The sequence below is a fragment of the Sulfitobacter sp. SK025 genome, from assembly GCF_003352105.1.
Taxonomy (GTDB): domain Bacteria; phylum Pseudomonadota; class Alphaproteobacteria; order Rhodobacterales; family Rhodobacteraceae; genus Sulfitobacter; species Sulfitobacter pontiacus.
In genome coordinates, this window is record NZ_CP025808.1 from 2,236,837 (window position 1) to 2,294,507 (window position 57,671).

Genomic DNA, 57,671 nt, shown 5'->3' on the forward strand with positions numbered 1-57,671 from the left:
ACGGTGGTCCGCTCGGGACGACCTGCGCACGTGTTGGCTGCATGCCTTCTAAGTTGCTGATCGCTGCCGCAGATGCAGCACATGAAGCCCGCCATACGGACAAATTTGGCGTGTCCACCGGTGAGGTCACGATCGACGGTGTGGCCGTGATGGACCGCGTGCGCCGCGAACGCGACCGGTTTGTCGGCTTCGTCAATGATGCCGTGGACAGTTTTGAGGATCGCCATTTGATCCGGCAACACGCGCGCTTCATCGACGACACCACGTTGGAGCTTGCCGATGGCAGCCGTCTGACGGCGCGCACTGTCATCATCGCCACAGGGTCTCGCCCCATCGTGCCGCCCCCGTTCAAAACGGCAGGCGACCGGTTGATCGTCAATGACGATGTTTTTGACTGGCAGGATCTGCCGCGTTCGGCAGCCGTCTTTGGCGCGGGTGTCATCGGGTTAGAACTGGGTCAGGCGCTGTCACGGCTTGGCGTGCGCGTGCACCTGTTTGGCCTTGGCAACTCCGTCGGCCCCCTGAGTGATCCCGACCTCGTGGCCTATGCAAGGGACACGTTCAAGTCCGAGTTTGCCGCGCATTTTAATGCGGACACGCAGATTTCCCGTGATGGCGACAAGGTCGTTGTACGCTGGACCGACAAGGGCAATGCTGCTGACACGGGAGAGGAACGCTTCGATGTCCTGCTGGCGGCCACTGGTCGCCGTCCCAACCTGGACACCATCGGCGTCGAAAACACCTCACTGATCCTGGATGAACGGGGCGCACCGCGTCACGATCACATGTCGATGCGCGCCGACACGGCGGGGGACGGGTTGTCCTCGATCTTCGTGACCGGCGACGCTGCCATCGAGTTGCCGTTGCTGCACGAGGCAGCAGATGAAGGCCGCATCGCAGGCGAAAACGCCGCGCGCTATCCAGAGGTCTATCGCCGCGCCCGGCGCACTGGTTTGGGTGTCGTCTTTTCCGATCCACAGATTGCCATCGCTGGGCGTGGACAAGGTGATCTCACGAAGGCTGGGATCGACTTTGCCTATGGCGAGGTTTCGTTCGAAGACCAGGGGCGCGCGCGCGTGATCGGAAAGGACAAGGGATTGCTGCGCGTCTATGCAGAGCGCGAAACGGGGATCCTGCTGGGTGCCGAAATGATCGGTCCTGCAGCCGAACACATCGGGCATTTGCTTGCCTGGACCATCGAAAGCCGACTGACCGTGATCGAGACCCTGCAACGTCCGTTCTACCACCCGGTTCTGGAAGAGGGCCTGCGCACCGCGCTGCGCAATCTGGCCGCCGAGCTGGAATTCGGTCCGAACCCGCCACTGCGCTGCATCGACTGCGGACCGGGCGGGTAAGCGACAGCGAGGAACGGCACCTTGATCCTGATCCCCTTACTCTTGGGGCTGTCGTTCCTCGTTGGCTATGCCATCCGGCGTGGCAGCATCTGCGCCGTTCTGGCGACGCGGGCGTTGATTGTCGACCGGCGCAGCGCACGTTTCCGCGCCTTCGGCGTCGCCGCCGCCGGAGCGGGTGCCGTGGTTGTTCCACTGCATTGGCTGGCTCCGGCGGATGTGACGCTTTCAGCGGGATATCCCGTCACGGTGTCCGTCGCCGTCGCGGGGGCCATCTTCGGCCTTGGCGCGCGCCTGAACAATGCTTGCGTTCTTGGGACCTTGGCGCATCTGACAGGCGGCAATCTGGTCTTTGGCTTCAGCGTGCTGGGCATGGTTATCGGTGCCACTGCAATGACGTCATCTGGTCTTTGGCAAGCCAACGTCACAGCGCCGGTCCCTTCGCCCCTTGAAGAGCCCTCAAACTTTGGGGGCGCGTTCGTGGCTGTGTTGGCCATCTCGCTGTTGCTGGCGCTCTATCGTCGTGTTCCCCGATGGATCAGGGGCCTTCGTGACCCAGCCTCCACCCGCATAGGGCCGTATCGCTCCATGCTGATCGTAGGGATCAGCGGTGGGCTTCTCTATGCCCTGGCCGGGAACTGGACCTATATGAGCGTCCTGTCCAACCGCGCCGCACGACTGGTCGATCCGACGCTTACAGCGAACGGTTGGCCCGTTTTGATCTGTGCCATGACCGTCACTGCGGGAGGAGTTGTTGCGGCCATCAGGTACCACGACTTCCAGCTACGGCGACCCAGTCCGGTATCTGCGGCAAGATGTTTTGCCGGAGGCGCCGTGATGGGGGCGGCTGCAGCAGTCATTCCTGGTGGCAACGGAACACTGCTCGTGCATGGCCTTCCGTCGCTCGCACCCCACGCCGTAGCAGCGTACCTCGCTATGACAGTAACGCTTTGTTTGTTGTTCCTCGCTGAGCGTCGAAGGCTTTCTACATAAAACGCAAGTGTTTCTGTCACCGGCGATAACGACCGTTTGTGACCTTGCGCGTTCATCCAAAGCCGCCATTGGCGCAGCTGCGGCGAAAGTCTGGAAAGTCCGCATTGCCGACATCGAACGGGCCAAAATGCTGCACAACTGATCCAATGACCGCTTCGGGGAAACTGAGGCGCTGCGACGCGTGGTTGGATCAATGTCCGGATTGGGCCGTGATCGTTTTAAGACCATCAATGACCAAAGGCAGCCCAATCACTAAGACACGTTCTATAGCTAATGAACTAAACTAAAATCCCTTCAGCTCGCGCAGATACCGACCAAAGATTTATCAAGAAAAGAGCTCAGTATGCGAATATAACTAACTCTTTTTAAACATGCACCGAAAAAAGGATGCCCAGAGGGCACCCTAAGTTTCGCATAGCCAAGCTCATCGTTCACCGCTCGTTTGTTTTATGCCTGCGGCTTGGCCATCGTTAGGGGCTAGCGCACCGGCCCCCTGTTCGATGGAATGAGAAAAGAAACTATCTCCTTTCTCATTCCGAAACTGCTAGCAATTTGACACCGTAATGAGATGTAACGTCATGCCTTTTGGTAGCTCACGTCCGATAGTTGCCTCGTTTCTTCTCCGTTATTGCTGAACTAGACCATCAAACTTAATAAAGGATCTGGCCCCAGCCCGCGTCAATATAATCAACAACTTACGCGAGCTGGGCGTTAATCACCCTGTAAATGGCCGCCAAAACACTCGAAATGGGCTTCATATGCTTGGCTTTTCACAAAGGCCGGGGCGTTTGTCTTAGCTGCAGCCGGACGTTCCGCCGCAGGTGTTGCACTTCATGCAGGTGCCGTTGCGGACCAGCGTGTAGTTGCCGCATTCCCCGCAGGCTTCGCCCTCGTAGCCCTGCATCTTTGCCTTGGTACGGGCGTCCATGCTGACCGCGCCGCTGGACACCGCTGTGGTCGACCCCATGCTGGCCGCGACCGAGGCTTGGCCTGCCTGCGGCATCACACGGTCAAGCGTCTGCGTGTCGCCCTGCCCCTGCCCGCCTTGCAGCAGCACCAGATCCTGCGGCAGACGGTTGCGCAGATACCCGGTGGAGCTGATCTGCTTGAGCACCTCGAGCGAGCGGTTGGCGGCGGTTTCGGAGATTTCCGCCACATTGGCGACGCTTTCCTGATCGCCGCGGCCGAGGCTGTCAAAGCTGGCCCCTTCGGGTTGCACATGCGCCAGATCGGTACGGTCCAGATAGGACACGGCGAGCTCGCGGAACACATAGTCAAGGATCGAGGTCGCGTTCTTGATGCTGTCGTTGCCCTGCACCATGCCAGCGGGTTCGAACTTGGTGAAGGTGAAAGCGTCGACGAATTCCTCCAGCGGGACGCCGTATTGCAGCCCCACGGACACGGCGATGGCAAAGTTGTTCATCATCGCACGGAAGCCCGCGCCTTCCTTGTGCATGTCGATAAAGATCTCGCCCAAGGAGCCATCTTCGTATTCACCGGTGCGCAAATAGACCTTATGCCCGCCGACATTGGCCTTTTGGGTATACCCCTTGCGGCGCTGAGGCATCTTTTCGCGGTGCGATTTGATGATCTCTTTGACGATGACCTTCTCGACGATCTTTTCAGCCAGCACGGTGGCTTTCTCGTGAGTGGTGCCGCTTTCCAGCGTTTCGGCGGCCTCGTCATCATCCTCGACCAGCGCAGAAGCCAGAGGCTGCGACAGTTTTGATCCGTCGCGGTACAACGCGTTGGCTTTGACGCCAAGCGACCACGACAGCTCGTATGCGTTCTGGCAATCCTCGATGGTGGCGTCATTCGGCATGTTGATCGTCTTCGAGATCGCGCCAGAGATGAAGCTTTGCGCCGCCGCCATCATGTAGATGTGGCTGTTGACGGACAGATAGCGTTTGCCCTTCTTGCCGCAGGGGTTGGCGCAGTCGAAGATGCCGTAGTGTTCGGGCTTGAGGTGCGGCGCGCCTTCCAGCGTCATCGTACCGCAAACATGGTCGTTGGCCGCCTCGATGTCTTTCTTGGAAAAGCCCAGGGATTTCAGCAGGTCAAACGTCGGGTCGTTCAGCTTTTCGGCAGGGATGCCAAGTACTTGGGTGCAGAACTCCTCGCCCAATGTCCATTGGTTGAAGACAAAGCGGATGTCGAAGGCCTGCGCCAGCGCCGCGTCGATCTTGGCCAGCTCGTTGGGGCCAAAACCGTGGCCGACCAGCGTGGTGTGGTTGATCGCAGGCGCGTTGCCGATGGTGCCGTGACCGACGGCATAGCCGACGATTTCTTCGATCTGGGCCGAGCCGTAGCCAAGCTTTTCAAGCGCCGCGGGTACCGACTGGTTGATGATCTTGAAATAGCCACCGCCCGCGAGCTTCTTGAATTTCACAAGCGCAAAGTCAGGCTCGATCCCGGTGGTGTCGCAATCCATCACCAGACCGATGGTGCCCGTCGGCGCAATCACAGAGGTTTGCGCGTTGCGGTACCCGTGCTTTTCGCCAAGCCGCAGGGCTTCGTCCCAGGTCGCGGTGGCGATGTCGATCAGGTTGGCTTGCGGGCAGTTTGCGTGATCCAGCGGCACGGGCTTGACCGATAGCGCCTCGTAGCCATCGGTGTTGCCGTGGGCCGCATTGCGGTGGTTGCGGATAACGCGCAGCATATGGTCGGCGTTCTTGGCGTGGCCGGGGAAGGCCCCCAGCTCGCCCGCCATCTCGGCGGAGGTGGCATAGGAAACGCCTGTCATGATCGCGGTCAGCGCCCCGCAAAGCGCACGGCCCTCGTCGCTGTCGTAGCTAAAGCCCATGTTCATCAGCAGACCGCCGATGTTGGCATAGCCCAGACCCAGCGTGCGGAAATCATAGGACCGCTGCGCGATTTCCTTGGACGGGAACTGCGCCATCATCACCGAGATTTCGAGCGTGACGGTCCACAGACGCGAGGCGTGCATATAGTCTTCGACCATGAACTCCCCGTCTTGCAGGAAGGTCAGCAGGTTCATCGACGCAAGGTTACAGGCCGTGTCATCCAGGAACATATATTCGGAACAAGGGTTCGACCCGCGGATCGCGCCGTCTTCGGGGCATGTGTGCCAGTCGTTGACCGTGTCGTGATACTGGATACCGGGATCGGCGCAGGCCCATGCGGCGTGGCCGACTTGCTCCCACAAGTCACGGGCACGGATGGTTTTTGACACGCGCCCGGTGGTGCGGTCCAGCAGTTCCCAATCGGCGTCTTTTTCGACGGCGTGCAGGAAAGCGTTGGTCACCCGGATCGAGTTGTTGGAGTTCTGGCCCGAGACCGAGGAATAGGCTTCGGAATCCCAGTCTGTGTCATAGGTCGGGAATTCGATCGAGGTATGACCCTGCTTGGCATAATCCAGCACGCGCTTGACGTATGTCTCTGGGATCGCGCATTTTTTCGCGCTGCGGATCGCGGCCTTCAGCTGGTCGTTCTTGGCGGGGTCATAGGCGTCGGCCTCTGCGCCGTCCCATGCTTTGATCGCGGCAAACAGCTTGTTCAGCTCGCGTTCATGCATCTTCGAGCCAGCGACGATGCTCGCTACTTTTTGCTCTTCGATGACCTTCCAGTTGATGAAATCCTCGATATCGGGGTGGTCCGCATCAACGATCACCATCTTGGCCGCGCGCCGTGTGGTGCCACCCGATTTGATCGCGCCTGCCGCACGGTCACCGATTTTCAAAAAGCCCATCAAGCCAGAGGATTTCCCCCCGCCCGACAGTTTCTCGCCCGCCGCCCGCAGGCTCGAGAAGTTGGTGCCGGTACCGGAACCGTATTTGAACAGACGCGCCTCGCGGACCCACAGGTCCATAATGCCGCCGTCCCCTACCAGATCGTCAGCGACAGACTGGATGAAACAAGCGTGGGGCTGGGGATGCTCGTAAGAGGATGTCGACCGCGTCAGCTTGCCGGATTTGTAATCGACATAGTAATGCCCCTGCGCGGGACCATCGATGCCGTAAGCCCAATGCAGACCGGTGTTAAACCATTGCGGGCTGTTGGGTGCGCCGCGCTGGCTGGCCAGAATGTGGCGCATCTCGTCATAATAGGCTTGGGCGTCTTCTTCGGTGGTGAAATAGCCACCTTTCCACCCCCAATAGGCCCAAGCGCCCGCCAGACGGTCGAACACTTGCTTCGACGACGTCTCGCCGCCCATGGTCGCATCATCGGTCGGCACCGAGCGCCAGAGGAATTCTGGCACGCCCTTTTCCTTGACCTTCCTGGTCTCGGACGGGACGCCTGCCTTGCGGAAATATTTCTGGGCGATCACATCAGAGGCGACCTGGCTCCAGCTGGAGGGCACTTCGACGTTATCGAGGCGAAAGACCACCGACCCGTCAGGATTGCGGATTTCGGAGGCTGTGCTCACAAAGTCCAGTTCTGCGTAGGCATCCTGACCGGATCGCGTGAATTTTCTCTCGATTTTCATAAGTGCTGCCCCAAATTTTCAAACTCTCAACCAGCGGCATGATCGGGCCGCCAAACCTATCGCCGGTGTGCATCGTCCCCCGCACCCGCATCAGGTTGGTCTTGGATCAAGCCGTTTAACCGGCGCAAAAGTGCAAAACCCAATGTCACCCGATCAGCACGCCACCCCGATCAATCACCAGATGTAGTGGCCCGCCCGTCGATTTACACAAACTGACGTATGCAGCCCTATTCGGTCAACGGCTTTATTATCGAAACAAGGGAAGTTGCATCTTGACCGGATCGGCATTTTTTGAAGCTTCGGTCGGCGCGGTGATTCAGCGAAATGATATGCACAGACAGCGGATCACGAGGAGGCTTTTTCACACCGCGGATAAAGTTAATAAACGCTAAGGTTTAGCCCGGCTGGCTCATGTATCGCTTGAGTTATCCACAAAATCCCAAACAGCGGGCTGGGGATAAACATGGCGTAACTGTGGATGATAAAAATTTATGCAGCCACCAGATATAGGTTCGCAAACCCGGCTATCTCACCAGATTTAGAGCGTGCTTCTGTGGCAAAAAAGAACGACTGCACACAAATACAGCGTTCTGATCTGCATGAAGCAGATCAGGAACACTATATGTGGTGGTTCTTAAAGTGGTCGGGGCGAGAAGATTCGAACTTCCGACCCCCTGTACCCAAAACAGGTGCGCTACCAGGCTGCGCCACGCCCCGACTGCGGCCTACTTAGCCCCAAGCAATCGGATTGAAAAGCCCTAAGTTCACAGAAAATGATAGTTTCTGACGAACTAACAGGGCCATGCCGGATTGCGCCCTGCAAACGCGGGATGGCGCAGCTCTGTCCCCGGTGTGATGCCCATCCGCGCGCTTAACCCGCCGTTGATTTCCAACACCGCCAGCAGCGCATCACTGCCCCCCTCAAGCGGAGATTCGTCGAGCGGAATCGCATTTTGGTGGATGTGCTGCACCACACCGTGGGAATCGATGAACAATAGGTCGAGGGGAATCAATGTGTTGCGCATCCAAAAGCTAAGCGGCTGCGGTTCTTCATAGATAAAGAGCATACCCGCGCTGCCTGCCAGTGAGGTGCGGTGCATCAATCCTTGGGCACGTTCACCGGCATCATCGGCAATCTCGACGCTAAAGCGCGCCTGCCCCCAGTCGCCGCGCAACGTCACGCTGGTGTCACTGCATTTGGCAGCGGCAGCCCCTGCCATCGCCAGAGTGGCAAAGGCCATAAGACCCGCGCGGATCAGCTTTGCGCGGTGCCAGATGAATCGAGTCGTACCGTTTCCCATGCATGTACCTCTGCCGCCATCTGGCCGCGTTCCCCGTTAATGACCCGCAGCGCCAATGCCTCGCCCGGTTGCAAATCCGACAGGCCCGACTGGCGCAACACTTCTATATGTAGAAAGATGTCATCGCTTTTGCCAAACACATTCGCGAAACCAAAGCCTTTGGACTTATCGAACCATTTGACCCGCGCGGGCTCCAGCGGTGCGGCGGCCACCAGCGCGGGATCAATGCCCACAATATCCGACAACGCCATCGCCTGAGCAGCAGCGGGCGGGTGTACCGCATGGACCTGTGTCGCCTGCACCCCGCGTTCGGTCTTTTGCACCGTCAGATCAATGCGCGCACCGTCCGCGACAGAGCTTTGACCGTAATTACGTAACACATTGACGTGCAACAGGATATCAGGCCCGCCAGCGTCTGAGACAACGAAACCGAACCCCTTCGCGGGGTCAAACCATTTCACCACGCCGGAAATGGCAGAGCTATTGCTGGATACTTCTGACACAAATGTCCTTTGGTCTTCTCTAGGTCAGGCAACAGCGTGCCCGCGTACAAAATATCAGCGGCAAAAGCCGCCTTATGGGTTCAATCTCGTTACGCTCCAATCACCGTTTTGTTCGGCACGTCGCCAGACAAAACGGTCATGCAATCTATACTCTCCGTCGGCCCAGAACTCGATTTCGACCGGGGTGATCCGGTAGCCCCCCCAAAAAGGTGGACGGTCTGGGTTTGGCCCCTTTTTGGCGGTGACTTTTGCCACTTCGGCGACCAATGACGCACGGCTGGCTAAAGGGGACGATTGGTCAGAGGCCCAGGCCCCCAACCGGCTTTTGAGCGAACGCGACTTGTAATATGCGTCCGCCTGCGGGCCTTCTTCTCTGGAAACCACGCCGCGCACCCGTATCTGGCGGCGCAGGGATTTCCAATGCATCACGAAAGCAGCCTTGCCCGCGTGATCCAGTTCTTGCGCCTTGGCGCTGGTGTAGTTTGTATAAAAGACGAATGCCGCGTCTTCGATTTCTTTCAGCAATACCATGCGCGCATTGGGCAAACCGTCGGCATCCACGGTCGATAGCGCGATGGCATTTGGGTCGTTGACCTCTGTCTGCGTTGCCTCATCCAGCCAGCGGCGCGCAATCACAAAGGGATCGTCACCGGCAAAAATGCCTTTGCGCACTTCCATGATCATGATCCCCTTCCTTGCGCATCGACGCAATCTTGCGACAATGCCTTACATCAAATGACATACTAGAACAACTAAACACACCGCCGCGCCGAAAAAACCGCCAGGGCGGTCTATCACGGCGTCCTCTCAAGTGCCGCGATCACCGTGCAGCCTTGATGCCAAACTATCAATAGCATAAACCGGATAAAAGTTCAGTGACATAGTCGAAGGAAGTACAATGGCAAATGACCTGATGGCAGGCAAACGTGGGCTTATCATGGGCCTCGCCAATGACAAGTCGATTGCCTGGGGCATCGCACGCACCCTCGCGGATGCCGGTGCAGAGCTGGCATTCTCGTATCAAGGCGAGGCGCTGAAAAAGCGGGTCGATCCGCTGGCGGCGCAACTGGGCAGCGATCTGGTCCTGCCCTGCGATGTCGGGTCGGAAGAGTCGATTGACGCGCTGTTTACCGCTTTGGGCGAACGTTGGGACGGGATCGACTTTATCGTCCACGCGATCGGGTTCTCTGACAAAAACGAATTGCGCGGGCGCTATGTCGACACCAGCCGCGCCAATTTCGCGATGTCGATGGATATCTCTGTCTACTCCTTCACCGCTGTGATGCAGCGCGCGGAAAAGATGATGAAGTCCGGCGGCAGCGCGGTCACGCTCACCTATTACGGTGCCGAAAAAGTGATGCCGCATTATAATGTGATGGGCGTCGCCAAGGCCGCTCTGGAAGCATCGGTCAAATATCTGGCCGAGGATCTGGGCAAGGACGGCATCCGCGTTAACGCGATCAGCGCCGGCCCGATCAAGACATTGGCCGCATCCGGCATCGGCGACTTCCGCTATATCATGAAGTGGAACGAGTATAACTCGCCCCTGCGCCGCAACGTGACCATCGACGATGTGGGTAAATCCGCGCTGTTCCTGCTTAGCGATCTTGGCTCGGGCACGACGGGCGAGAACCTGCATGTGGATGCGGGCTATCACGTGGTGGGCATGAAAGCCGTCGACGCCCCAGACATGGCAAAGGAATAACGACATGAGCAAGGATGCCTCGCGCCTGCCCCATGAAAAAGGGTTTCACATCAGCTGGGACCAGATCCACCGTGACAGCCGTGCGCTGGCGTGGCGTCTGGACGGCATGGGCCCCGATGACGGCGGCTGGCGTGCTGTGGTTGCGATCACCCGTGGCGGTATGGCCCCCGCGATGATCGCCGCCCGCGAGCTGGATATCCGCACCGTCGACACGATTTCGATCAAGTCCTATGACCATCAGGATCAATCGGACGCGGTCGTGCTCAAGGCCCCCGATGCAGAACTGATGGGCGACGGCACCGGTATCCTGATCATCGACGATCTGGTAGACTCCGGTAAGACCCTTGAAGTCGTGCGCCAGCTTTACCCCAATGCGCATCTGGCCACCGTCTATGCCAAGCCCAAGGGCCGCCCGCAGGTGGATACCTTCATTACCGAAGTCAGCCAGGATACGTGGATTTTCTTCCCCTGGGATATGGCGCTGCAATATGTAGAGCCCTACCGCGGCAAAGACTAAGCGGCACCCCCGCAGATACCTGCCTTCGGCGAGGATTTAGGACCATTTGGAAGCAGCGGCCGCGCGCCGTGTCAGACTTTGCGCTGGTCCGCTCGCCGAAGGGCCCCCTCCCTCGCCCAGACAGGAGCATTGACCATGACCCCGCGTACCGCCGCGACTTTCTCTCCTCCGGTGATGGAGGCGCGCCGCTGGTTGACGGGCGTCCATTTTGACGCCGACCGCCCCCTGATCAACGTGAGCCAAGCCGCCCCTGTCGATCCGCCACCGCAGGCCATGCGGCAGGCCATGGCTGATGTCGCGCTGAACAACGATGATGCGCATCTTTACGGGCCGGTGCTGGGTCTGCCCGAGTTGCGCGACGAGCTGGCCGCGCAGGTCAGCGCCCATTACGCCGGCGCGGTAGAGCCCGCGCAAGCGGCGATTACATCGGGCTGCAATCAGGCCTTTGCCGCTGCGATTGCCACGCTCTGTGCCGAGGGGGACGAGGTGATCCTGCCGGTGCCGTGGTACTTTAACCACAAGATGTGGCTGGACATGTCGGGTGTCGCCGCCGTGCCGCTGCCGGTGGGCGATACGCTCTTGCCCGACCCGGAACAGGCCGCCGCCCTGATCACCGACCGCACCCGTGCCATCGCCTTGGTCACGCCCAACAACCCCGGCGGCGTTGAATACCCCGAAGAGCTGGTGCAGGCGTTTTTCGATCTGGCCCGTGCGCGCGGTATCGCCCTGATCCTGGACGAGACCTATCGCGACTTTGACAGTCGTTCCGGTCCGCCGCACCGTCTGTTTCAGGACCCCGACTGGCACGATACGTTGATCCATTTATATTCTTTTTCAAAGGCCTACCGTCTGACTGGTCACCGAGTGGGCGCGATTGTCGCCACCCAGACGCGTCTCGCCGAGGTTGAGAAGTTCCTGGATACCGTTGCCATTTGCCCCGGCCAGATCGGTCAGCATGCCGCCCTTTGGGGGATGCAGAACCTTGACACATGGCTGGCCGGCGAGCGGCGCGAGATCCTGGCGCGGCGACAGGCGATTGCCGACAGCATGCACCGTTTGGACGCGAAAGGCTGGAAGCTTTTGGGGCTTGGCGGCTATTTCGCCTATCTCTCGCATCCCTTTGACGAAAGCTCTGCCACATTGGCCCCGCGGCTGGTGCGCGAGGCGGCCGTGCTGACCCTGCCCGGCACCATGTTTCATCCGGAAGAGGATATCACCGGCGGGCGGCATCTGCGCATCGCTTTTGCCAATCTGGATGTCGCAGGCATCGAGGTGCTGTTTGACCGTCTGACACAGGTCTAACGCGGCTCTTGCCCCCCTGCCGCGCACCGCATAGACAGGGCAAAACGTGCGTTTAAGGGATGACACCATGAAAGCCAAAGGCAACAGCTTTACGAAAACCGCAGTATGGGGGCTGATGGGTCTTTTGATCCTGGGTCTGGGCGGTTTTGGCGCGGTCAATCTGAACGGCAGCGCACGCACCGTCGGCGAAGTGGGCGACAAGTCAATCTCGGTTGACGATTACGCCCGCGAGCTGCAGCAGCAGATCCGCGCCATCGAAAGCCAGTCCGGCGAACAGCTTAGCTTTCAAGAGGCCCAAGCCATTGGGCTGGACCGTGCCGTGCTGCAACGTCTGGTCCGTTTGCGCGCGCTCGACAATGAGGCCGACGAGATGGGCCTGTCCATCGGCGACGCAAACCTGCGCGAACGCGTTGTGGAAATCCCGTCGTTCCAAGGCGTTGACGGGAATTTCGACCGCGAGGGCTATCGCTTTGCGCTCCAGCAGGCCGGTCTGAACGAGAATGAATTCGAACAATCGCTGCGCGAGGAAGCGGGCCGCACCCTATTGCAGGAAGCGATCACCGGCGGTGTTGCGATGCCCGACGCCTATGCAGACACGCTTGTATCCTATGTGGGCGAGCAGCGCAGCTTTACCTGGGCCAAACTGACGCAAGATGATCTGGATGCGCCCCTGCCCGACGCAACCGATGCGCAGTTGCAGGCCTATTACGACGAGAACGCCGATCAGTTCATTCTGCCCGCCAGCAAGACCATCAGCTATATCACCATGGGCCCGCAGGATCTGCTGGACGAGGTAGAGCTGACCGACGAAGAGCTACAGGCCGCCTATGATGACCGCGCGGATGAATACATCCAGCCTGAACGCCGCTTGGTCGAACGTCTGGTCTTCCGCGATCAGGAGGCAGCCGATCAGGCCGCCGCCGCGCTCGAGGTTGATGGCAACACATTTGAGGGGCTGGTCGCGGACCGCGGGCTTTCCCTGTCGGATGTGGATCTTGGCGATCTGAGCCAGCAACAGTTGGGTGCCGCAGGGGACGACGTATTTGCTGCCGAAGTGGGTGATATTGTCGGCCCGCTGCCCAGTAATCTCGGGCCTGCATTGTTCCGTGTGAACGGTGTGCTGCCGTCGCTGAACACCACCTTCGAAGAAGCCCGCCCGACGCTGGTGCAAGACCTTGCCGCGGACCGCGCGGCCCGTCTGGTAGAGGTCCGCGCCCAGGATCTGGACGACCAATTGGCCGGTGGGGCCACGCTGGAACAGATCGCCGAGGAAAGCAAAATGACCCTCAGCACCATCGAGTGGACGCAGGACAGCAGCGAAAGCATCGCCGCCTATGCCGGTTTCCGCGAGGCCGCGACACGTCTGACCGAAGGCGACTTCCCCCAGATCCAACAGCTGGATGACGGTAGCGTTTTTGCCATGCGTCTTGATGGCACCAAAGAGGAACGCCCCAACCCGTTTGACGCCGCCCGTGCAGACGTGTCCGAGGCGTGGCAGAACGAACAATTGATCACCGCCCTGCGTGCCAAGGCCGAGACCCTGCAAGCCGAACTTGCGGATGGCGCTGATTTTGCCGAACTGGGGCTGGAGCCCAAGACCGGGACCGACCAGACCCGCGACGCCGTGGTCAGCGCCGCACCGCAGGGGTTCATCGCCGCTGTGTTTGACGCAGCCCCCGGCGAAGTCGAACTGCTGGAAGGTGCCGATGAGGTCGCGCTTGTCCGTCTTGATAGCATCAAGGACGCGGGCGAGAATGACCGGATGACGCAGGTCAAATCCCAGATCGCTACCCAGCTGGATGACCAGCTGTCGCAAGCGCTTTTCGCCGCTTTCTCTGACGACGTGATCCGCCGCACGGCACCGCGTGTCGATCAGCAGGCGATCAACGCCGTCCACGTGAACTTCCCCTAAGTTAGGTCTCCCATGTCGTTGACACCCGATTATGACAGCTTTGCCGCAGGCTATGCGGCGGGCAAGAACCAGATCGTTTACACCCGTCTGGCTGCCGATCTGGACACGCCTGTTTCGCTGATGCTCAAGCTCACCGGTGCGGCACAGAACGCCTTTGTCCTGGAATCCGTGACCGGCGGTGAGGTCCGCGGGCGCTATTCGATTATCGGGATGAAGCCCGATCTGATCTGGCGCTGTCAGGGCACCACGTCGGCCATCAACCGTTCGGCACGCTATGACGTGGATGCCTTCGACGATGTCGCAGGGGATCCGCTGGATACTTTGCGTGCGGTGATCGCGGAGTCGAAGATCGACCTGCCTGATGACCTGCCGCAAGCCGCCGCCGGGCTGTTCGGATATCTGGGGTATGATATGATCCGGCTGGTGGAACATCTGCCGAATGTGAACCCCGATCCCATGGGGCTGCCCGATGCGATGATGGTGCGTCCCTCGGTGATTGCCGTGCTCGACGGGGTCAAGGGCGAGGTCACGATCGTATCGCCAGCTTGGGTGTCTGACGGGCAATCGGCCAAGGCCGCTTATGCCCAAGCCGCCGAACGCGTGATGGATGCGGTGCGTGATCTGGAGCGGTCGATGCCCGGCGCCAGCCGTGATCTGGGCGACGCCCACGAAGAATCCGCCCCCGTCAGCAATTTCACCCGCGAAGGCTATAAATCCGCCGTTGAAAAAGCGCGCGAATACATCGTGGCGGGCGACATCTTTCAGGTGGTGCCGTCGCAACGGTGGGCGCAGGGCTTCTCGCAGCCGCCCTTTGCGCTGTATCGCAGTTTGCGCCGGACCAACCCGTCGCCCTTCATGTTCTATTTCAATTTCGGTGATTTCCACGTCGTCGGGGCCTCGCCCGAGATCCTCGTGCGCGTCTTCGGCAACGAGATCACGATCCGCCCCGTGGCAGGCACCCGTCGTCGCGGGGCCACGCCGGAAGAAGATCGCGCACTGGAGGCTGATCTGCTGGCCGATCAGAAAGAGCTGGCTGAGCATCTGATGCTGCTTGACCTGGGCCGCAATGACGTGGGCCGGGTCGCCAAGATCGGCACCGTGCGCCCGACCGAGGAATTCATCGTCGAACGCTACAGCCACGTGATGCATATCGTGTCCAATGTCGTGGGCGAGCTGCGCGAAGACCGCGATGCGCTGGATGCCTTCTTTGCGGGGATGCCCGCGGGCACAGTGTCAGGCGCACCCAAGGTCCGCGCGATGGAGATTATCGACGAGCTGGAGCCCGAGAAACGCGGGCTCTACGGCGGCGGTGTAGGCTACTTTAGCGCGGGCGGCGACATGGACATGTGCATCGCCCTGCGCACGGCCGTTATCAAGGACAAGACCCTGTATATTCAGGCCGGCGGCGGCGTCGTCTATGACAGCGACGCAGAGGCGGAGTATATGGAGACGGTGCATAAATCCGACGCGATCCGCCGTGCGGCGGCCGATGCAGCACGCTTCGCAGGTCAAGGGAACAGCTGAGGATGCCGACCCAAGCCCCGTTCGAGATTTCGGGTCAACACGTGGCACCCGGCTCTCGGGCACAGATCGACTTGCCGATCTCGATCCTGCCGGACCACACGCCTGTCGGGCTCTCGCTTGAAGTGATCCACGGCAAGCGCCCCGGCCCCACCATGTTTGTCAGCGCCGCTGTTCACGGGGACGAGCTGATCGGGGTCGAGATCGTGCGCCGTCTGCTGCGCGCACCGCAGTTGAAATCCCTGCGGGGAACACTGCTGGTGATCCCGGTGGTGAACTCTTTCGGGTTTCTGAACCGGTCACGCTACCTGCCGGACCGGCGCGATCTGAACCGCTGTTTTCCGGGGCACCCGTCTGGGTCTTTGGGGTCACGGCTGGCCCATATCTTTTTGAACGACGTGGTGCTGCGCTGTGATTTCGGAATCGATCTGCATTCAGCCGCGATCCACCGGACCAACTTGCCGCAGGTGCGTATCTCTCCATCAGATGCGGTGACGCGGCGCATGGCCGCCAGCTTTGCCGCACCGGTGGTGCTGACCTCGCCCCTGCGTGACGGATCGCTGCGCGCGGTCGCCGCCGCCAAGGGCACGCCGGTGCTGCTGTATGAAGCCGGCGAAGGGCTGCGTTTTGACGAGATGGCCGTGCGCGCGGGCGTTGCGGGTATCTTGCGGGTCATGCATGCCGAAGACATGCTGCCGGCCAAGGGCATCGCCCCTTCGCGTCGGCAATCCCATGTCTGTTCCAGCTCTACCTGGCTGCGCGCGCCCGTGGGTGGGCTGCTGCGTACCTTTAGGGCCGAGGGGGAGACCGTGAAACAGGGCGACGCGCTGGCGACAGTCTCTGACCCGTTCGGCAAGACCGAAGAGGATATTATCGCCCCCCATGACGGTATCCTGATCGGCCGCGCGATCCTGCCCGTGGTGAACGAGGGCGACGCGGTCTTCCACTTGGCAAAGCTGCTGCCCAAGGCGGTGGCAGACACGGTCGAGGATATGATCACGCAGCTCGAAAGCGACCCGCTGTTCGACGAAGACGAGATTATCTAGACAGATCACACTCAGGCACGTCGAAGCCCGCGCAACGCGCAGGTTTCGATGGCTTTACCGGTAGATCATTCAGGCGTGGCGTTTTTCAGCACGGCTGAAACAGGGGCAAGTGCAACTTGGCTGGCACGGTCCTGCAACCCCCAGACCAACAGCGCCGAGATCGTCTCGGGCCGCATCCGCCCCATCATGATCACCGACCCTTCGATCCCCGCCTTGAACGCGGCCTGATCAAGGAACCGTCGGATCACGGTGGGCGTCTGCCCCTTGCTGTCAAAGTCGCGGAACACAGGCGCAGCGGGCACGCCCTCTTTCACCGCAAGCTTGGGCATCGTGTTCAGCCCCTTGTCCTGGGTCACAAGGCCATAGCCCCCTTGCCCAAGGATCGCAGTCACCTGATCTGCTGTCGCGCGGTCGGGTTGCAGCCCGGCACCCTGCCCTTCAAGCACGCCGATCACTTCGGGCATGCGCGAGAAGGCGACCGCCAGCGTGGTCTCTGCATCGCTTGGCTGCGCACCCTGAGGCAGATCGACCATCGCCAACACCTCGAACCCTTCGTTGCGGTAGGTCTGCATGCGCTCTGCCGCGTCGGGCAGGCTGACGTCGACGGCAAAGCTCAGCGGATAGGGGAAGCTGCGCAGTGCGGCGATACCGACCTCGCCCCCTTGCAGGTCACTCCCCACGTCCATCAACAGGACGCTCATCAGCGGTTTGTCATCAGGATTCGCGAAGGGCTGGCCATAACGGGTGATGGCGGGGCTTTGTGCGGTGGCTTGCGCCTCGGGGGCGGCCTGTTCGCCCGATTGGGCGGTCGGCAGGCGGTTGATCGTCACGCCCGTATCCCGTTCAGAGGTGATCGCCGCAGGGGTGCCGATTGTGGGCCGCCCGTCTGTGCGTTGCTCGGGCGCGCCAAAGACAACATCGGCAGGGGCTTCTTCGGGTTGCGCGTCGGGCGCGCTTGGCGCGGTGGCAACATCGGTGTCCGGCGTGGGCGACACGGGGGTGTCGACGCTTTCGTCGGCGGTGACGGGCGGTGCTGTCCGGGTCTCGATGCCAAGCGCATCCGGCTCGGTCGGTTCCATTGGCGCAAGCGCCATCGGATTGGGCAAGACAGGATCATCAAGCGTGATCTTCGGTGCAGCCGCATCGGGCACGGTCACGGGGGCTGTCGCGTCGATATCCTGCGCGATCTGCGGCGCGGGTTGCGGCGTTGGGGCGACCTCTGGCTCGGGCTGTGGTTCAGGCTCTACCGTCTCAGACTCTACGGTCTCAGGCGCTGCCGCGACGTCCGGGGCGTCCTCTGAAGGTGCATCTTGCACAGCCTCTTGCGTGACCGGTGCTTCTACTTCTGGTGCGACCTCGGCTCGCGGCACAGTCTCGGGCTCTGGTTCAACGGTCGGCTCCTCGACGACGGGCTCTTCGACAACAGGCTCCGGCTCTGGCGTGATCACATCCTCGTTAGTGTCTTCAGCCGCCGTCAGGGGCGTTTCATCAGCAGCTACCACCGGGGGTTCCGCCATTTCGGGCGCGTTGGACGCGTGCTCTTCGTCAGGCGCGTCACTTGGCGCAGGCGTGTCTTGCAAGGGCGCGGGCCCCATAGGTACCATGAAGGACGCGACACCGGCGACGCCGACACTGAATACCGCACCAATGAGGATGCCGCCAATAAACCCGCGTGACATAGATGATCGCTCCTGTTTTTGTTCCGGTTCGCGCGGCTCTCCGGCCTGCTGCCCTTGACGATAGGTCTTAACCCTGAACATGTATCAGCGGACATTATACCGTGGTTTTGCGCGGTTCCTCTAGCCCTAAACCCTGCCCCAATACAAAGAATTGCCGCATGCTGCTCTTGATAGATAACTACGATAGCTTCACCTACAACCTCGTACACTATCTGGGTGACCTCGGGGCCGAAGTCGAAATCCGCCGCAACGACCAGATCGACGTGCAGGCCGCGATGGCGATGAACCCCGCGGGGATCATCCTGTCGCCCGGCCCCTGCGACCCGGATCAAGCGGGCATTTGCCTTGCGCTGACCGCAGCCGCCGCCGAAACAAGCACGCCGCTTTTGGGTGTGTGCCTTGGCCATCAGACGCTGGGTCAGGCGTTCGGCGGCAAGGTCGTGCGCGCGGGCGAGATCGTGCACGGCAAGATGGGCATGATGCACCACAAGGGTCAAGGCGTCTTTGCGGGGCTGCCATCGCCCTTTGCCGCGACACGCTATCATTCGCTGATCGTTGACCGCGCCACCCTGCCCGACTGCCTTGAGATCACGGCAGAGCTTGAGGACGGCACGATCATGGGCCTGCAGCACCGCGACCTGCCGCTGCATGGCGTTCAGTTCCACCCGGAATCGATCCGTTCGGATCACGGTCACCAGATGCTGCAAAACTTCCTGAACAACGTAAAGGTGCCCGCATGAGCGATGCTCTGAAACCTCTGATCGATGCGGCCGCCAATGGCCCGCTGACCCGGGATCAGGCCGAGACCGCGTTCCAGATCCTGTTCGAGGGCGAAGCGACCCCCAGCCAGATCGGTGGATTTCTGATGGCTCTGCGCACCCGTGGCGAGACGGTGGATGAATATGCCGCCGCTGCTCATGTCATGCGCGCCAAATGCAATCCTGTCACCGCCCCTGATGGAGCGATGGACATCGTGGGCACCGGCGGCGATGGCAAGGGCACGCTGAATATCTCGACCGCGACGGCCTTTGTCGTTGCCGGCGCGGGCGTCGTGGTGGCGAAACATGGCAACCGCAACCTGTCGTCCAAATCCGGCGCGGCGGATGCGCTGACGCAGATGGGGCTCAAGGTGATGGTCGGGCCCAAGGTGGTCGAGGCCGCGCTGCGCGATGCGGGCATCGGCTTTATGATGGCCCCGATGCACCATCCCGCGATTGCCCATGTCATGCCCACACGGTCCGAACTGGGCACACGCACGATCTTCAATATCCTCGGCCCGCTGACCAACCCTGCGGGCGTCAAACGGCAGCTGACCGGGGCCTATCGCCGCGATCTGATCCGCCCGATGGCCGAAACACTTGGCGCGCTTGGCTCTGAAAAAGCTTGGCTTGTGCATGGCTCCGACGGGACGGACGAGCTGACGATCACCGGCACCAGCTGGATCGCCGCGCTGAACCCTGATGGCACCATTTCCGAATTCGAGATCACGCCCGAAGACGCCGGCCTGCCGGTCCATCCGTTCGAGGATATCATCGGCGGCACACCCGAAGAAAACGCACGTGATTTCAACTCACTGCTGGACGGAACCCCCTCGGCCTACCGCGATGCGGTCTTGCTCAATTCGGCGGCGGCGCTGGTCGTGGCCGATGCCGCATCCGATCTGAAAGCGGGGGTAGAGATGGCGCGCCACAGCATCGACAGCGGTGCGGCCCGTGACAAGATCACCCAAGTCGCGCGGATCACCCAGACCGCATGAGCCGTTTTGACCTGTCGCGCCTCGGGGCCTGGCGCGACCTTGCGTTCTTTGACGATACCCTGCCCGGCATCGCCGCCGCGCTGGCCGCGGACCCGCGCGAGACCCTGCCGCCCGGGCGCCAAGTTTTCGCCGCGCTGGAACATACCCAGCCCGACGCGGTGCGCGTGGTGATCCTGGGGCAAGATCCCTACCCCACCCCCGGCCATGCCCACGGCTTTGCCTTTTCCGCCAGCGCCGATACCAAACCGCTGCCCCGTTCGCTGTCCAATATCTATAAGGAAATGGTGGATGACATCGGCGCGTGCCCACCGGATGCCGATCTGCGGTTCTGGGCGGATCAGGGCGTGCTGTTGTTGAATACCACATTGACCGTGCCTGCGCGGGACGCAGGCGGCCATGGGAAACTGGGCTGGCAGCAGCTGACCACGCAAATTCTTGGCCGCTTGGCCGACCGTCCCCGCGCCTATTTGCTGTGGGGTGCCCATGCCCAGAAAGTCGCGCGGGATGTGGACGGGGGACCGAACTTCAAACTTGAAACCCCGCACCCGTCGCCCCTGTCCGCGCGGCGCGGGTTTTTCGGGTCACGCCCCTTCTCGCGCTGCAATGACTGGTTGCACGCCCAAGGCCAAGCGGCCATAAACTGGGCAACACCGGAGACATCATGACCGATACCAACACTGGCACCATCCTAGACAAGATCAAAGCCTACAAGCTGGAAGAGATCGCCGCCGACAAGGCCGCCAAACCGCTTGAGGCCGTAGAGGCAGAGGCGCGCGCCGCCTCGCCCGTGCGCCCTTTTGCCGACGCGTTGTTCGACGCCTCGCGCGAGGGGTACGGGCTGATTGCCGAGGTCAAGAAGGCAAGCCCGTCAAAAGGGTTGATCCGCGCCGATTTCGACCCCGCTACACTGGCCGCTGCCTATGCCGCCGGTGGTGCGACCTGCCTGTCGGTGCTGACGGACACGCCCAGCTTTCAGGGGGCCAAGGAATATCTTGTCGCCGCCCGCGAGGCCTGCACCCTGCCCGTGCTGCGCAAGGATTTCATGTACGACCCCTATCAGGTCGCCGAAGCCCGCGCGCTTGGGGCCGATTGTATTCTGATCATCATGGCCTCTGTCAGCGATGCCCAAGCGATCGAGCTTGAGGACGCCGCCGCCCAATGGGGCATGGACGCGCTGATCGAGGTGCATGACAAGGAAGAACTGGACCGCGCCGCCGTGCTGAAAAGCCGCATGATGGGGATCAACAACCGCAACCTCAAAACCTTCGAGACGACGCTTGATACCACGCGCCGCCTGTCGAAACATGTGGATGTGGAAAAGATGATCGTATCGGAAAGCGGGCTGAACACGCCCGAAGATCTGGCCGATATGGCGAAATACGGATCGCGGGTGTTCCTGATCGGGGAAAGCCTGATGCGTCAGGACGATGTAGAGGTCGCAACCCGCAACCTGCTGGCCACACCGCTGCGGCCGGGGGGCATGTAATGGCGCTGACGCATTTTGACGGTAAGGGTGACGCGCATATGGTCGACGTGTCGGACAAACCCGTGACGTCGCGGGTAGCCGTTGCGGAAACCAACATCAAGATGTTGCGCGAAACCTTTGATATCATTACCGAAGGCCGCGCCAAAAAGGGTGATGTCATGGGTGTGGCCCGTCTGGCGGGGATCATGGCTGCAAAACGCACCGCCGATCTGATTCCGCTGTGCCACCCTCTGCCGATCACCAAAGTGTCGGTTGAACTGACACCCGATGCCGACCTGCCCGGCCTGCGCATCGCCGCGACCGTCAAGACCACCGGACAGACCGGCGTCGAGATGGAGGCGCTGACCGCCGCCTCTGTCACCGCGCTGACCGTCTATGACATGGCCAAGGCCGTGGACAAAGGCATGGAAATCGGCGGCCTGCGGGTCGTGCTGAAAGACGGCGGCAAATCGGGCCGATACGAGGCAGAATGATCTCTGTCAGCGACGCCCTGTCGCATCTCTTTAATCTCGTCACCGCCACCGAAGTGGAAGCGGTCCCGCTGCGTCAGGCCGCGGGCCGTGTGCTGGCGCGCGATGTTGTTGCCACCCGCACTCAGCCGCCTTTCGCGGCCTCCTCTATGGATGGCTATGCTCTGTGCCAGACAGAGGTCGAGCCCGACGCGATGTTCAAGGTCATCGGCGAAGCGGCGGCGGGCCATCGATTTGACGGCGTGGTAAAAGCCGGTCAGGCCGTGCGCATCTTTACCGGTGCCCCTGTCCCCGAAGGCGCTGATTTCGTTGTGATCCAAGAGGATACGACCCGCCGCGGCGATCTGATCATGCTGGGCCATGACATCGGCCCCAAGACCAATATCCGCCCCGCCGGTGGGGATTTCCATACAGGCGACACGATGGATGCGCCGCGCCTGCTGCGCCCTGCCGATATCGCGCTGCTGGCGTCGATGAATGTGGCGACGGTGCCGGTCTACGCCAAACCACGCATCGCGATCATCGCCACGGGGGACGAGCTGGTGCAACCCGGCGAAGTGCCGAACCCCGACCAGATCATCGCCTCCAATACCTATGGTCTGGCCGCCCTGCTCGAACAGCATGGCGCTCAGTGCCGCATGATCCCGATTGCCCGCGACACGGTGCCCTCGCTGACCCAAGCCTTTACCATGGCGCAGGATGCCGATCTGATCATCACCATCGGCGGTGCCTCTGTCGGAGACCACGATCTGGTCGCCCCCGTCGCCGCCCAAATGGGGATGGAGCAGGCTTTCTATAAAGTCGCCATGCGCCCCGGCAAACCTCTTATGGCGGGGCGGCTGCGTGATGTCCCGATGATCGGCCTGCCCGGCAATCCGGTGTCGGCCATGGTCTGCGGGACGGTCTTTGTCGTGCCGGTGCTGCGCAAGATGCTGGGCCTGCCCGCCGCGCCCGCCGCACGGGTTGATCTGCCGCTTGGCGTCGATCTGCCCGCCAATGGGCCACGCGAACATTATATGCGTGCGATGCTCCGTGACGGTGCCGTCCTGCCCGAAGACAATCAGGACAGTTCGTTGCTGGGGATCCTGTCGCGCGCCGATGTCCTGATGGTCCGCCCGCCCCACGATGGGGCCCGCACAGCCGGAGAGATCATAGGCTGTATTCCCCTCTGACGGTTGACACAAAACAGGAACATCCCTAGAACAAACCCCAAATAGAAACGGGGAATGTCCGGATGCTGACCAAGAAACAACTCGATCTGCTGGCCTTTATTCACAAACGTGTGCAGCGCGACGGCGTGCCGCCCAGCTTTGACGAGATGAAAGAAGCGCTTGATCTGCGGTCCAAATCCGGCATCCACCGTCTGATCACAGCGCTTGAGGAACGCGGATTCATCCGCCGCCTTGCGCATCGCGCCCGCGCGATAGAGGTGGTGAAACTGCCCGATAGCTTGGGCAGCCTGTCCGGTGCGGGCTTTACCCCGCGCGTGATCGACGGCGACCGCCCCGATGGGCCGCCCCCCTCTGCAGCGCAGCCGGTCAGCGCGTCGTCCTTTGATGTGCCGATGATGGGACGGATCGCCGCCGGTGTCCCGATCGAGGCGATCAGCACAATGACCCAATCTGTCGCCGTCCCCGGCGGGATGATCAGTGGCAGTGGCGAACATTACGCGCTGGAGGTGCAGGGTGATTCCATGATCGACGCAGGGATCAACGATGGCGACGTGGTGATCATCCGCGAAACCTCTGTCGCGGATGATGGGGATATCGTGGTTGCGCTGGTCGAAGACCACGAGGCGACGCTCAAGAAATTCCGCCGTCACGGCAGCTCTGTCGCACTGGAAGCCGCTAACCCCGCCTATGAAACGCGGGTTCTTCCGTCGGATAAGGTCAAAGTGCAGGGACGTCTGGTCGGGTTGATCCGCACCTACTGACGTTTGCTACCGCGCAGGTCTGTCCTTGGGCCATGCCGTCCACAACCGCGCGCCCGCCTTTTGGCGGGCCGTTTGCATCGTGACCCGCCCGTTGTCGAGGCTGAGTGCGACTGCCCCCGTGGATCGCAACCGGTCGGGGTCAAACACATCGCAGCCGCCCGTCAGCGGCGGATCGGGCACAACTGACAGCGCGATGATCTGATCCGCACGGCACGCCCCGAACGCCGCCCGCGCGCGTTTGCCGGACAGGTGGATTACCTCCCGTCCCCCGATCTTTGGCCTTATCGGCCAACGCGCGGCCGCCCGGTCCTGATCGGCACCGTCGCCGTCATTCTCCAGCCAGTTGAGCGCGACAAAGCCTGCGCCTTTTGCCTTGCTCAGCGCACGGCCCGTGGGGGTCATCACCCCCACCAGACTGCCGGTGTCCGAGATCAGCACCGTCGGACGCTCGGCACCGTGCCACAATACCCCCGCCGCAATCACGGCTCCCAAACCGGCAAATCGCAACCAACCCTGCCACAGCAACACCCACAAAAACCCGAGCGCCAGCAGCGGCAGCACCCAAGGGCCGGGGGCGGCCACATGCCCCTGCGCCCCGTCGATCTCTGCCACGCCTTGCGCGACCAGCAAGATCCAGCGCAACCCTGCGCCCATGACCTGCAGGGGGATCCACTCTAGCCCCAGCGGTGCCATGACCAAGGCCGCCACGGCGGCCGGCATCACCAAGACCCCCATCAGCGGGACCGACAGCAGGTTCGCGATCAAGCCATATTGCGCGATAGTATTGAAATGGGCCGCCCCGATGGGCGCGGTAAAGCCCCCCGCCACAGCCGAGGAAATCACCGTCGCCACAGCCGGTGCCAGCCACTTCGGCCCAAGCGAGACCTCGGCGTTGCGCAACCAGCCAAAGATCGCAACCAACCCCGTTGTGGCGGCAAAGGACATCTGGAACCCCGGCCCCGTCAATGCCTCTGGCCGAAGGACCAATACGATCGTGGCTGCAATTGCGACCGCCCGTAGGGTCAGCGCCCGTCGCCCGATGATCAACGCGCCAAGGGCCACAGCGACCATGATAAACGCGCGTTCGGTTGCGACATTGCCGCCCGACAACAGCAGATAGCCGCTGGCCGCCACCAGCGCGCCTGCCGCTGCGATACTGCGCGTGGGCCAGCGCAGCGCGATCCACGGCACCAACGTCAGCACGATCCGCAACGCGCCAAAGACCACCGCGCTCAGCAACCCCATGTGCAAGCCCGAGATCGCCAATAGATGCGCAAGGTTGCTGGCGCGCAGATCCTGCAGCGCGTCTTGGCTGATGGCGCTGCGGTCGCCAGTGGTGATCGCCGTGGCAAACCCGCCGATATCACCCGGCAAGATCCGCTGAATCCGGGCCGAGGCCGCCATGCGCGCCCGAAAGACCGCCAGCCCGCCATGCCCCGCCCCAGCCGGTGTCGCCGCCAGTAAGGGGGTGCGACTGTACCCCACAGCACCCAAGCCCGCGAACCATGCATGCCGTTGGAAATCAAAGCCCTCAGGCTCGACCGGGCCGCTTGGCGGCGACAGATGCCCCGTGGTCATCACCCCCAACCCCGGCATGATATCCGCGTCAAAGCGCCTGTCGCCATGCAAGGACACGCGCACATGCAGCGGCGTGCGCGCAGCAGAGACCCGTTCCAGCACAACCCGATCCAGCGTCAGCCGCAAGGCATCGGACTGGCTGCGATCCACCGCCACGACGCGCCCCGCGATCGGGCCGTAATAGCGCCACCCCAGCACCGGCCCGCCGACAGCATGGGCACGCCACGCCGCCAGATCAAAACCGAGCAACACCAAGGCCGCGCCCAACAAAACAGGCCCTGCGACCTCGCCCGCCAGAAAGGCCGCCGCCCCCAGCAGCGCCGCCCCGCCCGCGACCCAAAGCAGGACGGTCAGCGAAGGCTCAACCCGCAGCGCAAAATAGCTGCCGATCCCCACGGCCAGACACACCGGCACCCAGCCGATCAGATGCCCCCGCTGTGCGCGCATGCTCTGCGCCATATAGGACGACAGCCCCATACTTGCCCCCGTTCTCTGCACTGGGTAGATAGTCGGGGACGCTATCTCCAAAGGAGTTAGCAAATGATAAACGGCACCCCGAACGGGCGTTTTCCGTGAACTTCTGCTGCAAAGGATCCTCCGCCCATGACAACGCCTGTCGTTACCCGTTTCGCCCCGTCTCCTACCGGTTATCTGCACATCGGCGGCGCGCGGACGGCGCTGTTCAGCTGGCTTTATGCACGCGGTCGGGGTGGAAAATTCCTGCTGCGTATCGAAGACACCGACCGCCAGCGCCACACCCCCGAGGCCACCGAAGCGATTCTGCAGGGCATGGCGTGGCTGGGACTGGATCACGACGGTGACGTGGTCAGCCAGTTCGAAAACGCCCCCCGCCACGCCGAGGTGGCGCTGCAACTTCTTGCCGAAGGAAAGGCCTATAAGTGCTTTGCCTCGCAAGAAGAAATCGCCGCGTTCCGGGATCAGGCCAAGGCCGAGGGGCGCAGCACCCTGTACCAATCACCCTGGCGTGACGCCGCGCCGGAAACGCACCCCGACGCCCCCTATGTCGTACGGATCAAGGCCCCGTTGACGGGCGAAACCGTCATCCGCGACGCGGTGCAGGGCGACGTGGTGATCGGGAACGACCAGCTTGATGACATGGTGCTGTTACGTTCCGATGGTACGCCCGTCTATATGCTGGCCGTTGTTGTTGATGACCATGACATGGGCGTGACCCATGTGATCCGCGGGGATGATCACCTCAACAACGCCGCGCGCCAGATGATGATCTATAACGCCATGGGCTGGGACGTTCCCGTCTGGGCGCATATCCCGCTGATCCACGGCGCGGATGGCAAGAAACTGTCGAAACGTCACGGCGCTTTGGGCGCGCAGGAGTATCAGGCCATGGGCTTTCCCGCGGCCGGTATGCGCAACTACCTCGCCCGTCTGGGGTGGAGCCATGGGGACGACGAATTCTTCACCGATGCCCAAGCGCAAGAATGGTTCGATCTGGACGGTATCCGCAAAAGCCCCGCGCAATTCGACCTCAAGAAGCTGGAAAACATCTGCGGGCAGCACATCGCCGCGGCGGATGATGCTGCATTGCGGCACGAGATCGAGGCCTATTTGACCGCTGCCGGCCTGCCCGCGCTCACAAATGCGCAAGCTGACGGGTTGGAGCGGGCGATGTATTGCTTAAAGGATCGCGCGAAGAAATTCCCTGATCTTCTTGAAAAAGCAGAGTTTATCCTCGCCGAACGCCCCATCCAACCGGACGAGAAGGCAGACAAGCACTTGGACAATGTATCCCGTGGTATGCTGACTGAATTGACGCCGCAGTTGCAGAATGTTACTTGGGACAGAGAAACGCTGGAGGAGGCGCTGAACGGCTTTGCCGCCGCTCGGGACACCAAATTCGGCAAACTGGCGGGGCCGCTGCGCGCAGCACTCGCCGGGCGGGCAGCAACCCCATCAGTTTTCGATATGATGCTGGTACTTGGGCGTGACGAAAGCCTTGCCCGTTTAAACGATGCGGCTATCTAAGATATGCAAAAGCATATTCCTGATATGCTCAACAATAACTGAGGGGCGGACCGTTTCGGTATCTCCCCAGTCGACGGCATAACGCACGTCGATAAAACGATAGGAAGGGACTTCATGGCCGAAAGTACAAAATCCGCAACGTTGACCATCGACGGGAACAGCTTTGAACTGCCGATCTATTCCCCGTCGGCGGGCCCGGATGTCGTGGACATCCGCAAGCTGTTCTCTCAGGCGAATGTGTTCACATATGACCCTGGCTTCACCTCGACAGCGGCCTGTGACAGCACGATCACCTTCATTGACGGTGACGAAGGCGTGTTGCTGCACCGTGGGTATCCGATCGACCAACTGGCCAGCGAATCCCACTACCTCGAAGTGTGCTACCTGCTGCTGTATGGCGAACTGCCCTCTGCCGCGCAGCTGGAAGAGTTTGAAAATCTGGTGACCAACCACACCATGATCCACGAGCAGATGATCAACTTCTTCCGTGGTTTCCGCCGTGATGCACACCCGATGGCGATTATGGTCGGCGTTGTGGGCGCGATGTCTGCCTTCTACCACGACAGCACCGACATCAACGATGCGCACCAGCGCGAAGTGGCAACGATCCGTCTGATCGCCAAGATGCCGACGATTGCCGCGATGGCCTATAAGTACACCATCGGTCAGCCGTTCATCTATCCGCGCAACGACGTAGACTATGCCGGTAACTTCCTGCGCATGTGTTTCGCCGTCCCTGCCGAGGATTATGTCGTCGACCCGATCCTTGCCCGCGCGATGGACCGCATCTTTACGCTGCACGCAGACCACGAACAGAACGCATCGACATCGACCGTGCGTCTGGCGTCCTCTTCTGGGGCGAACCCCTTTGCCTGTATCGCTGCTGGCATCGCCTGCCTTTGGGGGCCGGCGCATGGTGGGGCGAACCAGGCATGTCTGGAAATGCTGAAAGAAATCGGCACACCGGACCGCATCCCTGAATTCATCGCCCGCGCCAAGGACAAGAACGACCCGTTCCGCCTGATGGGCTTTGGTCACCGCGTCTACAAGAACCACGACCCACGCGCGACCGTGATGAAAGAAAGCGCGGACGAAGTGCTTGAACTGCTGGGTGTCGAAAACAACCCGATCCTGCAGGTCGCTAAAGAGCTTGAAAAACAGGCGCTGGAGGATCCGTATTTCGCAGAGAAGAAGCTGTTCCCGAACGTCGATTTCTACTCGGGCATCATCCTCGAAGCGATGGGTTTCCCCACGTCGATGTTCACGCCGATCTTTGCGCTGGCACGGACCGTCGGCTGGATCTCGCAGTGGAAAGAGCAGATCAGCGATCCTCAGTTGAAAATCGGGCGTCCCCGTCAGCTGTATCTTGGCGAAACACCACGCGACTATGTGGATATCGAAAAGCGCTGAATGTCAGTACATTAGTCAAAACGCCCCGCCCTCACGGCGGGGCGTTTTGCGTTCCACGGTGGGCTGCTGCTGCCTGAAACCCAGGGCAAAGAGAATCACCTGAAAGCCCGCCCAAAAGCGCCCCGTGATCAAAGCGCCTCTTTCCAGCCCACTGTTTCAACTCACTTTTCCCCATTTCGAAACCATAAGGTCCGAAATATGGCAGTTTTGTGTTGTTGTTTCCAAGCTGCACATAATGGACAAAATTGATTGACCAACCGACCCGATCATCCCAGATTCATCGTCAATTCAGCGCAGCTTTACCCTGTGCGATGCACAGCAGACCCCAATACGCCCGCTGCCCCCTGCGGAAAGGATGACCGGATGAACGACCCTCGGCCTCGCCTGCAATGGGATAACGCGACCAGTCTAAGCTGCAAGACCGCACGGCATCACCCCGCGCCGCAGGGATCGTTCGTGCATGATATCGAACAGAAATGTGACCAGATCGCGGTGGTCTATGACAAGGGCCAGACGCCGCCGCGGATCACGGTCAAGCAAGTGTCAGGCAGCGTGCACACGGTGCTCGCCGACGGGATAGCGGTGGCCGTGGTTGCCAGCGCCTCGCGTCCGACCCTCAACCCCGATGATGTGTTGCTGGTCGAACGCTCGGTCTAGCGGGATTAGCGGCCCTCGAAGCTTGCGGGGCGTTTCTGCATAAAGGCCATCACGCCCTCTTTGAAATCACGTGATTGCCCGCATTTTCCTTGTTCCTGCGCCTCTAGCGACAGCTGATCCTCCAGCGTGTTGTCCCAGCTGGCGCGAATAGCGTTCTTGGCAGCGGCATAGGCTGCGGTCGGTCCTTGCGCCAGATGCGCCGCCTTGGCACGCCAATGGTTGTCAAACGCGGCATCAGCCACCGCTTCCCAGATCATCCCCCAGTCATCCGCCTGACGGGCAGAGATTTTATCCGCGAACAAGGCCGCGCCCATAGCCTTGGCCGTGCCCATCTGGCGGGGCAACGTATAGGTGCCGCCCGCATCGGGCATCAGACCAATGCGCGTAAATGCTTGCAGGAAATAGGAAGATTCCGTCGCAAAGACCACATCCGCAGCCAGTGCAAGGTTCGCCCCTGCCCCTGCCGCAGGACCATTGACCGCGGCGATCGTTGGCACAGGACAATTGGTGATCGCCCGCAGCATGGGGCCGTATTCCTCGCGCAGGGTGCGTTCCAGATCCAGCGAGCCCTTGCTGCTGCTGTCGCTGAGATCCTGACCGGTGCAAAACGCACGACCGGCACCGGTGATGACCACACAACGCGCGTCTTTGCCCGCTTGGGTAAACGCGTGCTCGATCTCTGCCCGCATTTGCGTGGTCAATGCGTTCATCTTGTCGGGGCGGTTCATGGTGACCACGGCCAGCCCGTCGGTCAGTTCATAGGTCAGGGTTTGATAGTCCATGGCGCGGGTTCCTCATCTAGATTTCCCCCGCACCTTACCCATACGACAGGCCACCGCCAGTGAAACCCCGCGTTATCGCTTCAGAATGTCGTCCAGCCGCGCCTGTTCTTGCGCGCTGAGCGGGGCCTGTTCGACGGACGGTGCTTTTGCACGACCGCGCAGGTAGCCAAACCCGACCCCCGCCGCGATCAATAGCATCAGCGGCCCCGCCGCCCATAACACCCAGGTCGATCCCCGCGCAGGCGGGTTGAGCAGGACATATTCACCATAGCGGTCGACGATATAAGCGACCGCCTCTTCGTCGCTATCGCCGGCCACCAGACGTTCGCGCAGCAGGATACGCAGGTCGCGCGCAAGGCTGGCATTGCTTTCGTCGATGCTTTCGTTGCGGCACACCAGGCAACGCAACCCTTTCGACAAGCTCCGCGCGCGTTGCTCAAGCGCAGGATCCGAGAGCACCTCGTCCGGCTGCACGGCCCAGGTCGGCGCAACCGACAGCACAGGTGCTACAAGCAACATCAGGGCGAGGATCAGCGCCCTCATTGTGCAGGCACCGGTTTTGATTTCGCCGCCCCTGCCGCAACGCGGTAGCGCCGGTCCGAAAGACTTAACACGCCACCAAGGGCCATCAGCGCACAGCCGATCCAAATCCAGTTGGTCAGCGGCTTGACATAAGTGCGCACCACCCAGCCACCATTTGCCTGTTCATCCCCGATCACGACATAGACATCGCGCAGCAGATTATAGTCGATCGCCGCTTCGGTCGTGGGCATCTGCGCCACGGGATAAAAGCGTTTCTCCGGTCGCAACTGCGCAATCTCTTCCCCGTCGTGGAACAATGTCACGCTGCCGGTCGTCGCCGTATAGTTCGGACCTTGGCTCTGGGTGACATCGTCCAGCTGCACGGTATAGCGCCCCACATCGTAGGATTCCCCCAGCGGAACGGCGCGGATGTCATCAATCGACCACGCCGTTAGGCCAGCCACCCCAGCCATGGTCACCCCAAGGCCGGCGTGGGCCACCATCTTGCCCCAATCCGCGCGCGGCAACCGCCCAAGCCGGCGCAGCCGGTTATTACCGCGCCCCGTGCGCCCCCACAGGTCAACAACGGTGCCCATCACGATCCACGCGCCCAAGAACAACCCGAGCGGACCCAGCAAGCTGCTCCCCGACTGCATCGCGTAGGCCAGCCCCCCAATCGCAATCGCCAATACGAAGGCGTAGCGTAGCGGCTTTAGCGCCCGCGAAATCACCGCACGCTTCCAAGGCATCGCGGACCCGATCGGTAGGATCAGCCCCAGCATAATCATGAAAGGCGTAAAGGCGGCGTTAAAAAACGGGGGGCCAACGCTCAATTTTCTGTCGAAGAACATTTCGGCCAGCAGCGGCCACATCGTGCCAATGAACACGACGAAACAGGCAACGGCGAGCAGCACGTTATTTACCAGCAAAGCCGACTCTCGGCTGACCATGCTGAACACGCCTTTCGCCTCTAACGCGCTGGCGCGCGCCGCGAACAGAACCAGAGCACCGCCCATGAAAAACGCCATGATCATCAGGATAAACACGCCGCGTTCGGGGTCATTCGCAAAGGCGTGGACCGAGGTTAGCAACCCGGACCTGACGATAAACGTCCCGATCAGCGAGAAGCCAAAAGCCAGGATCGCAAGCAGGATCGTCCAGCTTTTCAGGCTTTCGCGTTTTTCTACAACGATGGCGGAATGAAGCAGCGCCGCCGCCAGAAGCCAAGGCATAAAGCTAGCGTTTTCAACGGGATCCCAGAACCAGAACCCGCCCCAGCCAAGTTCGTAATAGGCCCACCAGGACCCGAGCGCGATGCCGATCGTCAAAAACACCCACGCCGCCAGGGTCCAAGGGCGCACCCACCGGCCCCAAGCGGCATCAATCCGCCCTTCGATCAAGGCGGCAACGGCAAAGCTGAAGGTCATCGAAAGGCCGACATACCCCAAATACAAAAACGGCGGGTGGAAGGCGAGCCCTGGATCCTGCAGCAGCGGGTTCAGATCCTGCCCGTCAAAAGGTGGCGTCGCCAGCCGCAAGAACGGGTTGGATGTGAACAGGATGAAGGCAAAAAACGCCACACCGATTGCGGCTTGCACAGAAAGAACCCGCGCCCGCAAAGTCGGCGGCAGATTGCCCCCGAACCACGCGGCCATCGCCCCGAATAGCGAGACAATGAGCACCCACAGCAGCATTGAGCCTTCATGATTGCCCCAAGTACCGCTGATTTTATACAAAAGCGGCTTCATGGAGTGGCTATTCAACACCACCAACCGCAGCGAGAAATCAGAGGTGACAAAGGCCCACATCAACGCCCCAAACGCCAGCAATGTCAGGGCGAATTGCGCCCCGGCGGCGGGTTCTGCCACAGCCATCCACCCGGGCCAGCGTTTATGGGCACCGATCAGGGGCACGACCATCTGAACGATGGCAACGCCGAAGGCGAGGATAAGGGCGAAATGTCCGAGCTCTGTAATCATACCCCGATCATAGAGCGGAGCACCGCCCCATACCATGCCCATTTACCGCGAAATCACGCGACTGTGCGCTGCAAAGCGTCGCAGGCCCCCCTTAGCCTGCAACTCTGCGCCAGTTACCCCGCAACCCTGCGCCAGTCCGCAAGCGCCGCGTTGTCCGATCTGTCGCGCACTGCGCTAGATACGCCTTCCAGATCCCGCACGGCCCCTTCTTCAACACCATTAACACGCAGCGTTTCCAGCTCTTCGATATGCCGCATCACCGTTGGTGTCTGCGCGATGGTGCGCGCGATAGAGCGTTGGAACTCTTGTGTTTTTACCTGATGCCGCGCGCCAAAGTAAAAGGACACGACAACCCCCAGAAGCCACCATAACGGCTCTGGCACCAGCGACACGCCCTGCATCCGGCTGGCAAACCAGACCGGATCAACCATCGCCGCGATGAACAAGCCCAAGGTACCAAGCGCCAGCGCTGGACGCGGAAGCCGGTTCAGCCCGTCCATGAAACGGTCAAACCGTCCGTTGCGGGGCACAGCGAATTCCGCCCCAAATTGCACCATAGCCTGTTCCCGCGCGGTCGCATCACGGCCGGCCGTCTTTTCCGCATTGGCGCGAAACACCTCGACCGTGTCGCGCACCACATTGCGGCCGTCACCAAAGACTAGTGCAAGCGCGGTATCAATCATCCCCATGCCGCGACCCTTTCGTTAAAGTCACGGATGCTCAGATGGTACCGCGGTGACATGAATTCCTCTGCCCGTTTGATCCATCCTCCCTTCTTTCCGGCCCTTGTGCGGGCGTATTTGCGACTTGCGGGGCGCTGATCCGCCAGCCCAAAGTAATAGTTGCGCCGCGCGACGGCGTAGGCGTCCACCATCTGCGCAGGTGCAGCGGCATAGGCGCGCCCCGTAGCGCCAAGCGTTCGCGGTCCAAGCACCCCGTCCACGGCCACATCAAACCCCATATCTCTTAACAATCGCTGAAGAATCTTCACCGCATTCGCCCCCGCATTCACGTACATGTCGAAAACAGAGGGCTGGAGCGGACTGGGCAACTGCGCGATCTTGGGTTTGTGGAAGTAATGGGTGATGAATATCTCGGTCGCTTGATCTTGAGTAAGCTCTTGAACATCGGCGAGATTTACTGCGCCGTCACGGTTCACATCCAGCCCCAGCCGACGCAGTGTGTGGATGGTGACGCCGTGGTTCGTTGCCCCGCCCGGATCATCGGGGTCGTTTACAAAGCCCCCCTCACGCGCGACGATGGACTTTGCAATTTCCTCAACAGTTTGCATCAAATTGGCCCTTCTTGCAGGTTGCACTGCTGCAAGAATGACGTCTCAGATGTTAACGAAACCCGGCAGGCCCGTACGCATCACCCCTCGGGGGCAACATAAACGCCTTGCTCTTTCAGGGCGTCGACGACCTCTTTCGGCATATAGGTCTCGTCATGTTTGGCAAGGATTTCAGTCGCTTCGAAGGTGCCGTTGATGTAACGTCCTGTCCCTACCATGCCTTGATTTTCCTCGAACAGATCGGGCAATACACCGCTGTAGGTCACAGGCACAGCCGCGCCGCCATCGGTCACGGAAAAGCGGATCGTCAGACCATCCCCGCGCACAAGACTGCCTTCTTCGACCAGGCCACCGATGCGGAAAACCTCTGCCGGGCCGGGGGGTTCGGCGATCACCTGACTGGGGGCGCGGAAAAAGTTGATCCCGTCGCGCATGGCATATCCAATCAGCGCCGTGGACAGCACAAGCGCCACGACCGCGACGCCGATGATCTGGATACGCCTTTGTTTTTTAATACTTTTCATGCGCCCTCAGGGAAATAGCGGAGCCATCATCAGCCCCTCGACCTCGTCAATACCTAACATCAGGTTGGCGTTTTGCAACGCCTGCCCGCTGGAGCCCTTGGTCAAATTATCGAGCGCGGCAACCACAATGGCGCGGCCGTCGATCCGGTCTGCCACCACGCCGATATGGCAGAAGTTCGACCCGCGAATATGGCGCGTGCTCGGGGCCTCCCCCATGGGCAGCACCTCGATAAAGGGCTCTGCATCATAGGCCGCGGCAAGTGTTTTGTGGATCACCTCGGCGTCGCCTTTGACATAGACGGTCGCTAAAATCCCGCGGTTGGCGGGCACCAGATGAGGGGTGAACTGCACCTTGACCGGACGGCCGGCAATGGCGGAAAACTCCTGATCAAACTCACCCAGATGGCGGTGCGTCCCGCCAAGGGAATAGGCGTGATACCCCTCGGACAATTCTGCATGTAGCAGATTTTCCTTCAACGACCGCCCCGCACCGGAAACGGCGCATTTGAGGTCAAGGATGATGTCGTCCAGATCAATCACGCCTTTTTCGATCAAGGGGCGCAGGGCGAACTGGCCGGTGGCGGCGTTACAGCCCGTACCGGCCACAAGACGCGCGGATTTGATCTCTTCGCGGTAGAATTCGGTGAGGCCATAGACCGCCTCTTTCTGCTGCTCTAGCGCGGCATGGGGGTTGCCGTACCACTTGGCGTAGGCCTCGGGGTCGCGCAGCCGGAAATCCGCAGAAAGATCGACGATTTTCAGGTCTTTAGGCAGGTTCGCGATGACCTCTTGGCTGGTTTTATGGGGCAAGGCGCAAAAGCACAGGTCAATCTCCGAGAAATCGATCTCTTCGATGGTGACCAATGCGGGCAGGTCGAGATGGCGCAGGTGTGGAAACACCTCTGCGATGGTTTGCCCCGCCTTGGAGTTTGCCCCCAAAGCTTTGATCTGCATAGAGGAATGGCCAGCGATCAGCCGGATCAGCTCGGCTCCGGTATAGCCGGAGGCACCAAGAATGGCGATATTATGGGTCATGTCGGGTTCCGTTCGGAAAGTGTTAGCAAATACGTGTTAGGCCGCTTGAAAGGTCAACGGTCGTCGCAAGAATTGCGTGGCACGGCTGCTGACCTTTTTGGGGTCGCCCGTGGTCAGGAAAGCCGCCTCGCCCGTGCCCAGCATATTGGGGTGACGCTTTAGATAGTCGCTTAAACTATGGGCGACCAGATTGGCTTGGCTGAACACTTTGACATCGGGGCCAAGCGCATCCTGAAAGGTTTCCTGCATCAGCGGGTAATGGGTGCAACCCAGAATGGCCGCTTCGGGCGCGGGCATCTTGCGTTTCAGCGCGTCCACATGGCTGCGCACCAGCGCTTCGGCGAGGATGAAGTCACCGTCCTCGATCGCATCCACGACACCCCCACAGGCCTGCGCTTCGACATCGACGCCGATCGCCCGAAAGGCCAGTTCACGCTGGAACGCACGGCTTGCCACCGTTGCGGGCGTCGCAAACAGCGCCACGTGCTTGAGATCCACCTCGCGCGGGGGGGAATTGTCGCCCCATTGGCGTTCTGTCATCGCCTCGATCAGCGGCACAAAGACGCCTAACACACGCTTGTCCGACGGGATCCACCCTTCCTGCATCCGGCGTAGCGCCGCGGCAGAGGCCGTGTTGCACGCCAAGATCACCAGATCGCAGCCCGCATCAAACAGACGCTGGGTTGCAGCAGTGGTCAGGTTATAGATGTCATCCGCATTACGCACACCGTAGGGCGCATGGGCGCTATCGGCCAAATACACGAAATCCACATCCGGTAGCTGCGCCTGCACGGCATCCCAAACGGTCAGCCCGCCTAGCCCAGAATCGAAAATACCAACTGCCATAACACCTTGCCGTCACCTGTCGGCACGATGCCGATCTTCAAATTCAAACCCCAGATCAAAGGATTTTGCCGGGTCTGGTGACAACTCATACGTCGCTTTGCGCAGGAAATCCATCATAGCTTTTGCGTCTTTTGCCATGGGGTCCAGCACGTTTCTGCCGATGGGGTCGCCGATGACCACGCGCACGGGCGTGTCGAGCCGTTTGCGGAATTCCTTGATCAGCAGTCCCATGCGCAGGGTGTGATGCAGATGGCTGGCAATCTGGAACAAGCGGCTGGTGTGGCCGTCAAAGTAGATCGGCACGACGGTGGCATCCGATTTCGCGATCATGCGGGCGGTAAAGCTGCGCCAGCCCGGGTCCATGGGGCGTGAAAACGGCCGTGCGCTGGTGCTGACGGTGCCCCCCGGAAAGATACCAACCGCGCCGCCCTGCCCCAGATACTCCAGCGCGGTCTTGCGCGTGCGCAGGTTCAGCGCCAGTGCGGCCTTGTCCTCGTCAAAACTGATCGGCAGCAGATGGCGGTTCAGGTCGGGCGCGCGGTTAAAGACCGAATGCGCCATGATCTTGAACCCGTCCCGGCGGCGCGCCAACATATGCCCCAGCATCAACCCGTCCAGAATACCGTAAGGATGGTTCGCCAGCGCGATGACAGGCCCCGTTTCAGGGATGTTCGCCAGACTGCCGCCCACGACGTCAAGCGTCAGCCCATAGCGCTGCACCATCACGTCAAAGAACCCCATCCCGCGCGCCATGTCGTCTTCATAGCCAGTTGCGCGTTTCATCAGCCCCAACCGCCCTGTGCTATTCTCCATCAGGCGGATGAAGGCACGCGCGGGCCGCGATTTGGCGGAATAGGCATAGCTGATGTCACGCGCTGTCAGGGGCCGAAGATCGGGCTGCAAGAGGGTCAAGGTCGGTTCCTTTTCACGGGCTTTGCCTTGCCCTCTAGCAGTGGATCATGACAGTCGCGTGACAGACAGCCTATTCAGCCTACTCTGCCGCGCGCGAGGTTTGCGTGCCCCCTGACCGGATGACGGCCAGCAGCTCTTCGCGCCGCTTTGCTGCCTTGGCTTCATTCGCCTGTTTCACCGGCCCAAAGCCGCGGATCTGCAAGGGAAGCTCTGCCAAGGCGACAATCGCGTCGTGGGTTGCATCAGTCAGCTTGGGCAGAACATCCTTCATGTCGGCCTCGTATTGCGTGATCAAGGACCGCTCCATCCGGCGTTCTTCGGTGCGACCAAAGGGATCGAATGGCGTGCCGCGCAGGAACTTCATCCGCGCCAGCATGTTGAACGGCCCCTCCATCCACGCGCCAAAGGTCCGTTTCATCGGACGGCCATCCGCGCCGGTTTTCGACAGGATCGGCGGCGCAAGGTTGAAGGTCAGCTTGGGATCCCCCTCAAAGGCCTCTGCCACTTTGGCGCGGGTGGATTTCAACAGGCGCGCGACCTCGTATTCATCCTTATAGGACAGGAGCTTGTGGTAGCCCAAGGCCACGGCCTCTTTCAGGCGCGCGTCGGTAATGCTGTCCACCATGGTGCCATAACGCTTCGCCAGCCGCTTGCCCTGATAGGCGATCAGGTGGTCCTTGCGGAAGGCGATCCGTTCATCCAGCGTCTTCGGCAGGGCGACGACATTGGGCGTCATCACGCGCTTGGCGTCTTCGGGGTGCAGCACGGCCCAACGGCCCAGTTCAAACGCACGCAAGTTCCGCTCGACCGCGGCACCGTTCAAGGTGATCGCCTGTTGCAAGCTGTCCAGCGACAGCGGGATCAACCCCTGCTGCCACGCTGCGCCGAAGATCATCATGTTCGAATAGATCGAATCCCCCAGCGTCGCCTTCGCCAGATCAGAGGCATCAAACAGCGCGACGTCATCCTTCAGCCGTGCCTCAAGCGCGAGGGTAAGCCGGTCGTAGGGCATCTGGAACTCGGTATCGCGGGTAAACTCGCCCGTGATGATCTGGTGCGAGTTCACAACCGCCCCCGTCCGCCCAGCGCGCGTCAGGCCAAGCGTCTTGGTCCCGGCAGAGACAACAAGATCGCCCCCGATCAACGCATCCGCCTCACCCGTTGCCACGCGAATGGCGCTGATATCTTCGGGACGGTTCGCAATACGGCAATGGATATGTACGGCACCGCCCTTTTGGGCAAGGCCCGCCATCTCCATCATCCCAGCGCCCTTGCCGTCAATCTGCGCGGCTTGCGCCAGAACGGCACCGATGGTCACAACGCCGGTCCCACCGACACCGGTGATCACCACGTTATGCGTGCCATTGATCGCAGGCAGGGTCGGCATGGGCAGGTCGGGAATCTTGACCTCTGTCGTGGGATCCTTGCGGATCTTGGCCCCCTCCAGCGTCACGAAGGACGGGCAGAACCCTTTGACGCACGAGAAATCCTTGTTGCACGAGGATTGATCAATCGCCCGTTTGCGCCCCAGTTCTGTTTCTTCGGGCACGATCGAGACGCAGTTGGACTGCACACCACAATCCCCGCAGCCTTCGCAGACATCGGTATTGATGAACACGCGCTTGTCGGGATCGGGGAACAACCCCCGTTTGCGACGGCGACGTTTCTCGGCGGCACAGGTCTGGATATAGACGATGACACTGACGCCTTTGTGTTTGGCGAAATTCTCTTGCACGGTCTGCAGGTCTGCACGCTCGTACATCGGCACGTCGCCAAAGGCTTTTTCGTCTACGTCTTCTTTCTCGTCATAGACCACGGCGATATTCTTGACGCCCATGGCCTTCACCTCTGCCACGATACGCGGCGCGTCCAGATCGCCTTCGTTGTGCTGGCCACCGGTCATGGCAACGGCATCGTTATAAAGGATCTTGTAGGTGATGTTCGTCTTGGCCGCGATGGCCGCACGGATCGCCAGATTACCCGAATGGTTGTATGTCCCGTCCCCGAGGTTCTGGAACACATGGTCGCGTGTCGAGAATTTGGATTCACCGATCCAGTTCGCACCTTCCCCTCCCATATGGGTAAAGCCGGTTGTCTCGCGATCCATCCACTGCACCATATAGTGGCAACCGATCCCGGCGTAGGCACGGCTCCCCTCTGGGAGCTTGGTTGATGAGTTATGCGGACAGCCCGAACAGAAGTAGGGCACACGCGCGGCGATGTCTTCGGCGTTATCGGCACGTCGCGCGGTATCCAGCGCTTCCATACCCGCCTTGATGCCATCGGTGGTCCGGCCTTCCTCGAAAAAGATACCGCCCAGCTTTTCGGCAATCCAGATCGGGTCCAACGCGCCACGGGTGGGGAAAAGCTCCTCGCCATGCTCCATCCCGGCACCACCGCCTTTGTGCCAGCCATAGACGCGGCGATGCGTATCCGAGAACAGCGCCTCTTTGATCTGCACCTCGATCAGCTTGCGCTTCTCTTCCACGACGATCACCAGATCGAGCCCTTCGGCCCACTCATGGAACCCCTTCATATCCAGAGGGAAGGTCTGCCCGATCTTATAGAGCGTGATCCCCAGACGTTCGGCTTCGTTCTCGTCGATGTTCAGCAAGCTCATGGCGTGGATCACATCCAGCCAGTTCTTGCCGGCTGCCGCGATGCCGATCTTGGCCCCGCGCTTGCCCCACATGCGCTTGTCCATCTTGTTGGCGTGGCTAAACGCCTCTGCGGCAAAGCGCTTATAGTCGATCATCCGCGCTTCTTGCAGATGCGGCGTGTCTTGCAGACGAATGTTCAGCCCGCCCTCCGGCATATCGAACTGCGGGGTGACCAGCTCCATTCGGTTCGGGTCACCATTCACGACCGATGTCGCCTCTACGGTGTCTTTCATCGTCTTGAGCCCGACCCATAGTCCGCTAAAACGGCTCAGCGCCCAGCCATAGATACCGTAATCAAGGATCTCCTGCACACCGGCGGGGCTGACGACGGGCATATAGGCATCCACCATCGCCCATTCGGACTGGTGCAACACGGTAGAGGATTCACCCGTGTGGTCATCCCCCATGGCCATCAGAACACCACCGTTCACGGACGAGCCCGCCATATTCGCGTGACGCATGACATCACCAGAGCGATCCACACCCGGGCCCTTACCGTACCACAGGCCAAACACGCCGTCGTACTTGCCCTCACCGCGCAATTCTGCCTGCTGGCTGCCCCATAGGGCCGTAGCGGCAAGATCTTCGTTCAGGCCCGGTTCGAACACGACGTTATGCGCGGCCAGTGTCTTGGCGGCGCGGTCCATCTGAAGGTCAACGGCCCCCAGTGGCGATCCACGATATCCGGTCACATATCCGGCGGTATTCAACCCTGCCGCTTTGTCCCGTGCCGCCTGCATCATCGTCAGGCGCACCAACGCCTGCGTGCCGTTCAGCAACACGGGCGATTTCTCGAGGTCATACCGGTCAGTTAGTGAAATTTTTTGCGTACCCATAGCGCGTCCTCCCCTACGTGCAATCAATAGCTATGGCATCACACTAGGTCACAAAAGCTGACCTGTCTAGCGTTGTGTCTGACCCTAGGTCATAAAGCGCCAAGGCGCGGGGCTTGATCTTTTGCACCTCCGCCCGATCTATCCGTGATAAGATAACCGCACATATACCGATGCGCCGCGTCGGAGGGTTGTTTTTAAACTGTAAAACGCGCAAAGATGACCGTTCTTGCGAACACTGCGCTCATTATAAAGGTAGTCCTCATGGATTGGGACAAGCTCAGAATATTTCACGCCGTGGCGGACGCGGGCAGCTTGACCCACGCGGGCGACAAGCTGAATTTGTCGCAATCTGCCGTCAGCCGCCAGATCCGCGGACTGGAAGAGCAGCTGAATACCAACCTGTTCCACCGCCATGCACGCGGCTTGATCCTGACCGAACAAGGCGAGCTGCTGTTCGACGCCACCGTCGCCATGTCCAAACGGCTTGATACCGCCGCTGCGCGCATCCGCGACAGCGAGGAAGAAGTCTTTGGCGAATTGCGTGTCACCACGACCACGGGCTTTGGCACCCTATGGCTGGCCCCGCGTCTGCCGAAGCTCTACGAGAAATACCCCGACCTCAAAGTCGACCTGATGCTCGAAGAACGCGTCCTTGACCTGCCCATGCGCGAAGCCGATGTCGCCATCCGCATGAAAGAGCCGTCGCAAGCCGATTTGGTGCGCAAGAAGCTGATGATGATCAAGATGTGCATGTACGCCTCGCCCGCTTATCTTGCGGCGAACGGCACGCCCCAGCGGCTTGAGGATATGTCGGACCACCGTCTGATCTGCCAGAACACCGACAGCAATCAGGTGCATGCGGGTCTGAACCTGATCCAGCAGCTTATGATGCATGACGTGCGGTCGATGCTGACGGTGAACAACTACTTTGGCGTATTGCAAGCGGTGATCAACAACCTCGGGATCGGCGTACTGCCCGACTACCTCATGCAAGACTTCCCCGATCTGGTGCAAGTTCTGCCAGAGACCGAGTCGGCGGATGTGCCCGTATTCCTTGCCTACCCCGAAGAATTGCGCGCCTCCAAGCGGGTCGCGGCCTTTAAAGACTTCGTGCAGGACGAGATCATTACCCACCGCAAACTGCTGCGCGAGAAAGAGTCCCACTAGCTATGCGAAAACCGCATATCGGACATGTCACATATTAACGATTCCATCCTTGAACCGTGCACGAACGCCACTTATTTGGGCGGTATGAAGACGGGCGGCTCCGCGCCGCTACTTCATACCTCCCTGTTGGACTCGGCCGAGCTTCGTGCTCGGCCTTTTTTTTGGCTAGGGCCCTTCACGAGCCTTAGGTCTTTTCCCCGCGCTGCGCTTGATCTAAGAGGTGTGGCATATTGCTAGGGGAAAACGCGCACCATGACCGAACCAGCCATCACCCAAGACCTGATTTCCAGCCACGGCATCAACGCCGAAGAATACCAGCGTATTCTGGATATCATCGGGCGCGAACCCACCTTTACCGAACTGGGCATCTTTTCGGCCATGTGGAACGAACACTGTTCCTACAAGTCGTCGAAGAAATGGCTGCGTACCCTGCCGACCGAAGGCCCACAGGTGATCTGCGGACCGGGCGAGAATGCGGGCATCGTTGATATCGGCGACGGCCAAGCGCTGGTCTTCAAGATGGAAAGCCACAACCACCCGTCCTACATCGAACCCTATCAGGGTGCGGCAACTGGCGTGGGCGGCATCCTGCGGGACGTCTTCACTATGGGCGCGCGTCCGATCGCGGCGATGAACTCTCTTAGCTTCGGGTCGCCCGACCACCGCAAGACGCGCCAGCTGGTGCATGGCGTGGTCGCGGGTGTGGGCGGCTATGGTAACTGCTTTGGCGTGCCCACGGTGGGCGGCGAAGTGCGTTTTGACACCGCCTATGATGGCAACTGCCTTGTGAACGCCTTTGCTGCGGGTTTGGCCGACACCGACAAGATCTTCTATTCCGCCGCTTCCGGCGTTGGCATGCCAGTCGTTTACCTTGGTGCGAAAACCGGCCGCGACGGTGTGGGCGGCGCGACGATGGCATCGGCCGAGTTCGACGACACCATCGAAGACAAACGCCCCACCGTTCAGGTCGGCGACCCCTTCACCGAAAAACGCCTGATGGAAGCCACGCTCGAACTGATGGCGACCGGTGCCGTGATCTCCATTCAGGATATGGGCGCTGCAGGCCTGACCTGTTCGGCCGTGGAAATGGGCGACAAGGGCAACCTCGGTGTGCGCCTTGATCTTGAGAAAGTACCGACCCGCGAACACGCGATGACCGCCTACGAGATGATGCTGTCGGAATCCCAGGAACGGATGCTGATGGTCCTGCGCCCCGAGCTTGAGGCAGAGGCGAAAGCCGTCTTTGACAAATGGGACCTCGATTTCGCCATCGTAGGCGAAACAATTGCCGAGGACCGTTTCTTGATCGTGCACAATGGCGAGGTCAAAGCCGACCTGCCGCTTAAAGCGCTCTCGGGCAACGCGCCCGAATACGACCGCCCCTATGTCGAGACACCCCCAGCCGAACCGCTGTCGGATGTCCCCGGCATCGACCCCATCGACGGGCTGAGCGCGCTGATCTCCAGCCCGAACTACGCGTCCAAAGCGTGGGTGTTTGAACAATACGACACGATGGTCATGGGCGACAGCGCCCGCACCCCCGGTCTGGGATCAGGCATCGTGCGCGTGCATGGCACCGACAAGGCGATCGCCTTTACCTCGGATGTGACGCCCCGCTACGTCAAGGCGAACCCTGTCGAAGGCGGCAAACAGGCCGTGGCCGAAGCCTACCGCAACCTCTGTGCCGTGGGGGCACTGCCGCTGGCGACCACAGACAACCTCAACTTCGGCAACCCCGAAAAGCCCGAGATCATGGGCCAGTTCGTCGGCGCGCTGAAAGGCATCGGCGAAGCGGTTGCCGCGCTGGACATGCCGATCGTATCGGGCAACGTGTCGCTGTATAACGAAACCGACGGCAAAGGCATTCTGCCCACCCCCACCATTGGCGCGGTCGGCCTGTTGAAGCACACGGACGAGATCATCGGCAAAGAGGTCCGCGAGGGCCATGTCGCTTTGGTTCTGGGGGCTACCGAAGGTCACATCGGACAATCCGCCCTGCTGCTTGAGGTGTTCAACCGCCGCGATGGCGACGCCCCCCATGTCGATCTGGCGCTGGAGAAGGCCCACGGTGAATTCATCCGTGCCAACCGCGCGTTGATCAAAGCCTGCACCGACCTGTCGGACGGCGGTCTGGCGCTGGCGGCCTTTGAACTGGCGGACGAGGCCGGCGTCGGCGTGACCCTGGATTCTGCCGATACGCAGGTTCTGTTTGGCGAGGATCAAGCGCGCTATCTGATCGCCTGCAACTTCGATCAGGCCGAAGCCCTGATGATCGCCGCGCAAAACGCCGGTCTGCATCTGGAAAGCGTCGGCAAGTTCGGCGGGGATCAGGTGAACTTCGGCGGCGTCAAAGCGCCTTTGGCTGACCTGTCGGCGACCTATCGCGGGGCTTTTGCCGAAACCTTCGCCTAAGGGGTCGCCCCCATCATCTGCATCAATCGCGTTTTCTCGCCCCGGTCATCGGGGCGGGAGATCACCTCTGCCAGTTCTTGCAACGACGCGATCGAGTGACCGGCCCGAAAGCTGTCGGTGAAGGGCAGCATCGCCCGGATACCCGCCGCTTTGGGCGCGAAGCCGTCCCACCGCAGCAGCGGATTTAGCCAGATCAGCCGACGTGCGGACAGATGCAACCGTTGCATCTGTCGCGCCAGATCATCGGGCGCATCGCGGTCCAGCCCGTCAGTGATCAACAGCACAACCGCACCCTGCCCCATGACCCGCCGCGACCAGTCGCGGTTGAACGCCTCTATACAGGCCCCGATGCGCGTGCCGCCCTCCCAATCCTGCGCCTCTGCCCCCGCCGCCTTGAGCGCTGCATCCACGTCGCGCGTCGCCAGATGGCGGGTGATATTGGTCAGCCGCGTGCCAAAGGTAAACGCATGCACCTGCGCCCACCCCGCGCCCTTGGCATTGCTCACCGCATGCAGGAAATGCAGCACCATGCGGGAATATTGGCTCATGGAACCGGAGATATCGCACAGCACCACCAGATTGGGATAGCGTGGGCGCGGGGTTTTCAGCATCAGCTTGTCCATCTCCCCGCCCCGGCGCAGCGCGGCCCGCAGGCTGCGCCCCGCGTCGATCCGCCCCCTTGGGGAGGTCATGGCCCGGCGGGACGGTATGGGTTTGACCGGCAAGCGCAACCGCGCCAGCATCTTCTTGGCCTCCGCCACCTCCGCGAGGCTCATCAGTTCGAAATCAAGACTGCGCAGCCGTTCTTGCGAGGACATGGTCAGGCTGGCATCGACCTCGATCTCTGTCTCGCCTTCGTCTTGCGGTTCTTCGCGGTCGCGTTCCGGCGCTTCGGCACCGTCCAACAGCGCCTCTGCCGCGCGTTTCTCGGCGGCTTGGGCGGGGCGGTCTTCTTGGACGCCACGGATCGCGGGCAGCATCGCGGCCATCATATGCTCCAGATACCGCGGGTCGCGCCAATAAAGCCGGAAGAGCTGCGCAAAGATGGTCCGGTGTTCAGGACGGTTCACAAAGCAGGCGTGCAACGTCCAGTAGAAATCGGTTTTGTCGGTGAACCCCGCCACCTCTACCGCGCGGATCGCGTCGATCACGCGGCCGGGGCCAATGGGCAGCCCGGCACGGCGCAGGGCACGGGCGAAATGGGTGATATTGCCGGCGAGTTTGGGGTTATCGGGCAGATCCAGGGGCAGATGTTCCATCAGGTCGCCTGCCGCCAGGGGCTGTCAGCCCCCGGACCCCCGAGGATTTTAGACCATTTGGAAGCGGCAGTATCCGTCAAGGGGTCGCGTCCAGCGTGGCTTTGGCTTGATCGAGGATGCGTTTCGCCTCTGATCCTTGCAGTTTGGCGATATCATCCTGGTATTTCAGGATCGCCCCAAGCGTATCCGCAATGGTTTCGGGGCTGAGGTTGATCACATCCAGCGCCAGCAGACATTTTGCCCAATCAATGGTTTCGGCCACGCCGGGCTTCTTGAACAGGTCCTCGGTCCGAAGGTGCTGGACAAAGGCCACGACCTCGCGGCTGAGCGCGGCTGAGGCTTCGGGGGCGCGGGCGGCCAGAATCTCCATCTCGCGGGGGAAATCGGGATAGTCGACCCAGTGATAAAGACAGCGGCGTTTGAGCGCGTCATGCACCTCGCGCGTGCGGTTCGAGGTCAGGATCACGATGGGCGGCTCGGGGGCCTTTATCGTGCCAAGTTCGGGGATCGTGACCTGAAAATCGCTGAGCGCCTCAAGCAGGAAGGCTTCGAACGGGGCGTCCGTGCGGTCAAGCTCGTCGATCAACAGGATGGGGGCGCCGCGTTCGTCAGGGCGCATCGCTTCGAGCAAGGGGCGTTCGATCAGGAAGTCGTCGCTAAAGAGTTCTGTTGTGAGCTGCTGTCGCGAGCGATCGCCCGTGGCCTCAGCCGTGCGGATCGCCACCATCTGCGCAGGGAAGTTCCATTCGTAGACCGCCGTGGCGGCGTCCAGCCCTTCATAGCATTGCAACCGGATCAACTTGCGGTCCAAGGCCAGCGCCAATGCTTTGGCAATCTCTGTCTTGCCGACGCCTGCCTCTCCCTCGAGGAACAGCGGCCGGCCCAAGGTCAGGCTCAGGAACACCACCGTGGCCAAAGGCCGCCCGCAGACATATCCCTGCCCCGCAAGCAGCTCTTGCACGGCGTCGATCGAAGGGGGCAGTTGCATGGCATTCTCCGGTTGTGATTGGCATGAGTGGTGCATTCTGATCCCGCGCGGTCAAGGGGTCTGCACGGAGTTCAGCAGACTCTATGCCTTGGAGCGACCACAGAATGTGCTATAAATGTGCTTCAAATTTCCGCATTTTCGCCTTAATGCGCCGATACCTCAGACCAAAAGCCAGGGGGTTTCCTGTGCCCAGATACGATTGAGGAAGTTTACCATGATCGATACCGCCGTAACGCTCGACACGTCTTTTGAGGACTATTCCAAAAGCGAGTGGATGGATGCTGTGAAGCAGGTCGCGCAGAATGGCGGGTTCTATGAAGCGCTCGGGTCAAGGCACCATGCGATGTTTCTGGAAAAATCCTCTACCCTGCTGGTCAGCTTTGAAACCATCAACGGGATGCGCGCCTTGTCATCGATGGCGCATCCTTTGGGGTGGGAAATGGTGCGCAGCGAAGGCTGGTCGCATCTTTGTCTGGCGTCAGAAGGGGATACATGGTTCCGCGACGCGCCCGTTTATGCGTTTTTCGACCGGCTGATCGACGATGGATTTTTCGACGGCTTTGACCGCGTGGTCTTTTATGGGGCGGGTCCGGGCGGCTATGCGGCTGCGGCATTCTCTGTCGCGGCACCGGGCGCAAAGGTCGTTGCCATCCAGCCGCAAGCGACGCTGGACCCCAGCGTGACAGAATGGGACGATCGCTTTGTCGAGATGCGGCGCACGGATTTCACCTCCCGGTTCGGATATGCCCCCGATATGCTGGACGCGGCCGAGGCCGCCTTTGTGATCTATGACCCGACTGTGCCGCTGGACGCGATGCATGCCAGCCTCTTTACCCGCCCCAATGTGACCAAACTTCGGATGCGGCGGATGGGCACGGCGCTGCAATCGAAACTGCTGGAGCTTGACCAGTTCGAAAACCTGCTGACCCTTGCAGCCGATGGCGAGCTGACAATCGCGAGCTTTGCACGCATCGCCCGGGCGCGCCGCGATCACCGCCCCTATCTAAAAGGCCTGCTTGCCGCGCTGGAACGCGAGCAGCGCGATCCGTTGACGCTCACGCTATGCAATTTCGTGACAGGGCACATGTCGGCCCCTCGGTTTGTCCGGCGCAAAAAGCAGTTAGAGGCCGAACTGGCCCTGCGTGTCGCACAGGAAAACGGGACCGCAGAGGAACAGGATACGCCATCTCAGGATGCAGCCAAAACCACCGGCTGACGGTTGCTGCGGTCCCTTTGCCCAACCCGAGACTAGCGCGCCCGCACGCCCTGTGCTAGCGGGGTGCCCATGACACAGACCCTCACGCTTCGACGCCCCGATGATTGGCACCTGCACCTGCGCGACGGCGCGATGCTGGACGCCGTGTTGCCCCATACCGCCGCGCATTTTGCCCGCGCCATCATCATGCCCAATCTGGTGCCCCCGGTGGTGCGCGGCGCCGATGCGGCCGCCTACCGCGATCGTATCCTGGCGGCACTGCCCGAGGGCGCGGATTTCAGGCCGCTGATGACCCTGTATCTGACCGAGGATACCGATCCCGACGATGTGGCCGCCGCCCATGCCAGCGGGTTGATCACCGCGGTCAAGCTCTACCCCGCCGGTGCGACGACAAATTCGGCCAGCGGCGTGTCGAACTTTGACACTGTTGCGCCCGTGCTGGAACGCATGGCCGAGATCGGCCTGCCCCTGTGCACCCACGGCGAGGTGACCGACCCCGAGATCGATATCTTCGACCGCGAGGCCGTGTTCATCGACCGCGTGCTTGACCCGATCCGTACCCGTCATGCGGGGCTGAAAGTCGTGATGGAGCATATTACCACCGCCGACGCCGCCCAGTATGTCACGGAAAGCACCGGCAATCTGGGCGCGACCATCACCACGCACCATCTGGTGATCAACCGCAACCATATCCTCGCCGGTGGGATCAAACCGCATTACTACTGCCTGCCCGTCGCCAAACGCGAGAGCCACCGTCTGGCCCTGCGTGCTGCCGCGACTTCGGGCGACGCGCGCTTCTTTCTGGGCACGGATTCCGCACCTCACACGGACGCGAACAAGCTGCTGCCCTGCGGCTGTGCCGGCTGCTTTACCGCGCCCAACACCATGTCGATCCTGGCCGAGGTCTTTGAACAGGAGGACGCGCTGGACCAATTGGAACGGTTTACCTCGCTTAACGGGCCGGATTTCTACGGGCTGGCCCCGAACGAGGCGACGATGACGCTGACCCGCACACCGGCGACCTACCCCGATCACATCGACACGCCCGACGGGCCGGTCACCGTGTTCGATCCGATGATGCCGCTGAACTGGTCCGTCACCGACTGACGCCCCCCTACCAAAGACAGTTTACCGGTCGCAGCAGGATGAGACCGGCCACCACAGCCCTCAACGCCAAGGCCCCAAAAGGAACGCATGATATGATCCCCACCAGCTACCCCGACTCTACCGAAATGGCGCGCTTGACCGCGCGGATGTTGCTGGAGATCAAGGCCGTTCATTTCAACGCGGCAGAGCCCTTTACCCTCGCCTCCGGCCTGCCGAGCCCGACCTATATCGATTGCCGCAAGCTGATCAGCTATCCGCGCATCCGCGCCACCTTGATGGACTTCCTGACCGTCACAGTAATGCGCGAAGCGGGGTTCGAGGCGTTTGACAATATCGCGGGCGGTGAAACCGCGGGTATCCCCTTTGCCGCGATGGTGGCCGAGCGCATGGCGCTGCCCATGACCTATGTGCGCAAGAAGCCCAAAGGCTATGGCCGTAACGCCCGCATTGAAGGTGAAATGACCGAAGGCCAACGGGTTTTGCTGGTCGAGGATCTAACCACCGATGGCGGCTCGAAGATCAGCTTTGTCGACGCGATTCGCGATACCGGTGCAACCTGCGCGCATACCGCAGTGATCTTTTACTACGGTATTTTTCCGCAGACAGAAAAGACCTTGGGCGATCACGGGGTTACGTTGCACAGCCTGTGCACCTGGTGGGATGTGCTGGCCGAGGCCAAAGCCCAGAACGCGTTTGACACAGAAACCCTGACCGAAGTCGAAGCCTTCCTGAACGCGCCAGAAGCGTGGCAGGATGCGCGGAAAAAAACCTAAGCAATCCACATGATATTGTGTCGCGTGGTGTAAAATCACGCGACATATGCTACGCTAGCGCAGAGATCAGGTTATCCACAGCTTATAAAGATTGCGGGATGACGGGCGGCTCGGGTAGATAAGCCTCGGGTCATTATTCAGTGGGGCAACACGTAGCATGAACGAGATTTCAAGCATCGACGGTAACCAGCTAACGGTTCAAGCGGCCGAGACAATGCCGCATTCCATCGAAGCGGAACAGCAGTTGTTGGGCGCGATCCTGACCAACAACGATATCTACGACCGCGTGGCGTCTGTCATCGGTCCCAAGCATTTCTACGACCCCGTTCACGCCCGTATTTTCGAGATCGCCGCCGCGCGGATCGCCAAGAACAACCTTGCCTCCCCCGTAACGCTCAAGGCGTTTATGGAGGATGACGAAGGGCTGAAAGAACTGGGCGGCCCCGCCTATCTGGTGCGCCTTGCCGGTGCCGCGATCAGCGCCTTTGCCGTGCGCGACTATGCGCAGATGATCTATGATCTGGCGGTGCGCCGCGACCTGATCCAGCTGGGCCGTGACATCGCGGCCAAAGCCGCACAGGTCGATGTCGCGTCAGAGCCGCGCGAACAGATCGTCGAGGCCGAACAAAAGCTCTATAAGCTCGCAGAGCAGGGGCAGACCGAAAGCGGTTTCCAGAGTTTTCTGAAAGCCGTGACCGATGCGGTCAACGTGGCCAATGCAGCCTACCAACGCGACGGTGGCCTATCCGGTGTCTCTACCGGTCTGATTGATATGGATAAAAAGCTGGGCGGCTTGCACCCGTCTGACCTTTTGATCCTTGCCGGTCGTCCGTCGATGGGGAAAACCTCGCTGGCGACGAACATCGCCTTCAACGTCGCCAAAGCCTACCGCCGTGGCACTTTGCATGACGGCACCGAAGGCGCTGTAGATGGTGGCGTTGTCGGGTTCTACAGCCTCGAGATGAGCGCGGAGCAGTTGGCTGCGCGTATCCTGTCCGAAGCGGCCGAGATCCCGTCCCACCAGATCCGGTCGGGTGATATGACAGAGACCGAATTCCGCCGTTTCGTCGATGCCGCCAAAGCGCTGGAAGCCTGCCCGTTGTATATCGACGACACGCCCGCCCTGCCGATCAGCCAGCTGGCCGCCCGTGCGCGACGGCTCAAACGGACCCACGGGCTGGACGTGTTGATTATCGACTATCTCCAGCTGGTACGCGGGACGGGCAAAGGCGAAAACCGGGTGAACGAGATCTCGGAAATCACCATGGGCCTCAAGGCCATCGCGAAAGAGCTCAACATCCCCGTGATCGCCCTGTCGCAGCTGTCGCGTCAGGTGGAAAACCGCGAAGATAAGCGCCCGCAGCTGTCGGACTTGCGTGAATCCGGGTCGATCGAACAGGATGCCGACGTCGTGATGTTCGTGTTCCGCGAGGAGTACTATAAGGAACGCGAAAAGCCCGGCGATCACGAGCTGGATAAAATGGCGATCTGGCAAGAAGAGATGGAGCGTCTGCACGGTCGCGCCGAAGTGGTCATCGGCAAGCAACGTCACGGCCCGATTGGTACTGTCGATCTCAGCTTTGAAGGGCGCTACACCCGCTTTGGTAACCTTGTGAAACCGTGGCAGAGTGAAAATGGCGGCGGCGATCAGGAGTTCTGATCGCCACACCCCGTTAATTTGATGAATACACGCTCTGTGCGGCGGTCAGACAACCGCCGCGCGGGCCATCTCTGCCTCTGAAAGATTGTATTTCGCGGCAAAGCGTTCCCGCGCCGCGATCAGCCTAGGGTCATTGGGTCGCATCCCCAAAGTACGAATGAATTCAATCCGTTGCTGGTGCTTTAGCGCCTCGCTGTCAATCGCCGTCCCCATCGCGCGGTCAATCACGGCCCCGCCGGGGCTGACGTGGAACCACTTGCTGAAATCACGGAAGTGATGCTGGTTGTGCAGCGTTGTCACATAACGCTCTACCCGCGTTTTTGGCACGTTCACATGGGCGGTCATGTGGAACCATTCATAGACCAGAAAGGTCAGCACCCCGCCCACTGGCACGATGGCCACGGCAATCCAGCCCGCCTGCGGCAAACCAAACAGGGCAAGAACACCCCACAGCACCGCTCCGTTCACCAGTAGCATCGGCAAAGCGACCCAGATCGGCACAAAAAACAGCTTGGTGTTGGTCGGGAAATCGTGATGACCGTAGTGCGCCATGTACAGCAGGTCAAAGGCCCATTGCGCCCGCGGGGGCGACAGGTGGAACACATAGCGGTGCAGGTTGTATTCATTCAGCATCTGCGCGGCGATCCCCAAGGGGATCATCGCCCAGACCCATAGCGGCGCGAACAGCGCCAATCCCACCAGCCCCGCCCCACAAGCGACCGCCATCACCACGACGGCCGCATGCGAGAACATGATACGCAAGCGCATCATCAGTGGCGCCCCTTACTCGGGCGACAGGGTTTCATAGCGCAACCCTTTGGCGGTGTCCTTGTCGAACCCCTTCCAATAGCTGTGATCCTCCTTCGGGGTGCCATCCTCGTTCATCGACCAGACCCCGTCGTTGGAGTTTTCGACCAGATCAAGATAGGCCCCCATCTCGGCATCGCCCTTGAGATGCTGCGCCATCCAGACGGTGGCGAAATGCTGCGCGATGTTGTTCATGCGCACCGTGTCCCAGACCGGATCGGTATAGTGGCCCGACACGTTGAACCCCAGATCAGCGTCATCGCGAAAGGATTCCGCAGGCGCAGGCATCGGTGCCGCCGCATTATGGCCGCCGTTTTCAAAGGTCAGCAAGGCGCGGTCGACGCTGCTGGCGTTTTCCCAAATGGCGCGCACGCCTTTTTCGTACAGCGATACCATATCCTCGGACCCGGCCATGAACAGCATGGGGATCTGGACGCCCTTCAAGCCTTCGGCATCCCAGAAACCCGTGTTCATGCCCCAGGGGCCGATCGCGATGGCGGTCTTGATCCTTGGGTCGGGCAGGTTGTTATGCGTCTCGGACCCCGCCTGATGGATGCCCAAGGTGCCATGCGGCCCGCCCCAGCCATAGCCGACCGACGCTTCAGTCACACCACCACCTGCGGTGATCACCGCGCCGTAGCCGCCCATGGAATAGCCGATCAAACCGGTGGTATCCGCATCCACCAAGCCATTGAGAAAAGAGCTTTCGTCTTGCGACAGACGCGCCATTTCATCCAGCACGAAAAGCTGGTCCAGCGACCGGTTCACCAGCGTAGAGCCAAAGGCCGCCTGCGTGCGATAGGTCGAATCCAGGTGATCGATGGACGCCACGACATAGCCCTTCGACGCGATATTCTCGGCCAGATGGGACATCAGGAAGCGGTTGCCGGGATAGCCGTGGGAGACGATGACCAGCGGATAGGCCGCGTCGGGCTGTGCGGGGTCCGCGTCGCGCATGGCTTTGCCTTGCAAGGTGACCTCGGTCTTGCCATCGCGGATGAACGCCTTGATCGCGGTGTCGCCGGTGGCCCCTTCAGCGGCGGGGTACCAGACCTCTACGGTCAGCGGGCGATCATAGCGCGGCAGGGTTTCAGGTTTGTCCGCAGCGGGATCGATGGACAGGATATCGATCTGGTCCTTATGCACCAGGTCAAGCTGGCGCACGCCGATCGCTTCGTCGCCATAGGCCGCCATATCAGGGGCTGTGGGCATCTGGGTATCGATCCGGTTCTCGGCCAGCGCCATAGGCGCGGCCATCGCCGTGACCACCGCCAGCACGGGCCCCGTTGTCATTGTTGAAACTCGCATTGAACTCTCTCCCGTTTTATATGCGGCTACTGCGCGCAGCCTGTCTTTTGTCAGGAACCAAGCTATCGCGTTCGCGCCACCATGCAAGCATCATGCGAAGGTTTCGTTACGTTAGGGAAATGGGCCAAACATTCCGTCCCGCTCCCCGCAAGGCGAGGGATTATTGGCCGGTGGCCTTGCTCGTGGCTTGACCTTGGCGGGCATACGGTCAAAACAAATCCCATGACAACAGCCACCCTCTCTATCGACCTCAATGCGATTGCCGCCAATTGGCAGGCGCTGAACAAAATGACCGGCTGCGACACCGGTGCCGTGATCAAGGCGAATGCCTATGGTCTGGGCATTGACCGCGTGGCGCCGGTTCTGGCCGCCCAAGGCGCGCGCAAGTTCTTTGTCGCTGTCGCGGAAGAGGGCGTGGCCCTGCGTCGCGTGTTGGGGCCCGGCCCTGCGATCAACGTCTTTGCGGGGCATATGCCCGGTGACGCCGATATGATCCGAAGCGCGGCCCTGACGCCGATGATCAATTCGGTCGACCAGATGATCGCCCATGTCGAAGCCCTGCCCGGCCATCGTTTCGGGGTGCAGCTGAACAGCGGCATGAACCGCCTTGGCATGGACCCCGCGGAATGGGCCGCGCTGCGCGACATCGCCCTGGCGCAGAACCCGACCTTGATCATGTCGCATCTGGCCTGCGCGGATGAACCGAACCACCCGATGAATGCCCGCCAGCTCAAGACGTTCCGCGAGATGACGGATGGGTTGAACGTGCCACGATCCTTGGCCGCGACGGGGGGTATCATGCTGGGCCGTGACTACCACTTTGACCTGACCCGCCCGGGCATCGGGGTCTACGGCGGATTGCCCTTCGCCGATGCGATGCCGGTGGTGACGCTGGATGTGCCTGTCATTCAGGTGCGCGAAGTCGCCACGGGCCAGACCGTCGGCTATGGCTGCGCCTGGACCGCGCCACGCCCGACAATGGTCGCGACGGTCGCTGCGGGCTATGCCGACGGGTTGATCCGCGCCTTGGGCAACGGGGCCACTTTCACCCACGAGGGGCGCAAACTGCCCGTTGTTGGCCGTGTCTCTATGGATCTGATCACCGTCGATGTGACCAGCCTGACAGAGGTGCCAGAGCATTTGCAGCTGATCGGGAACTATCAGTCTGTTGATACGGTCGCCGGGTTTGCGGGCACCATCGGCTACGAGGTGCTGACTGCGCTTGGCGCGCGCTATGACCGGGTCTATGTGGAGTGATGGGGCACGCCCCCGCGCAGATCGCTTTGATATACTGCTGCGCGTCGCAAACCTGTCTTTGCTGATCCTCTACCCTGTTGCATGGGCCGCACCCTTGTTGCGGGCCGGCGTGCTGCCACTGTTCGGGCTCACCGAAATCTCTGTCCTGAGCGGGCTGAAATCCCTATGGGACACCGATCTGTTTCTGGCGCTGATCGTCGCGGTTTTTGCCCTTATCGCACCCTATGTGAAGACCGTCGGCCTGACGCTGGTTCAGTTCCGCCTGATCGGCCCACGCGCCCTGCCCGTCTTGCAGGCAATCGGCAAATTGGCGATGGCGGATGTGTTTCTGATCGCGCTCTATGTGACCCTGTCCAAGGGGATCGGCATCGGGCGGATCGAGACGGCTTGGGGGCTATACCTGTTCACAGGCTGCATCCTCGCGTCGCTGTTTATCGGGCACCGCGCGCAGAAAATCGCCTAGGCAAGCTGGTGTTTTCTACACTACCAACCCACCCGCACAGGTAGAATTATTTGGAATTTCCCAAGTAAAATCGATTCATTTACGGAAAATTCAAGATTTTCTTCGCCTTTTGCCAACATCGGCATATTCTTGCTTACAACAGCAACTCAAGCACAAGGTGAGACAGATGAACGCGTTGACGGCACTTATTCAGTATCTTTTTCAAAGACTCGCATTCGCGGTTTTCGCTGTTGCCGCCGTGGCGATCACCGTCTGTACCATTATGGCCGCGCTTGGCCAATGGGCCTGGATCGAACTGCCACTCAACTATGACGGGCAGCCCGTTGAGAATGCAGGGATGTATGCGCAGATCGGCCTGACCATTCTGGCCGTGGGCATCTGCTTTTTCATCCCCACCAACCGCCGCATCATGCAGCTTGAGACGTCGCACCGCAAATTTGCGCTCAACATGGACGACATCACTCGCGCCTACGGGGCGGTGCATGCGGCGGATCGCGGGGACGTTTTTCACATGTCCTCCGAATTCGACTCGGTCCGCGAACGGCTGGCCTATCTGCGCGATCACCCTGATCTCAGTACGCTTGAACCCGCCCTTCTGGAGGTCGCTGCGCAGATGAGCCACATCTCGAAAGAGCTGGCGACCGTCTATGCCGACGAGAAAATCGAACGCGCGCGCAATTTCCTCAAGCAGCGTCAGGAAGAAGTGAACCTGTTCAACAGCCGTCTGGATCAGGCCAAAGGCATCACCTCGGAAATGAAGCACTGGCTGCACGAGGTCGAGCTGGAAGAAAGCGTGGCCGCAGCACAGCTGGACCGCCTGCGCGCTGAAATGCGCGAGATCATGCCCGAACTGGGAATCGAACGTACCGTATCGGCGGATGAAATGGCCCGCGATTCACGCGTGGTAGAGCTGCCCCCTAAAGCAGCGGAGTAACCCTGCGTGGGCACCAAGGTTTTGCTTTGACGTTTCCCCTTTGTTCGGCCAGAAAGACGCATGGCTAAATCTCCCGTTACATTTTCGTGCACGGCTTGCGGTGCGACCTATAACAAATGGTCCGGGCGCTGTGATGCCTGCGGCGAATGGAACACGATCCAGCAGGACAAGGGCATTTCATCCGGCCCGCCCAGCAAATCGCTTGGCACCCGTCGCGGTGCGGCGATGGTGCTGACCGACCTCACCACCAAGGACACGCCCCCGCCCCGCAGCCAATCCGGCATTGCCGAGCTGGACCGCGTTTTGGGCGGCGGGCTGGTGCCCTCCTCTGCCATTCTGGTCGGCGGTGATCCGGGCATCGGGAAATCCACCCTTTTGCTGCAAGCAGCGGCCCATTTTGCCCGCAGCGGTTTGAAAACAATCTACGTCAGCGGAGAGGAAGCCTCGGCGCAGGTCCGTATGCGTGCGCAGCGTTTGGGGCTGTCCGACGCCTCGGTGCAGTTGGCCGCCGAAACCAATCTGCGCGATATCCTGACCACGCTTGAAGAAGAAAAACCCGATCTGGTCATCATCGATTCGATTCAGACCATGTGGGCCGATAACGTCGATTCCGCCCCCGGGTCCGTCAGTCAGGTCCGCGCCGCCGCGCACGAGCTGACAAGTTTTGCCAAACGGCGCGGCGTTTCCGTGATTCTTGTAGGGCATGTCACCAAGGACGGGCAGATCGCGGGGCCGCGCGTGGTCGAGCATATGGTCGATACCGTGCTGTATTTCGAGGGCGAGCGCGGCCACCAGTTCCGTATCCTACGCGCGGTCAAGAACCGCTTTGGCCCTGCCGACGAGATCGGCGTATTCGAGATGACTGGCGAAGGGCTGGCAGAGGTCACCAACCCCTCTGCGCTGTTTTTGTCCGAACGCGGCACACCCGCTGCAGGGTCAGTGGTTTTCGCGGGTATCGAAGGCACCCGCCCTGTTTTATGCGAGCTTCAGGCGCTTGTGGCCCCCTCGCCTCATTCGCAGGCGCGGCGTACGGTCGTGGGCTGGGACGGAGGACGGCTGGCGATGATCCTCGCCGTGCTAGAGGCTCGTTGCGGCATCCCCTTTGCGGGGCTTGATGTTTACCTCAACGTGGCAGGCGGGATGAAAATCTCGGAGCCGGCGGCGGATTTGGCGGTAGCCGCCGCGTTGCTCAGCGCGCGCGAGGACGTGGCCTTGCCCGCGGAAACCGTTGTTTTCGGCGAAATCAGCCTGTCCGGTGCGCTACGCCCCGCCAGTCAAACCGAAAACAGGTTGAAAGAAGCGCAAAAACTTGGTTTTACCAGCGCCATCGCGCCCGCGGGCGGAAAACCGGTGGGCAAGAA

The 57,671-nt window shown here is 60.9% G+C and carries 48 protein-coding genes and 1 tRNA gene (2 of these 49 only partly in view); 28 read left to right on the forward strand and 21 right to left on the reverse strand.

Annotated elements, in window-relative coordinates; genetic code table 11:
• Together C1J04_RS10900 and C1J04_RS10905 are read left to right on the forward strand one after the other, a co-directional pair.
• Positions 1–1,355: the 3' portion of a dihydrolipoyl dehydrogenase gene (locus C1J04_RS10900; RefSeq protein ID WP_009824793.1), read on the forward strand. It extends 103 nt beyond the left edge of the window; only the last 1,355 of its 1,458 coding nucleotides appear in the window; its start codon lies beyond the left edge, outside the window; its stop codon occupies positions 1,353–1,355.
• 21 nt (positions 1,356–1,376) lie between these two features.
• Positions 1,377–2,345, forward strand: a complete 969-nt coding sequence (locus C1J04_RS10905; protein ID WP_009824794.1) for a YeeE/YedE thiosulfate transporter family protein — start codon at positions 1,377–1,379, stop codon at positions 2,343–2,345.
• 793 nt (positions 2,346–3,138) lie between these two features.
• Here the strand turns inward: C1J04_RS10905 and C1J04_RS10910 are convergent.
• From C1J04_RS10910 to pdxH, 5 genes are all read right to left on the reverse strand, one after another.
• The gene (locus C1J04_RS10910; RefSeq protein WP_009824796.1) at positions 3,139–6,792 is read right to left on the reverse strand and encodes a vitamin B12-dependent ribonucleotide reductase; all 3,654 of its coding nucleotides are present in this window, start codon (positions 6,790–6,792) and stop codon (positions 3,139–3,141) included.
• A 640-nt stretch (positions 6,793–7,432) separates the two neighbouring features.
• Positions 7,433–7,509, reverse strand: a tRNA-Pro gene (locus tag C1J04_RS10915).
• A gap of 74 nt (positions 7,510–7,583) precedes the next feature.
• The gene (locus tag C1J04_RS10920) at positions 7,584–8,033 is read right to left on the reverse strand and encodes a DUF192 domain-containing protein (RefSeq protein WP_009824797.1); all 450 of its coding nucleotides are present in this window, start codon (positions 8,031–8,033) and stop codon (positions 7,584–7,586) included.
• Between the two features lie 14 nt (positions 8,034–8,047).
• Positions 8,048–8,596, reverse strand: coding sequence for a cold-shock protein (locus C1J04_RS10925; RefSeq protein ID WP_174226609.1), 549 nt, complete (start codon positions 8,594–8,596; stop codon positions 8,048–8,050).
• 72 nt (positions 8,597–8,668) lie between these two features.
• Entirely contained in the window at positions 8,669–9,274 is a 606-nt protein-coding gene (gene pdxH / locus C1J04_RS10930) for a pyridoxamine 5'-phosphate oxidase (RefSeq protein WP_037954447.1), read from the reverse strand.
• A gap of 220 nt (positions 9,275–9,494) precedes the next feature.
• On the opposite strand from pdxH, the gene fabI reads away from it, so the two are divergent.
• The 6 genes from fabI to C1J04_RS10960 all read left to right on the forward strand — a co-directional run bounded on the left by fabI (position 9,495) and on the right by C1J04_RS10960 (position 16,599).
• A complete protein-coding gene (gene fabI, locus C1J04_RS10935; RefSeq protein WP_009824799.1) occupies positions 9,495–10,301 on the forward strand; it encodes an enoyl-ACP reductase FabI in 807 nt (268 codons plus the stop codon).
• A gap of 4 nt (positions 10,302–10,305) precedes the next feature.
• A complete protein-coding gene (gene gpt / locus C1J04_RS10940) occupies positions 10,306–10,818 on the forward strand; it encodes a xanthine phosphoribosyltransferase (protein ID WP_005853828.1) in 513 nt (170 codons plus the stop codon).
• A gap of 174 nt (positions 10,819–10,992) precedes the next feature.
• A complete protein-coding gene (locus tag C1J04_RS10945; RefSeq protein ID WP_009824800.1) occupies positions 10,993–12,120 on the forward strand; it encodes an aminotransferase in 1,128 nt (375 codons plus the stop codon).
• Positions 12,121–12,187: 67 nt separating this feature from the next.
• Positions 12,188–14,032, forward strand: coding sequence for a peptidyl-prolyl cis-trans isomerase (locus C1J04_RS10950; RefSeq protein WP_009824801.1), 1,845 nt, complete (start codon positions 12,188–12,190; stop codon positions 14,030–14,032).
• Positions 14,033–14,044: 12 nt separating this feature from the next.
• Positions 14,045–15,556 carry an anthranilate synthase component I gene (gene trpE, locus C1J04_RS10955; RefSeq protein WP_009824802.1) on the forward strand — a complete coding sequence of 504 codons (1,512 nt, stop codon included), beginning with the start codon at positions 14,045–14,047 and terminating at the stop codon, positions 15,554–15,556.
• A gap of 2 nt (positions 15,557–15,558) precedes the next feature.
• Positions 15,559–16,599, forward strand: coding sequence for a succinylglutamate desuccinylase/aspartoacylase family protein (locus C1J04_RS10960; protein ID WP_009824803.1), 1,041 nt, complete (start codon positions 15,559–15,561; stop codon positions 16,597–16,599).
• Positions 16,600–16,664: 65 nt separating this feature from the next.
• Here the strand turns inward: C1J04_RS10960 and C1J04_RS10965 are convergent, their stop codons facing one another.
• Positions 16,665–18,278: a divergent polysaccharide deacetylase family protein gene (locus C1J04_RS10965; protein WP_254693836.1), complete on the reverse strand. Its 1,614-nt coding sequence runs from the start codon at positions 18,276–18,278 to the stop codon at positions 16,665–16,667.
• A gap of 158 nt (positions 18,279–18,436) precedes the next feature.
• Here C1J04_RS10965 and C1J04_RS10970 point away from each other — a divergent pair, with 158 nt between their 5' ends.
• From C1J04_RS10970 to lexA, 7 genes are all read left to right on the forward strand, one after another.
• Positions 18,437–19,018, forward strand: coding sequence for an anthranilate synthase component II (locus C1J04_RS10970; RefSeq protein ID WP_005853838.1), 582 nt, complete (start codon positions 18,437–18,439; stop codon positions 19,016–19,018).
• Entirely contained in the window at positions 19,015–20,034 is a 1,020-nt protein-coding gene (gene trpD, locus C1J04_RS10975) for an anthranilate phosphoribosyltransferase (protein ID WP_009824805.1), read from the forward strand. Before C1J04_RS10970 ends, trpD begins: the two co-directional genes overlap by 4 nt.
• A complete protein-coding gene (locus C1J04_RS10980) occupies positions 20,031–20,699 on the forward strand; it encodes a uracil-DNA glycosylase (RefSeq protein WP_009824806.1) in 669 nt (222 codons plus the stop codon). Before trpD ends, C1J04_RS10980 begins: the two co-directional genes overlap by 4 nt.
• Complete coding sequence (gene trpC, locus C1J04_RS10985) at positions 20,696–21,520, forward strand: indole-3-glycerol phosphate synthase TrpC (RefSeq protein WP_009824807.1); 825 nt, start codon at positions 20,696–20,698, stop codon at positions 21,518–21,520. Before C1J04_RS10980 ends, trpC begins: the two co-directional genes overlap by 4 nt.
• On the forward strand, positions 21,520–21,993 hold the full coding sequence (moaC, locus tag C1J04_RS10990) for a cyclic pyranopterin monophosphate synthase MoaC (protein ID WP_009824808.1): 474 nt from the start codon (positions 21,520–21,522) through the stop codon (positions 21,991–21,993). Before trpC ends, moaC begins: the two co-directional genes overlap by 1 nt.
• Positions 21,990–23,162, forward strand: coding sequence for a molybdopterin molybdotransferase MoeA (locus C1J04_RS10995; protein WP_009824809.1), 1,173 nt, complete (start codon positions 21,990–21,992; stop codon positions 23,160–23,162). The genes moaC and C1J04_RS10995 overlap by 4 nt, the downstream gene beginning before the upstream one ends.
• A gap of 62 nt (positions 23,163–23,224) precedes the next feature.
• A complete protein-coding gene (lexA, locus tag C1J04_RS11000) occupies positions 23,225–23,923 on the forward strand; it encodes a transcriptional repressor LexA (protein WP_005853849.1) in 699 nt (232 codons plus the stop codon).
• 6 nt (positions 23,924–23,929) lie between these two features.
• Here lexA and C1J04_RS11005 read toward each other — a convergent pair whose 3' ends face one another.
• Positions 23,930–25,978, reverse strand: coding sequence for a ComEC/Rec2 family competence protein (locus tag C1J04_RS11005; protein ID WP_009824810.1), 2,049 nt, complete (start codon positions 25,976–25,978; stop codon positions 23,930–23,932).
• 126 nt (positions 25,979–26,104) lie between these two features.
• Here C1J04_RS11005 and gltX point away from each other — a divergent pair, with 126 nt between their 5' ends.
• The 3 genes from gltX to C1J04_RS11020 all read left to right on the forward strand — a co-directional run bounded on the left by gltX (position 26,105) and on the right by C1J04_RS11020 (position 29,572).
• The gene (gltX, locus tag C1J04_RS11010; RefSeq protein WP_009824811.1) at positions 26,105–27,505 is read left to right on the forward strand and encodes a glutamate--tRNA ligase; all 1,401 of its coding nucleotides are present in this window, start codon (positions 26,105–26,107) and stop codon (positions 27,503–27,505) included.
• Positions 27,506–27,619: 114 nt separating this feature from the next.
• Complete coding sequence (gene gltA, locus C1J04_RS11015) at positions 27,620–28,915, forward strand: citrate synthase (RefSeq protein ID WP_009824812.1); 1,296 nt, start codon at positions 27,620–27,622, stop codon at positions 28,913–28,915.
• Between the two features lie 363 nt (positions 28,916–29,278).
• Positions 29,279–29,572, forward strand: coding sequence for a hypothetical protein (locus C1J04_RS11020; protein WP_005853859.1), 294 nt, complete (start codon positions 29,279–29,281; stop codon positions 29,570–29,572).
• A gap of 5 nt (positions 29,573–29,577) precedes the next feature.
• Here the strand turns inward: C1J04_RS11020 and C1J04_RS11025 are convergent, their stop codons facing one another.
• The 10 genes from C1J04_RS11025 to C1J04_RS11070 all read right to left on the reverse strand — a co-directional run bounded on the left by C1J04_RS11025 (position 29,578) and on the right by C1J04_RS11070 (position 40,959).
• Positions 29,578–30,354, reverse strand: coding sequence for an enoyl-CoA hydratase-related protein (locus C1J04_RS11025; RefSeq protein WP_009824814.1), 777 nt, complete (start codon positions 30,352–30,354; stop codon positions 29,578–29,580).
• A 72-nt stretch (positions 30,355–30,426) separates the two neighbouring features.
• Positions 30,427–30,897, reverse strand: a complete 471-nt coding sequence (locus C1J04_RS11030) for a cytochrome c-type biogenesis protein (protein ID WP_009824815.1) — start codon at positions 30,895–30,897, stop codon at positions 30,427–30,429.
• The gene (locus C1J04_RS11035) at positions 30,894–32,855 is read right to left on the reverse strand and encodes a heme lyase CcmF/NrfE family subunit (RefSeq protein WP_037953741.1); all 1,962 of its coding nucleotides are present in this window, start codon (positions 32,853–32,855) and stop codon (positions 30,894–30,896) included. The genes C1J04_RS11030 and C1J04_RS11035 overlap by 4 nt, the downstream gene beginning before the upstream one ends.
• A gap of 113 nt (positions 32,856–32,968) precedes the next feature.
• Complete coding sequence (locus C1J04_RS11040; RefSeq protein ID WP_009824817.1) at positions 32,969–33,544, reverse strand: holin family protein; 576 nt, start codon at positions 33,542–33,544, stop codon at positions 32,969–32,971.
• On the reverse strand, positions 33,535–34,146 hold the full coding sequence (locus C1J04_RS11045) for a holin-associated N-acetylmuramidase (RefSeq protein ID WP_009824818.1): 612 nt from the start codon (positions 34,144–34,146) through the stop codon (positions 33,535–33,537). Before C1J04_RS11045 ends, C1J04_RS11040 begins: the two co-directional genes overlap by 10 nt.
• A gap of 80 nt (positions 34,147–34,226) precedes the next feature.
• Positions 34,227–34,670, reverse strand: coding sequence for a cytochrome c maturation protein CcmE (gene ccmE, locus C1J04_RS11050; protein ID WP_009824819.1), 444 nt, complete (start codon positions 34,668–34,670; stop codon positions 34,227–34,229).
• Positions 34,671–34,676: 6 nt separating this feature from the next.
• Positions 34,677–35,705, reverse strand: coding sequence for an N-acetyl-gamma-glutamyl-phosphate reductase (gene argC / locus C1J04_RS11055; protein WP_009824820.1), 1,029 nt, complete (start codon positions 35,703–35,705; stop codon positions 34,677–34,679).
• Positions 35,706–35,741: 36 nt separating this feature from the next.
• A complete protein-coding gene (locus tag C1J04_RS11060) occupies positions 35,742–36,551 on the reverse strand; it encodes a glutamate racemase (protein WP_005853874.1) in 810 nt (269 codons plus the stop codon).
• Positions 36,552–36,563: 12 nt separating this feature from the next.
• Complete coding sequence (locus tag C1J04_RS11065; protein ID WP_050766212.1) at positions 36,564–37,463, reverse strand: lysophospholipid acyltransferase family protein; 900 nt, start codon at positions 37,461–37,463, stop codon at positions 36,564–36,566.
• 79 nt (positions 37,464–37,542) lie between these two features.
• Complete coding sequence (locus C1J04_RS11070; RefSeq protein WP_009824822.1) at positions 37,543–40,959, reverse strand: indolepyruvate ferredoxin oxidoreductase family protein; 3,417 nt, start codon at positions 40,957–40,959, stop codon at positions 37,543–37,545.
• 261 nt (positions 40,960–41,220) lie between these two features.
• On the opposite strand from C1J04_RS11070, the gene C1J04_RS11075 reads away from it, so the two are divergent.
• Both C1J04_RS11075 and purL read left to right on the forward strand, forming a co-directional pair.
• On the forward strand, positions 41,221–42,126 hold the full coding sequence (locus C1J04_RS11075; protein WP_009824823.1) for a LysR family transcriptional regulator: 906 nt from the start codon (positions 41,221–41,223) through the stop codon (positions 42,124–42,126).
• 252 nt (positions 42,127–42,378) lie between these two features.
• Positions 42,379–44,538 carry a phosphoribosylformylglycinamidine synthase subunit PurL gene (gene purL / locus C1J04_RS11080; protein WP_009824824.1) on the forward strand — a complete coding sequence of 720 codons (2,160 nt, stop codon included), beginning with the start codon at positions 42,379–42,381 and terminating at the stop codon, positions 44,536–44,538.
• Here the strand turns inward: purL and C1J04_RS11085 are convergent.
• Positions 44,535–45,797, reverse strand: coding sequence for a vWA domain-containing protein (locus tag C1J04_RS11085; RefSeq protein WP_009824825.1), 1,263 nt, complete (start codon positions 45,795–45,797; stop codon positions 44,535–44,537). The two genes, purL and C1J04_RS11085, sit on opposite strands and share 4 nt — an antisense overlap.
• A gap of 76 nt (positions 45,798–45,873) precedes the next feature.
• A complete protein-coding gene (locus C1J04_RS11090) occupies positions 45,874–46,785 on the reverse strand; it encodes an AAA family ATPase (protein WP_009824826.1) in 912 nt (303 codons plus the stop codon).
• Positions 46,786–46,999: 214 nt separating this feature from the next.
• On the opposite strand from C1J04_RS11090, the gene C1J04_RS11095 reads away from it, so the two are divergent.
• The 4 genes from C1J04_RS11095 (at position 47,000) to C1J04_RS11110 (ending at position 51,541) form a co-directional block, all read left to right on the forward strand.
• Entirely contained in the window at positions 47,000–48,001 is a 1,002-nt protein-coding gene (locus C1J04_RS11095) for a hypothetical protein (RefSeq protein ID WP_009824827.1), read from the forward strand.
• 69 nt (positions 48,002–48,070) lie between these two features.
• Positions 48,071–49,108, forward strand: a complete 1,038-nt coding sequence (gene pyrC / locus C1J04_RS11100; RefSeq protein WP_037953743.1) for a dihydroorotase — start codon at positions 48,071–48,073, stop codon at positions 49,106–49,108.
• 92 nt (positions 49,109–49,200) lie between these two features.
• The gene (locus tag C1J04_RS11105; RefSeq protein ID WP_005853893.1) at positions 49,201–49,881 is read left to right on the forward strand and encodes an orotate phosphoribosyltransferase; all 681 of its coding nucleotides are present in this window, start codon (positions 49,201–49,203) and stop codon (positions 49,879–49,881) included.
• Positions 49,882–50,038: 157 nt separating this feature from the next.
• Entirely contained in the window at positions 50,039–51,541 is a 1,503-nt protein-coding gene (locus C1J04_RS11110; RefSeq protein ID WP_005853895.1) for a replicative DNA helicase, read from the forward strand.
• Between the two features lie 45 nt (positions 51,542–51,586).
• Here the strand turns inward: C1J04_RS11110 and C1J04_RS11115 are convergent, their stop codons facing one another.
• Both C1J04_RS11115 and C1J04_RS11120 read right to left on the reverse strand, forming a co-directional pair.
• On the reverse strand, positions 51,587–52,312 hold the full coding sequence (locus tag C1J04_RS11115) for a sterol desaturase family protein (RefSeq protein ID WP_009824831.1): 726 nt from the start codon (positions 52,310–52,312) through the stop codon (positions 51,587–51,589).
• Positions 52,313–52,324: 12 nt separating this feature from the next.
• The gene (locus C1J04_RS11120; RefSeq protein ID WP_009824832.1) at positions 52,325–53,641 is read right to left on the reverse strand and encodes an alpha/beta hydrolase family protein; all 1,317 of its coding nucleotides are present in this window, start codon (positions 53,639–53,641) and stop codon (positions 52,325–52,327) included.
• 237 nt (positions 53,642–53,878) lie between these two features.
• Here C1J04_RS11120 and alr point away from each other — a divergent pair, with 237 nt between their 5' ends.
• From alr to radA, 4 genes are all read left to right on the forward strand, one after another.
• A complete protein-coding gene (gene alr, locus C1J04_RS11125; RefSeq protein WP_009824833.1) occupies positions 53,879–54,913 on the forward strand; it encodes an alanine racemase in 1,035 nt (344 codons plus the stop codon).
• Positions 54,903–55,376: a paraquat-inducible protein A gene (locus C1J04_RS11130; RefSeq protein WP_009824834.1), complete on the forward strand. Its 474-nt coding sequence runs from the start codon at positions 54,903–54,905 to the stop codon at positions 55,374–55,376. The genes alr and C1J04_RS11130 overlap by 11 nt, the downstream gene beginning before the upstream one ends.
• 166 nt (positions 55,377–55,542) lie before the next feature.
• A complete protein-coding gene (locus tag C1J04_RS11135; RefSeq protein ID WP_009824835.1) occupies positions 55,543–56,310 on the forward strand; it encodes a hypothetical protein in 768 nt (255 codons plus the stop codon).
• Positions 56,311–56,370: 60 nt separating this feature from the next.
• Positions 56,371–57,671, forward strand: partial view of a DNA repair protein RadA gene (gene radA / locus C1J04_RS11140; protein WP_009824836.1) — the 5' portion only. 67 nt of this gene lie beyond the right edge of the window; only the first 1,301 of its 1,368 coding nucleotides appear in the window; it begins with the start codon at positions 56,371–56,373; its stop codon lies off the right edge, out of view.

Coding starts and splice junctions, on each gene's coding strand:
- C1J04_RS10945 (WP_009824800.1), top strand. CDS start 10,993: ATGGAGGCGCGCCGCTGGTTGACGGGCGTCCATTTTGACGCCGACCGC.
- C1J04_RS10960 (WP_009824803.1), top strand. CDS start 15,559: ATGCCGACCCAAGCCCCGTTCGAGATTTCGGGTCAACACGTGGCACCC.
- C1J04_RS10950 (WP_009824801.1), top strand. CDS start 12,188: ATGAAAGCCAAAGGCAACAGCTTTACGAAAACCGCAGTATGGGGGCTG.
- C1J04_RS11110 (WP_005853895.1), top strand. CDS start 50,039: ATGAACGAGATTTCAAGCATCGACGGTAACCAGCTAACGGTTCAAGCG.
- moaC (WP_009824808.1), top strand. CDS start 21,520: ATGGCGCTGACGCATTTTGACGGTAAGGGTGACGCGCATATGGTCGAC.
- pdxH (WP_037954447.1), bottom strand. CDS start 9,274: ATGGAAGTGCGCAAAGGCATTTTTGCCGGTGACGATCCCTTTGTGATT.
- C1J04_RS11030 (WP_009824815.1), bottom strand. CDS start 30,897: ATGAGGGCGCTGATCCTCGCCCTGATGTTGCTTGTAGCACCTGTGCTG.
- C1J04_RS11120 (WP_009824832.1), bottom strand. CDS start 53,641: ATGACAACGGGGCCCGTGCTGGCGGTGGTCACGGCGATGGCCGCGCCT.
- trpD (WP_009824805.1), top strand. CDS start 19,015: ATGAGCGATGCTCTGAAACCTCTGATCGATGCGGCCGCCAATGGCCCG.
- C1J04_RS11095 (WP_009824827.1), top strand. CDS start 47,000: ATGATCGATACCGCCGTAACGCTCGACACGTCTTTTGAGGACTATTCC.
- C1J04_RS10965 (WP_254693836.1), bottom strand. CDS start 18,278: ATGTCACGCGGGTTTATTGGCGGCATCCTCATTGGTGCGGTATTCAGT.
- fabI (WP_009824799.1), top strand. CDS start 9,495: ATGGCAAATGACCTGATGGCAGGCAAACGTGGGCTTATCATGGGCCTC.
- trpE (WP_009824802.1), top strand. CDS start 14,045: ATGTCGTTGACACCCGATTATGACAGCTTTGCCGCAGGCTATGCGGCG.
- C1J04_RS11070 (WP_009824822.1), bottom strand. CDS start 40,959: ATGGGTACGCAAAAAATTTCACTAACTGACCGGTATGACCTCGAGAAA.
- C1J04_RS11005 (WP_009824810.1), bottom strand. CDS start 25,978: ATGGGGCTGTCGTCCTATATGGCGCAGAGCATGCGCGCACAGCGGGGG.
- C1J04_RS11130 (WP_009824834.1), top strand. CDS start 54,903: ATGTGGAGTGATGGGGCACGCCCCCGCGCAGATCGCTTTGATATACTG.
- C1J04_RS10980 (WP_009824806.1), top strand. CDS start 20,031: ATGAGCCGTTTTGACCTGTCGCGCCTCGGGGCCTGGCGCGACCTTGCG.
- gltA (WP_009824812.1), top strand. CDS start 27,620: ATGGCCGAAAGTACAAAATCCGCAACGTTGACCATCGACGGGAACAGC.
- C1J04_RS11085 (WP_009824825.1), bottom strand. CDS start 45,797: ATGGAACATCTGCCCCTGGATCTGCCCGATAACCCCAAACTCGCCGGC.
- gpt (WP_005853828.1), top strand. CDS start 10,306: ATGAGCAAGGATGCCTCGCGCCTGCCCCATGAAAAAGGGTTTCACATC.
- C1J04_RS11060 (WP_005853874.1), bottom strand. CDS start 36,551: ATGGCAGTTGGTATTTTCGATTCTGGGCTAGGCGGGCTGACCGTTTGG.
- C1J04_RS10970 (WP_005853838.1), top strand. CDS start 18,437: ATGCTGCTCTTGATAGATAACTACGATAGCTTCACCTACAACCTCGTA.
- argC (WP_009824820.1), bottom strand. CDS start 35,705: ATGACCCATAATATCGCCATTCTTGGTGCCTCCGGCTATACCGGAGCC.
- C1J04_RS11035 (WP_037953741.1), bottom strand. CDS start 32,855: ATGATTACAGAGCTCGGACATTTCGCCCTTATCCTCGCCTTCGGCGTT.
- C1J04_RS11105 (WP_005853893.1), top strand. CDS start 49,201: ATGATCCCCACCAGCTACCCCGACTCTACCGAAATGGCGCGCTTGACC.
- lexA (WP_005853849.1), top strand. CDS start 23,225: ATGCTGACCAAGAAACAACTCGATCTGCTGGCCTTTATTCACAAACGT.
- C1J04_RS11040 (WP_009824817.1), bottom strand. CDS start 33,544: ATGGGGATGATTGATACCGCGCTTGCACTAGTCTTTGGTGACGGCCGC.
- alr (WP_009824833.1), top strand. CDS start 53,879: ATGACAACAGCCACCCTCTCTATCGACCTCAATGCGATTGCCGCCAAT.
- pyrC (WP_037953743.1), top strand. CDS start 48,071: ATGACACAGACCCTCACGCTTCGACGCCCCGATGATTGGCACCTGCAC.
- purL (WP_009824824.1), top strand. CDS start 42,379: ATGACCGAACCAGCCATCACCCAAGACCTGATTTCCAGCCACGGCATC.
- C1J04_RS11025 (WP_009824814.1), bottom strand. CDS start 30,354: ATGGACTATCAAACCCTGACCTATGAACTGACCGACGGGCTGGCCGTG.
- C1J04_RS11075 (WP_009824823.1), top strand. CDS start 41,221: ATGGATTGGGACAAGCTCAGAATATTTCACGCCGTGGCGGACGCGGGC.
- ccmE (WP_009824819.1), bottom strand. CDS start 34,670: ATGAAAAGTATTAAAAAACAAAGGCGTATCCAGATCATCGGCGTCGCG.
- C1J04_RS11020 (WP_005853859.1), top strand. CDS start 29,279: ATGAACGACCCTCGGCCTCGCCTGCAATGGGATAACGCGACCAGTCTA.
- C1J04_RS10920 (WP_009824797.1), bottom strand. CDS start 8,033: ATGGCCTTTGCCACTCTGGCGATGGCAGGGGCTGCCGCTGCCAAATGC.
- C1J04_RS10995 (WP_009824809.1), top strand. CDS start 21,990: ATGATCTCTGTCAGCGACGCCCTGTCGCATCTCTTTAATCTCGTCACC.
- trpC (WP_009824807.1), top strand. CDS start 20,696: ATGACCGATACCAACACTGGCACCATCCTAGACAAGATCAAAGCCTAC.
- C1J04_RS11135 (WP_009824835.1), top strand. CDS start 55,543: ATGAACGCGTTGACGGCACTTATTCAGTATCTTTTTCAAAGACTCGCA.
- gltX (WP_009824811.1), top strand. CDS start 26,105: ATGACAACGCCTGTCGTTACCCGTTTCGCCCCGTCTCCTACCGGTTAT.
- C1J04_RS10910 (WP_009824796.1), bottom strand. CDS start 6,792: ATGAAAATCGAGAGAAAATTCACGCGATCCGGTCAGGATGCCTACGCA.
- C1J04_RS11115 (WP_009824831.1), bottom strand. CDS start 52,312: ATGATGCGCTTGCGTATCATGTTCTCGCATGCGGCCGTCGTGGTGATG.
- C1J04_RS11045 (WP_009824818.1), bottom strand. CDS start 34,146: ATGCAAACTGTTGAGGAAATTGCAAAGTCCATCGTCGCGCGTGAGGGG.
- C1J04_RS11090 (WP_009824826.1), bottom strand. CDS start 46,785: ATGCAACTGCCCCCTTCGATCGACGCCGTGCAAGAGCTGCTTGCGGGG.